The organism is Anaeromonas gelatinilytica, from assembly GCF_016820635.1.
Taxonomy (GTDB): Bacteria; Bacillota; Clostridia; order Tissierellales; family SIT17; genus Anaeromonas; species Anaeromonas gelatinilytica.
In genome coordinates, this window is sequence record NZ_WSFU01000108.1 from 1 (window position 1) to 53,888 (window position 53,888).

Below are 53,888 nucleotides of genomic sequence, written 5' to 3' on the forward strand. Positions count from 1 at the left end.
TTTTAATCATTTTTCTTTAACTCCTTTAAAACTTTTTTAGCTTTATTAGCTCTTTCCCTTGAAGTCTACAACTAAAAACAGTAACTATTTGGATTAAATCTTCAACCAACTCCTATTCTTCCCGTTTCAATGCTAAAATGAGTAATTTTAGTATAGATATTCGGTCTTCTTTCCTGTTACTCCCTGCTTATCTACCAATATCAATCTCTTATTAGTAAATAGAAACATGTCCCTTATTAGTTTATATGCTTTTTCCACACGCTCATTTGGTGCTAAAATATCATCATATTTCTCTTGTATCTTTTCTGAATTAGTTTCTGAATCCCTCCTAAAATATATCTACGTTTATTTCCTCAATCAATAATATAATCTATGTATAATTATAATACTATTTCATCAATTATCAAATATTCTTCCCTTTAAAAATGCTAGTATAAAATAAGTCGTTGCAGATAATAAAATTATTGTTGCTCCTGATGCTATATTAAATGCATAGGATAAAAATAATCCTAAAATAGTAAATACAATACCTAATATACTAGATATTATCATCATATTCTTTAAATCATAAGTAAATAATTTAGCAATAGATGGAGGAATAGTAAGTAACGCTATGACCAGAATAATACCTACTACTCTAAGTAATACAACTATAGTCAATGCAATCATAATAAAAAGAAATTTTTCTAAAAATCTAGTAGGTATTCCTAATACCTCAGAAAATTCTTCATCAAATAAATATAACTTCCAATAATTAAATAATATTATTATTGATGATAATACTACTATATTAGCAATAATCATCATATTTAATGATAAATTAGAAACAGTTAATATATCCCCAAATAAATATGAAGTCATATCCGGTGGGTATCCTGGCATTAAAGATACAAAAAATATCCCTAGTGACATTCCTACAGACCAAAATATTCCCACTATAGCATCAGAATTTGTTCTAGCTATTCTATTTATAGTTGATATAGATAAAGCAGCCAATACTGAAAATCCAAATGCTCCTAATATAGGTTCAAATCCTAACAGATATCCTAGTCCTATCCCACCAAATGAGGTATGAGCTATTCCTCCACTCATCATAACTAATTTTTTCTCTACTATTATAGTACCTATTATTCCACATACAATACTAGCAAGTATTGCCGCTATAAATGCATTTTTAAAAAAATCATACTTAAAGGCTTCTATTATCATCTTCATCCTCCTCATGAACTCTCAATACCCTATGGGGAGTAGGTCCATGGGCTACTAATTCCACAGGACAACCATATACTTTTTCTAAAGTATTTTTATTTAATTTAGTATCATCCCCATGATAATGAAGATGTTTATTCAAACAAGCTACAGTATCAATATAAGAGTTTATAACTCCCATATCATGACTTACCACAATAATAGTCTTATCTTTATTTAGTTTCTTCAACAAATTATATATATCTGTTTTAGCATTAGCATCAAGACTAGCAGTAGGTTCATCTAATATCATTATTTCTGGTTCTACCATTAATGCTCTAGCTATTAAAACCTTTTGTAATTGCCCTCCTGAAAGCTGTGATATCTGTCTATCTTTAAAATCCAATATTTCTAAAGAATCCATTATATCCTCTGCTTTTCTTATCTGATCCTTTTTAAATTTATGAAGAAATTTAATCTTTCCATCTAAGGCACCTAAAAGTATAACATCTAATACACTAATGGGAAATCCCCTATCAAAATTACTAAATTGGGGAACGTACCCTATTGGTCTTTTATTATTAACCTTTAATTCCCCTTTAGTAGGCTTTATAAGCCCTAATAAAACCTTTAGTAAAGTGGTCTTTCCTCCACCATTAGGACCTATTATTCCTAGAAACTCTCCCTTATTCACATTTAAATTTATATTTTCTAAAACTCGGACATGCCCATAATCTACACATAAGTCCTTCACTTTTATAATAGCCATAGATTTCCTCCTACTGAAGTACTTCCTCAAATTTTCCTGCTATTTCCTTCATACTATTTATATAATCTTCTGATAATACATCTATACTTATAGCTGCCCCATCAATTTCCTTAGATATAGTATCAGCTTGGGACTTATCAAATTCCTCTTGATAAAAAACAAATTTTATATCCTCTTTTTTGGCAAAATCTATTACTTCCTTTAATTTCTTAGCAGATGCTTCCTTTCCAGACTCCTCTATTGCTACCATTTCCAATCCATAATCATCGGCAAAGTAACCCATAGAAGGGTGGTATATTATAAAGGACTGTTTATTTGATCCTTCAAGACTTTCCTTTATCTCTTCATCTAGCTGGTCTAATTCAGCTAAATACTCCTCAGCATTATCGCGATAAAATTCCTCATTATCAGGATCTAAATCCATAAGCTCATCCTTTATAATTTCTACAATTTCCTTTACTCTTTTAGGAGACATCCATATATGGGGATCCATCCCCTCATGGTCATGGTCTTCGTTTTCGCCATGACTGTGTTCCTCATCTTCACCATGACTGTGTTCTTCCTCTTCATCAAAATATCTAGCAGGATAAACTTCTGATACTAAATCTGATACATTTACAACTTTCATATTCTTATTATAATCATCTAATTGAGGTAATATATTATTTGATTCTGCAGGAACCTCCACAGAAAAATAAATATCAGCATCACTTAACTGAGTCATCTGTTTAGGTGTAGGCTGATAATTGGCAGGACTGTTTCCTGGAGGTATCATAGTTACTACTTCAATTTTATCTCCAGCAATTTCCTTTACAAAACTTTCTACAGGTGGTATTGTAACACCTACTGTTAATTTATTTTGTTCATCCTTTTGAGCTTCTTCACCATCACTACATGCAGTAAATAATACTATTAAAGTTATTAACATTATTATTAAAATACTCTTTTTCATAAAAAAACCTCCTCTTGCAAATCATTTGCAATAAATTTGATAATAATATTTTATCATAAAAATTACCAATGTCAATATTTCAGTATCTCTATATTTTCAATTATAATATTAAAATATACACTCATTTCTCTCATGAATATACTATTATTGAATTCTTACCAAAATCAATTATAATTAGACGTAAAAAGAAGGGCATTTTAGCCCTTCCCCCTTACATTCCCTTCATTGTAAGAGATATTCTTCCTTTATCAATATCCACATCCATTATCTTAACTTTAACTTGATCTCCTACTGATACTACATCCATAGGACTTTTAATATATTTATCACTTAATTGAGATATATGAACTAATCCATCCTGTTTTACTCCAATGTCTACAAAAGCACCAAAATCTACAACATTTCTAACAGTACCTCCCAGTATCATATCAGCTTTTAAATCCTCCATCTTAAGAACATCTGACCTAAATACTGGTTTAGGCATATCCTCCCTAGGATCCCTTCCCGGTTTCTTTATCTCTGAAATAATATCTTTCAATGTAGGAACTCCTACTTCTAACTTTTCTGCCAAATCCTCTATTAAACCATATTCTGCTATTTTAGAATCTATATCCTTAAGTTTCCCATTTTCTATATCTTCCTTGGTATAACTTAATTTATCTATTAATTTCATAGTTATCTTATAGGATTCAGGATGAACAGAAGTATTATCTAAAGGGTTATCCCCCCCTGCTATTCTTAAAAATCCTGCACATTGTTCAAAGGTCTTTCCTCCTAACCTCTTAACCTTTTTTATTTCCTTCCTATTCTTAAATCTTCCTATTTCTTCCCTGTATTTCACAATATTTTTAGATACCGCTGGTGATAATCCCGCTACATAATTTAATAAAGATGGTGAAGCAGTATTTAAATCTACTCCTACTGTATTTACACAATTCTCCACAACATCTTTTAAAGATTCTCCTAATTTACCTTGATTTAAATCATGTTGGTACTGTCCTACACCTATATGCTTAGGATCAATCTTTACTAATTCAGCTAATGGGTCTTGAAGTCTTCGTCCAATACTTATAGCTCCCCTTATTGATACATTAACATCAGGATACTCCTCTGTACCTAATTTTGATGCCGAATATACTGAAGCTCCCGCTTCACTTACTATTGTATAATGAACTTCCCTGTCTATTTCCTTTATCATATCAGAAACTATAAGTTCTGTTTCCCTTGAAGCAGTACCATTTCCAATAGGAATAATATCTATATCATATTTTTTGATTATATCTTTCATTACTTTTTTTGACTCCTCTACCTTATTTTGAGGTTCGTTAGGATATATAGTAGTATAGTCTAATAATTTTCCTGTTTCATCTAATACTGCAATCTTACAGCCCGTTCTAAAACTAGGATCAATAGCCATTACCCTAACTCCTGAAACTGGAGGTATCATAAGTAATGGTTTTGTATTCTTTGCAAATACCTTTATAGCTTCCTCCTCTGCCCTTTCAGTTAAATAACTTCTTATCTCCCTCTCAATAGCTGGGTATATCAGTCTCTTATAAGAATCTTCGATAGCTTCTTCTATAATATTTTTAAATATTGAATTTTTATTAGTAATTACATTTCTATTTATATAATCTAATAAAATATCTTCATCACTTATTATACTTATCTTTAATATTCCTTCCTTTTCCCCTCTATTTATTGCTAATATTCTATGATTTGGCATATTCTTTATGTTTTCATTATAATCATAGTACATCTCATATACTGATTTTTCTTCTTTATCATTAACTTGAGACCTTATTAAACCTTTATTATATACTACACTTCTAATGTATTTTCTAAAATCTGCATTATCTGAAACTATCTCAGCTATTATATCCTTCGATCCATCTATAGCATCCTCTACTGTAGGAATTTCTTTATCTTCATCAATATAATCTTTAGCTATATCATCTATATTTCCTTCTTCTATTTCTTGTTCTAATATAATATTGGCTAAAGGTTCCAATCCTTTTTCCTTTGCCTTTGTAGCTCTAGTTCTTCTCTTCTTTTTATAAGGTCTATATAAATCCTCAACTCTTTGTAATACTTCTGCTTCCAATATTTCTTTCTCTAATTCTTCTGTTAACTTTTCCTGTTCATCTATTAATCTTATAACTTCTTCTTTTCTATTTTCAAGATTTCTCAAATATGTAAGTCTTTCATCTAAACCTCTCAATAATTCATCAGAAAGTCCACCAGTCATTTCTTTCCTATACCTAGCAATAAAAGGGATAGTATTCCCCTCATCTATTAAATTCAATGTATTTTGAACCTGATTTTCTTTTATATCAAACTCTTTAGCTAATTTCAAAACTATATCCATATACATACCCCCTAAAAAACTTATGTTATTATTATACATTTTTATTTAATTTTAAACAAATAAATATGGACTAGTAATTACTAGTCCATATTTATAACTTTATTTAAATTTTCTCGGTTGAAATGATCTATTACTATATCTGCTCTATCTAAACTTTGAAATTCACTTTCTCTATTATTAAATCCTACACATTTCATTCCAGCACTTTTTGCAGCTTTTACTCCATTCTGTGAATCCTCTATCACTAGGCAATCTTTAGGATTTAATTCTAATTTTTCTGCCGCCTTTAAAAAAATGTCAGGGGCTGGCTTCCCATTTTCTACGGTATTACCATCTACATATCCTATCATATAATTATCCAAATTAAATTTATCGTATATAAGTTTAATGACTTTATCATGGTTGGAGGAAGCTATTATCATCTTGACTTTCTTTTCTTTAAAATACTTTAACCATTCCTCTAATCCATCCATAAGAGTTAATTCTTCATTATCCTTCATATTCTTATAGAATGAATCCATCTGCTTTTCATACATATCTTTTGAAGTATGCTTATGCTCTAGATTAAATCTTTTTAATATATCTCCCCAAACTTCTCTCATATTAACACCGACATATGATTCAATCTCTTCATCATTAAAACATATATCGTGATCTTTAAAAAACTTTTTGTCTATTTCCATATACATTGGTTCACTGTCTATTATTACTCCATCCATATCAAAAATTATCCCCTTAAACATATCAACCCTCCTTATATCTTTATTACTTGTATATCTTCAACTAATTTCTTCATCACTTCAAAATCAATATATCCTGTTTCTTTTTCCATTGCATTAGCCATACCACATCCATTAGCTATTTTAAAAACTTCATTTATATCTAAGCCTTTAGCTAAACCATAAGCAAAACCTGCTACTGAACTATCACCAGAGCCTACTGGATTTTTCACTTTTATTTCAGGAATATTTACTTTGAAGTTACCTTCCTCACCAATAAAATACATACCCATACTTCCTAAAGATATAGCTACATTTCTAGCACCTAATTCTAAAACTTTATTTCCTGCCCTTATAATATCTTCTTCATCCTTTAGTTTAAATCCTGCTATATTTTCTATTTCTTTCTTATTAGGCTTCACTAGATAAGGAGAAAATTTTAAATTGTCCAAAAGAACTTTATTGCTAGTATCCAGGATAGTTTTTACTCCCTCTTTATTTCCTACTTCTATCAATTTCCCATATATATTATTTTCCACACCTAAAGGTAAACTACCAGATATGGTTATAACATCTAAACTAGAAATATTTCTTTTAAATTCTATCAATAATTTATCAATAGACTCATTATCTATTTGAGGTCCTTTTTCCAACACTTCAATATTATTTCCTTCTTTATCCATTATATTAAGACAAGTTCTAGTAGAACCTTCAATTTCAACAAAATGAGAATTTATGCCTAATTTTTGAATCTCATTAGATATAAAAATTCCTTCACTACCCCCTAAAAATCCAAAAGCCAACACTTCTTCTCCAAATAATCTCAACACTCTACTTACATTTAATCCCTTTCCACCAGCTGTAGCAGAATAATCAGAAGTTCTCTCAACTATATTTAAATCTAATTTTTCAATAAGATATCTTCTATCTACTGCAGGATTTAGAGTAACAGTTCCTATCATAATATCACCTAAGCCTTATCATTGCTATTACATAAAAGTATTTTATCTCTTACTACTTCCTTCATCTTTTCTTTACCAGGAGTTAAATACTTTCTTGGATCATTAGCCTCGGGATTATTTTTAAAGTGGTTCTTTACGCCTTCAGAAAAAGCTATCTTGAGTTCTGTAGCTACATTTACCTTACATATTCCTAATTCAATAGTTCTTCTTACAATTTCATCGGGAACTCCTGAAGCTCCATGCAATACTAATGGTACATCTACTTTCTCTTTTATCTTTTCTAATCTATCATAATCTATCTTAGGTTCACTTTTATATAATCCGTGAGCAGTTCCAATAGCTACAGCTAAAGAATCTATTCCTGTTCTCTTTACAAAATCATTAGCTAAGTTTGGATCTGTCATCTGAGAGTCTTTTTCACCAACTACAATATCATCTTCTTGTCCTACTAATTTACCTAATTCTGCTTCTACAGATACATCATATCTCTTAGCAAATTTAACTACTTCTTTAACCTTCTTTATATTTTCTTCATAGGGTAATGCTGATGCATCTATCATAACAGATTTAGCTCCTAATAATATAGCACTTTTAATAGCTTCCACATCTTCATGATGATCTAAATGAAATATAATAGGAACCTCCGCTATTTCTGCTGCTACCTTCATAATATTAATCAAATACTTTTCTCCTGCAAATTTTATTGTTCCTGGAGTTGCAGCTAATATAACAGGAGATTTCATTTCATTTGCTGTTTCTACTACTACTTGGGTTGTTTCTAAATTATGAATATTGAATGCAGGTACTGCATAATTCCTCTTTTGAGCGTCTAATAATACATTTTTACTGGATATTATAAACATACTATCTCTCCTCTATTTTTTATTTTTATATATAATTTCTACATATTTGTATTCCTATATATTACTTTGAAATTTATCAAAGGAAAAAGTAAAGAACCAAGAAGCATATACACTCTTTTATATTCTTTACTTTTACCCTGAAATCATTCCATAATGAATATTTTTAATTTTTAAATGGTTTGTTTTTGCTTACTCATTTCATATTTTTTATTACGTTCTTTCATTTCTTTAATATACCAAACAAATAACCCAATATAAACTACTAATGATCCTAAAGCTTTCAAAATTGAATCTAAACTAAAACTTTTTCCAGCTTTACCAACTAATATAGCAATAAATTTTTCAACTGGTCCTTCTAACGTTGAATGAGTAATCAATGTTCCCTCTGCGATCCCTTCAGGAAGAGCACCAACTGACTGTGCTGTTTCTGTTACAAAAGGTGCAATTGCAGTGCCTGACCATAAAAATACAGGTAACATAATTATTCCAATTAATATCATTCGTAGTATTTTACCTCTACAAACTACAAGTAATGCTGGAGTTAAACCAATCGCTATAATGCCACCTAAAGGAAGTATTTTACTACCCGGAAGGAATAAAGCTATAATAAGCATAATTGGTGCTAAAACATTAGCTGCTGCCCACATTTCTGGACGTGCTGCAACAAATGGCCAATCAATACCAATGTTAAAAGTTCGTCCCTTTAATTTCTTACTCATGAAATCAGTAATTCCTTGAGATATAGGTTCCATAGAAGCAATAAACCATGTACCCACAGTTGAAAAAAGTTCAAGTGAAACACCACCAATAAACCCAAGAGTAAATATACCAGAAACTGGTTGTCGTCCAAGTATTCCAACAAAAACTCCTAAATAAATACCTATTGCAAATTTACTTCCCCAAAATCCTATTTTTTCATTTAACCAAGCAGCATCAAAATCATACTTGTCTAGGGAAGGAAAGAGTTTATCAATAATCTTATCAAATAACATTATTAATGGATTTAACAAAAAATTCATATGTGTTGTCGTCGTTGGATTATGTTCTGGCATATCAAGTAAATCATTAAAAGTAGGTTTCATTATATCTGCATTTATGAATTTCATAACCCCTAATAAAATAACCAATAATGTAGCTATTAAAAGACTATCTGAATAATATATTACAAGTAATCCCACTATAGAAAGATGCCAAAAATTAAATATATCAATATCTAAAGTATCTGTCTTATTCATTATAAGTAAAACAAGATTTACTATAACAAGTATTAATAAAAAGAATAAGGTATATGCCGAACCCCATGTAATTGTAGCAAGTGGAGCCCATCCAACATCTGTAATTGTTAATTCAATACCTGTTGATTTAACAAAATCTTGAAGTGCAGGAGCAAAATTTCCTGTAAGTATATTAATAACCGCTCCTATACCTGTTAGAGCTATTGCTAATTTTAAACCACCTTCTAATGCTTTACTTACTTTTACTTTCATCAATATTGCTAACAATGATAGTAAAATAAACATCATTGGTGCTGCACCTAAATCAATTAAAGGTTGAAAAATTGTATTAGCAAAATCAATAATTAAATTTAACACCTTTATCACTCCCCTTTTTCAATTTAATAAAATTATTTATTTATTTAAATCTCTAATAATATTTTCCAATTCATCATAAACAGGATCTGCCATTGCTGGTATACGATATAAAATTGGTCCTGCTTCTACTACTGGTATATCAATTTTAAAACTAAATTTCATCTTTGAAATAGGAGTAAATATATCATATTTATTCATTATTTCTTGTGTTATATCTTTAACAACTATAGTATCTACACTTACATCATATTTTCTCTTTTTCATTTCATTTTCAATAGCTGTTTTTATTTGATGACTCGAATTAATTCCAGCTCCACACGCAGCTAAAATTTTAATCATAATCAACCACTCCCCATTTAAATATTTTTTATTAAAAATTCATAAATATCACTTTCTGAATTAAGTTTATCTAAATGTTCTATCTTTTCTTTTTCTGTTATAAAACTCATTAATCGAGATAACACATTACTCTGTTTTGTTTTTTCATCATTAATAATAAAAAACAAATAATTAACTTTCAACTCTTTATCTGGTTCAATCATGTTATTAAAAACTATTGAATTGTTCAATTTCACAACTACAACTAACTTTGATTTACAGTATTCTGTCTCTGTATGTGGTATCGCTACGTTTGGCAAACCATTTCCTACTGGAGAAAGATCTAATCCAGTGGGAAAATTCTTTTCTCTTTCAATAATAGCTTCCTTAAATTCTTCAGTGACAAGCCCCCTTTCTAATAAAATATTATAAATTTCTTCAAAAATTTCTTCTTGTGTATTTTTATCACTTATATAAACTAAATCTTTTTTAAATAAAGATTGCAACATATTTAAATATTCCACCTCCTATATAAAAAATATTTATTTTAATTCTTTAATTTAATTATTAATCATGGTATTCTCCACAATCCCATTTTTTAAGAAACTCATCAAAATAATCATCATCATTGACTTGACCTACATGCCCATTAAGAGAGTTTATTTTTTGTATTATTTTCTCATTTTCTTTTGTTGATTTATATTCTGTTCCAAGAAATACATCTATAATATTTTCTATAAGACCAATACCTAAAATACGTCCACCGAAAGCAACTATATTTGCATTTAGATTTTCTTTTGCATATCTAGCAGTTTCTACGTCACCAACTAGTGCTGCACGAACACCATCTACTTTATTAGCACTTGTAGAAATACCAACACCTGTTCCACAAATAGTTATCCCTAAATCAGCTTCACCAGACGCAACTTTGTCCGCTGTTTTTTTACCATAAATAGGATAATGTGTCCGTATCTTATCATATGTTCCATTGTCAATAACTTTATGTCCCTTACTTTCTAAATAATCAATTAAATGATTTTTAATTTCAGTGACAATATGATCACAACCAATTGAAATTATCATTTTAGTTCACTCCTTACCATAATTTATTCAACATATCTACTCGAATTTGATGTCTTCCTCCATCATATTCTGAAGCTAAAAATATCTCTGCTATTTTTTCTGCTAATCTTACTCCAACTATTCCTGAACCAATAGTAATCATAGTAGAATTATTATGTCTTCTAGTCATTTTAGCAGAATGTTCATCAAATACATTTGCACAAATAATTCCTTTATGCTTATTGGCAACAATAAATGATCCAACACCATATTCATCAATAACAATACCTCTATCAACTTTTTTTTCTTGAATTGCCTTTGCTATCTTACAAGTTACATCAAAAAAATCTAATTCTTTTTCTAATGTCATATCTTGTATTTCATAACCAAGACTATTAAGATATTCCTTAATATGTTCTTTTAACTCATAACCTTTTAGATCACTTCCAATAGCTACTTTCATTTTTAATCCTCCTACTTTAATATTTATTTAATAATCTTAACTTTCCCATCATAAAATTCTTCAACTTGACTAGAAAGTTTATCATCAGTAATAATCGCTGTAATTTCACTAATATTACATAATACTTGAAAAGCTTCTATTCCAAATTTAGTACTATCCGCTAATACATAGTTTTCATGAGAATTATTTAAAATAACTTGTTGAACTACGCCTTCTTCCTCTTCAGCTGTCGTAATATTTTCATCTTTAATTCCATTTGTTCCAATAAAAACTTTTTGAACTTTAATATCTTTTATCCATTTTTGTGTAAAATATCCAACAAAAGTTCCTGTTCGTTCTCTAAGCTTACCTCCAGTTAAAATAAGATCAAATTTTGAATCACTTTTGAAACGATTAAATATTGAAATTGAATTTGTAATAATCTTAGCTGAACCAACATTGATATAATCATACATATATTCTGTTGTAGTTCCAGCACCAATAAATACAACATCATTATCATTAATTAATTCAGCAGCCTTTTTAGCTACATATTTCTTTTCAGATATGTTTAATAATTTTTTTTGTCTATGAGACAACTCTATATATTCGCTTTTTATATTTTTCTTTTTCTTAGCTCCACCATGAATTCTTTCTATTTCTCCTTCTGCTTCCAATTCCTTAAAATCACGTCTAATAGTCATTTCAGCCACTTTTAATATATTAGATGCATCAGATACTTTCAAAAAATTTGTTTCATCAATTAATTGAAGAATACGTTTTTGCCTATCTTTTTTTAACATATTTAACTCCTCACATGTTTATTTATGTTCTTAAATGTTCTAATTGTTCTATAATGTTATTATAGTTTACATCAATATTTTAGTCAAGTATTTTTTATTGTCTTCCAATATTTTCTGTAACTATTAACTCTTGTATTTATCAATAGTCTAAAACTTTTGTTAAATAAACTTTCTTATACAATAAAAAATACACATATAAAAAATCGAGAATTGAATCCTCGATTTTTACTATTTTACACATTATCATTAGAAATATTTTATTTCTTATTACTTCCTTCATTTTTTCTATATACAATTTTTCCATTGACTATAGTCATATAAATATTTAAATCATCATCTATCACTGTTAAATTGGCTCTTTTACCTTCTCTTATGCTACCTATATTTCTATCTATTCCTAAAGCTTTAGCTGGTATTATTGTAGCTAATTTTAATCCCTCAAATAAATCTATATCACAAGCATTCATGATATTCTTTATTCCATTTTTAAGTTTAAGAGTACTTCCAGCTAAAGATCCTGATTCTGTCCTAGCTATGGAATCTTTTACATTAACTTTTAATTCTCCTAATTGGTATTCACCATCATCAAGGCCTCCTGCCATCATGCAATCGGTTATAAGATATAATTTATCTTTTCCTTTTAATTTGTATAAAATCCTCATAACTGCAGGGTTTACATGGATATTGTCTGATATTAATTCTCCATATATCTTATCTGAATCCATAATAGCACCTACTACTCCCGGCTCTCTATGATGAAGCCCTCTCATCCCATTAAAAGTATGAACTCCAATACTTGCCCCCTTTTCAATAGCATCCATAGTTTCATCATAGGTAGCATTGGTATGACCTATTGAGGTTTTAATTCCTCTATTTTTTAAATACTCTACTATTTCTAAAGAATTCTCCTTCTCAGGAGCTATAGTCACTACCTTTATCGTATCTTCACTAGAATCTATTAATTTTTTTATTTCATTTAAACTTACCTTTCTCATAAATTCTACTGGATGAGCCCCTTTATATTCTTCAGTAAGGTAAGGTCCCTCTAAATATGAGCCTAATACTTCTGCTCCTTCAAGTCCTTTTTCCATGGACTCCTTCACATTTACTAATGCCTTTTTTACCTTATCCAAAGGAGCAGTTAGAGTTGTAGCTAAAAATGAAGTAACTCCATTCTTAGAAAGATATAAAGACATATTATTTAATGCCTCATAATTTCCATCCATTACATCATATCCATCCGCCCCATGAATATGCAGATCTACTAGTCCTGGTATTATATTTAAATCTCCTAATTCTATAATTTCTAAGTCTTCACTTTTATTTTTTTCAACTCTTTCAATCTTTCCATCCTTTATTAATAAATAATAATCATTTAATATTTCATCTTCTACATATATCTCTTTAGATTTCAAATAATATTTCATATTATCACCCTATATTCCTTCATCAATATTTTCTTTTTTATCTCTATTTTTTCTCAATTCGAAGGATTTAATTTGATTCTTACCTGTTTCCATTGCTCTTTCCTTTAATTCTTCTATATTTGAACCATCTCTATCAAACAATATTTCCATGATCATAGGCACATTACTTCCTGATATTACTTCACAGCCTTCTCTCTCCATGGAAATCTCTACTGCCGTCTTAAATGGAGAACCTCCTGGGATGTCTGTAAAAAATAAACATTCTTCTTCATTAATTTTATCCAATTCTTTAATCATTTTTTCCTTTAAATCTTCTGTAGAATCTCCTTCTAAAAAATCTACAACTTCTAAATTTTCTTGTTCTCCGGCTACAAGCTTAATCACAGAATACATACCTGATGCAAAATTTCCATGTCCTGCTATAATTATTCCTGTCATACATATACCTCCAGTTATCCATGATTTAAAATATGGAAGACCTTAAGGTCTTCCATATTTGATTAAAGTATTCCTAAATATTTTCCTGCAACACCTATAACTACTGTTATTCCTATTAATTTTATAGGTGACCAATTTTTCTTAAGCAAGAAGTACATCAATAATGCATATCCTAATGGAAGCATCTTTGGCATTATTTGATCCAATACATCTGCCTGTAATGCAACCCTAGCTTCCCCTGCATTTATTACTGCTGTTGTTTCTAAACCAATATAAGAAGCTATTAATCCACCTACAACAGATAAGCCTAATATACTTGCTGCTCTAGAAACTAGCTTAGTATTTTCCTTAATCATACTTACAGAATTAACTCCAGTCCTATACCCATAATGCATTAATCCAAATCTCAATGCGAAATGAACTATATTAAACATAATTAAGAAAATTATAGGTCCAGCTATACTACCATCTATTGCTAAAGATGCACCTATTCCTGCACTAATAGGTAATAATGTCAACCAGAATAGTGCATCTCCAATACCACCAAGGGGACCCATTGTTGCAACCTTTACACCTCTTATAGTTTCTGTATCGCTCTTATTTTCCTCCATAGCAGCTATTATTCCCATAATAAATGTTACAAGGAAAGGATGGGTATTAAAGAATTCCATATGCACCTTCATTGATTTTGATAAATCTTCCTTCTTCTTGTGTATCTTCTTTAAAGCAGGAGCCATACTAAATAGCCATCCAGCTGCTTGCATTCTTTCATAATTAAATGAAGCCTGTAAAAATAAGGATCTCCATGCCATTTTATTTAAATCTTTCTTAGTTAAAACCTTTTCCCCACTCTCATCTTTATATTGAGTATTATTTATTTGTGGATTATTTATATCTTTAGATGCCATCATTCACAACCCCCTCATTTGAATTTGCTGGTGGTGGTGTATTATCTTTATTTTTATTATTGTAGAAATCATATAAGGCTATAGTAGTACCTAAAAGAGCTACAGCTAGTACAGGTAATTCCAAGTATGCCACTAATACAAATCCTAAAATAAGGAATCCAGTGTATTCTTTTTTTAACATAATCTTTAGTAACATTGCAAATCCTACTGCTGGCATCATACCTCCGGCTACTGATAAACCATCAATAAATGTTTGAGGTAACTTACTTACCATAGCTTCTGCAGTATCTGCTCCAAAGTAAATTGGTAAAAATGCAACTATAAAATAAGATACAAATAAAATTGCAAGTCCTAGATAATTGATTTTATCAATACCTTTTAAATTAGCTTCTTCTGCATATTTATCAGCTTTATGCATAACTGGTGAAAATGCTGTAAATAGTAATGTAATACCTGCTTGTGCTGCTACGGCAAAAGGAACTGCAATTCCTACTGCTACATTTGGTTCTTGATTTGCTAAAATAGCAAAGGAAGCTCCGATAATACCTCCTATTACTACATTAGGTGGTTGTGCTCCTGCTAATGGTGCCATTCCCATCCAAACTAATTCCAGCATACCACCGGTAATTAATCCTGTTTGAATATCACCTAATATTAAACCTACTATTAAACCAGTCACTAATGGTCTATGAATATGAGTTAATCCATTAAAGTTATCTATCCCAGTTATTCCAGCCCATAGTGCTATAAGTAAAGCTTTAATAAACATTATTTTTCCTCCTTTAAATTTATTTATAAAAACCTTTTCATGAATTTTAAATGAAAGACATCATGTCCTTTCCTCTTTCATCGGGTACTCTTCTTATATCTAATTCTACTCCTAGTTCATTTAATTTTTTAAATGTCTCTTTATCTTTATCGTCAATAGATACTGTTGAAGTAATTTGCTCCTTACCCTCTTCATAGTGCATATTACCTACATTAACTTTATCAATAGGAGCTCCTCCTTCTACTAAAGTTAAAACATCTTGTGGAGTTTTACATACTATAAATATCTTTTGTCTATCTGCTGCCTTATGAATTACATCTATAGTTTTTTGCAATGTAAAAAATCTTGTTCCAACTGTATCTGGAAGTACCATATCCATTAAGTCCTGTCTTACTTGATCTTTAGCTACATCATCATTAGCTACTAATACTAAATTTGCTCCCAAGTGATTAGTCCATGTAACTCCCACTTGGCCATGGATAAGTCTATTATCGATTCTTGTTAATAAAATATTTGGCATATAAATTCCTCCTTACATACTTTAAGTTTTTATTTATCATAGGGATAAATTTTTACCCCTTGTACTACCCTATTCACACTACCTTCAGGACTTGGATTATCTGGATTTATACCTAACTTAATAGATTCTAATAGTCCAAGAATTTGAGGATAAATAATATAGTTTATAGAATTAAACCTTTCATCAATACTTAATTCCTCATCACTTAAATAAATATAATAGTCACTTAATCCTTCTATAGATTTATCTAATGTTTCTGATATAACTAATACTTTATGCCTTCCTTCCTCTAAAGATAACTCCCTTATTAAATCATATTCATATTTTCTTGAATAATCATTTCTTGATAGAAATATTACTATTAAAGTTTCATCATCAACTATAGATTTAGGACCATGTCTAAATCCTAAAGGACTATCATATCTAGTAACGATTTTTCCTGCTGTAAGTTCTAATAATTTAAGAGAAGATTCTCTAGCTAAACCATAAAAGGAATTTGTCCCTAAATAAATTATTTTATTAAAGCTTATACTTGCTATTTTTTCGATTGTTTCAGTATTTTCTAAAGCTTTAATCCCTAAATCAAATACCTTATAAATATTTCTTTTCAAGTATTCAATTTCATCAATACTAAAAAAGAGTAATGAAGCTAACACCATAGATGTATAACTACTAGTCATAGCAAAACCTTTATCATTAGACTCTTCTGGCAATAATATTAGTTTATTTTTAGCTTTATCTATATTCTTAGCCAATTCTCCCTCTAAATTACAAGTAAATACAATCTGATAAAGATTATCAATCAAATCTTCAGCTAATTTTACTGTAGCCACACTTTCAGGACTATTTCCTGATCTTGCAAAGGATATTAATAATATAGGAATATTACTTTTAAAATAAGTTTCAGGATGACTCACTATATCTGTAGTATGAACAGATTCTACATCTAGATTAGAAAATTTGTTCTTTATATAAGGTACTACTGTATCTCCTATAAATCCTGAAGTACCTGCTCCTGTGAATATAATTCTTATATTTTCAACATTTATAATGTCTTCTAAAAAGATCTCTAATTCTTTCTTTTTATCCTCTATTATTTTAAATGTTTTCTTCCAAACTTCAGGTTGATGATATATTTCCCTTCCAGTAACATATTTATTAATATTATTATTCATCTTTTTACCTCCTTATACCGATAACATGTCATCATTACCAGTTATATTAAAAAAATTTATTTTTTTAATATAACTCTAAATTCAAACTTATCTCCTCTAGCAATACCTACAGTATATTCTATTATATTATCTTTCTCATAAGTATATCTTTCAATCATCATACTAGGAATTTTTTTATTTATATCTAATAATTCAGCCTCATTTTTTCTGGTAATTACTGGTCTAAACCTTTCTTCAGCCTTAGAAAATGTTACTCCATATTTATCTCTAAAGATATCATACATAGCCTTGTTTTCTAATTCTTCATTGGTTAAACTAGGAAATCTTTCTTGAGGCAAATAAGTTGTTTCTAACATCATTGGCTCATTATCTGCCAATCTTATCCTTGTAAATTTATATAGTCTACTCTCTATATGACAATTAAGCTTTCTAGATAATTTTTCAGTAGTATCTACAATTCCAAAATCTATAACTTCTGAAGAAGGTTCTTTACCTATCTTCTTCATTTCTTCCGTAAAACTATAAAATTCTAACAAATCTTGTTTAAAAGCATGATCAGATACAAATATTCCTTTTCCATGCTTTTTATAAATATAGCCCTTCTTTTCTAATTCATTCATTGCCTTTCTTACTGTAGCTCTACTGATATCATATTCATCACATAGTTCTCTTTCAGAGGGTAATTTATCATGTTCATTATATACCCTAGATTCTATTTGATTAACAATGATATCATATAATTGATAATATAAAGGAATTTTATTATCCTTACTTAAAAGTGTCATTTAACCACCCATTTCACTCATGATGTTGTGCGTACCAGTTTCTTATTTTCATTTTATACTTTTTATATAAATTTGTCAAGAAAATATACAAAAAATCGAGGATTAAATCCTCGATTTTCCTATTCTATCTTAAATTCCTTAACTATATCGACTAATTCATCTGCCATTTCATCTAATTTATCTGCTAATTCTTCAACATGCTCGATTGCTGATTGTTGTTCTTCTGCACTGGCTAAAACTGTTTGAGTTCCAGCTCCAGTTTCCTGAGATACTGCACTTACTATATTTACACTTTTTTCTACTTCCTTCATACCTTTAGTTAATCCCTCTACTATACTAGAGAATTTTTCTACTATCTCATTTACTCTATTAGTTTCTTCTTTAATATTTTCAAAAGAATCTGTAGCCTTATTAATTACTTCTGTTCCCTTATTTACTTCTACAATGCTATCATCCATTGATGTAGTAACATATTCTGTTTCTTTTTGTATATTATTAAGAATATTCACTATATCCTTGGATGCATTTCCTGTTTGCTCGGCTAATTTTCTTATTTCATCAGCTACTACTGTAAATCCTCTACCGGCTTCTCCTGCTCTTGCTGCTTCAATTGCTGCATTAAGGGCTAGGAGATTAGTTTGATTTGATATATTATCTATAAATGTTATTATTTTTCCTATTTCTTTCATTTCACCTGTTAATTCAGATATTTGAACTGAAGCATTTTCTACTTTCTCAACTATATTAGATATAGCTGTCTGAGCATCATTTATATGTATAGTTCCCTTATATGCCATATCTGTAGCTTGTAATGACGCTTCTTTAATATCTTTAACTCTATTTTCTACATCTTTCATCTCCTCTGACATATTTCCAATAATTTGAGTAGAATTTTCAACACTTTCTATCTGATTTTCCGCTCCTGCTGAAACCTGTTGTGCTACTGATGAAATTTCTTCTGATGCCTTTACTGTAAGATCTGAACGTTCTTTTAACTCTTTTATCGAATCTTTTACATTATTTGAAGCAATATTTACTTTTTTAATGACTCTTGTAAGAGAATCTACCATATTTCCAAAAGATCCTTGTAATAGACCTATTTCATTCTTAGATGTTGTCTTTATTTTTTCGGTCATATCTCCTTCTTTAATTCTATGGGCACTTTTTGCTAAACTTATAATTGGCTTTGCAAACACCCTTGCTATTACTGATGTTAATATAGCTATTATTAATCCTGCTATAAGGGTTATTATACTGGTTCTTTTAAGCGCCGCCGCTGCATTTTCTTCTATTTCTGATACATCTTGCTCTACAACTATTCCCCAATCAGTAAATTCTACATTTGTATAAGCACCTATAACTTCCTCATTATTTTCATTTTCATAAGTAGCTACATCAGTATTTCCATCAGTAGCTTTTATTGCTCCATGATTACCGTTATCAGAAGCATTATGCCTATTTAAGACCTTATTTTCAAAATCTTTATGTCCAATAACAATACCTGTTCTATCCACTATATATGCTAAACCGGTATCTCCAATCTTTTGAGATTCAGATATATTACTTAATTCATTCACATCTAATTTAGCAGCAATAACTCCTTTAGTCTTTCCTATTAAATTCTCCATAGGAAGAGATATCATTACCCCAGGCTTACTAGTCGCTTCATCTATGAATGAATCAGACACATATCTTTCACCACTCTTTGCCTTTACAAAATATAATTCATTCGATAAATTTTGACTCATTTCTTTAGTTCCCTGTATTAAATCTCCCTCTGTATCTATGACATAAATATCCTCTATGGCTTCATTTTCATCTCTTACCCTTCTTATCTTATTTGCTATATCCTGCTTTTCCATTTCTGTAAAATCATTAGATAATGATAATGCTTCCACAGCAGAAAATGAATTAGTTATCATATAATTCACTTGATTTGATATAGATTTTGCAATTGTTAAATTAGATTCTTTAACCATATCCATCATGTTTGTTTTTTCAAATCGATAATTAATAATTCCGACTATTAACATTGGTATTAATGCTAATACAAGAACAATTCCTATTAACTGATTTCTTATCTTATGTTTTGTACTAAATGTTTCATCTCCATCCCTATTATCCTTCTTGGACTCTTTATTCCTTTTAATTTTAAAGAGTCCTTTATTTTCTTGTTTGAATATGTCCTTTTTCTCTTTTAACTTTTTAAGAAACTTAAAATTCTTTTTACTCTTTTGAATATTTTTCTTCACACCTTTAAGTTTAAAAAATTTCTTTTTCATCCCATCATTCAATTGCATACCCCCTAACCTATAATGTCTATAATTTTCGTTCTATTAAGAATTCTATAAATTTTCTGTTAATCCTTCTTTCTTTTTTTTAAATCTAATTATTTTATCGAAATAACTTGAATAAATACAAAAATAAGACTAAAGGCTTAGTCCTCTAGTCTCATTTTTTGTATTTTAAATATTCATTTATAAATTTATCTATATCTCCATTCATTACCTTATCCGTATTTCCTTCTTCTACATTAGTTCTATGATCCTTTACTAAATTATACGGATGAAATATATAAGATCTTATCTGTGAACCCCAAGCTATCTGATTATAATTACCTTGGATATCTTCTATTTTTTCCTTTTGTTCCATTTCTTTAATCTCAATAAGTTTAGCCTGCAACATTTTCATCGCTGTAGCCTTATTACTATGTTGAGATCTTTCATTCTGACACTGTACTACCACTCCAGTGGGTATATGAGTTATCCTTATAGCAGAATCTGTAGTATTTACATGTTGTCCTCCTGCTCCACTAGCTCTATATGTGTCTATTCTAATATCACTATTACTTATTTCAATTTCCACATCATCATCTAATTCGGGAATAACATCCACTGATGCGAATGAAGTATGTCTTCTTCCAGAAGAATCAAATGGAGATATTCTAACTAAGCGATGAACCCCTTTTTCACTCTTAAGATATCCATAGGCATTCTTTCCCTCTATAGAAAGAGTTACAGATTTTATACCAGCCTCTGTATCGGGAAGTATATCTAAAGTACTTATTTTATACCCCTTTCTTTCTGCCCATCTATTATACATTCTCAAAAGCATTTCAGCCCAATCCTGAGCTTCTACCCCTCCTGCTCCTGGATGTATAGAAAGTATTGCATTATTACTGTCATAATCACCATTTAACAGTGTCTTTATCCTAAATTCTTCCAAACGATTCTCTATTTCTTTTCTTTTTGCTTCTATATCAGCTAATAAGTTCTTTTCTTCTTCTTCTTCAACTAATATTAACAATACTTCTAAATCATCTATCTCTTCTGATAAATTTTTATATTCATCTAACTTTTCTTTTGCCTCATTAGATTTTTGTATTATTTCTTGAGCTTTAACATTATCATCCCAAAAATCTGATTTCGACATTTTCTCTTCAAATTCTTCTAATCGTTTCTTTAAAGAAGGTAAGTCAAAGAGACACACCTACCTCATCAAGTTTCTTTCTAAAAGAGTCAACTACTCCATTATACTTTTCTAACTCTAACATTTAATCTCTCCTATCTACCACAACATTTTTTATATTTCTTACCACTGCCACAGGGACAAGGATCATTTCTACCTATTTTTTTGCCTTTAACTACAGTTTTTTGTACTTGATTCTCTTTATTACCATGACTAGAACTAGTAACTTTAGCTACTCTTTCTCTTTCTATTTTCTCCGCTGGTTGTAAGTTATATAAATGTTTTACTGTATCCAACTGAATATTTTTTATCATTTCATTAAACATATCAAAACCTTCTACTTGATATGCTCTTACTGGGTCTTCATTTCCCATAGCTCTAAGATTAATGCCCTGTCTTAATTGATCCATTGCATCTATATGATCCATCCATTTTCTATCTACTACCTTAAGAAGTACAACTCTCTCCAATTCTCTTAACTGTTCTTCCCCTACTTCCTTTTCCTTCGCTTCATATTTTCCTTTGGCTATTTCTTTTAACATTTCACACAAGTCTTCTTTAGTCAAAGACTCTTTATCGTCTATTTGAAGACCTTCTTCAGAAAGAAATATAGGTAATAAATAGTCTTCTATACCTTGATAATCCCATTCTTCTGGATACTTGCTATTAGTCGTATATATATCAACTACACCATCAATTGTCTCATTTACCATACCTTGAACATAATCTCTCATGTTCTCTCCTTCAAGCACCTTTTTTCTCTGCTCATATATTACTTCTCTTTGCTTATTCATTACATCATCATATTGTAATACATGTTTTCTAATAGAAAAGTTCTTACTCTCTACCTTCCTCTGAGCAGATTCAATGGACTTATTTAATAGTTTATGTTCTAAGGGTTCATCATCAGGCATGCCTAATGAATCTACTATTCCTTTCATTCTTTCACTACCAAACAACCTCATTAAATCATCTTCTAATGATATAAAGAATAAAGATGATCCAGGATCTCCTTGACGACCAGAACGTCCCCTTAACTGATTGTCAATACGTCTTGATTCATGTCGCTCTGTACCTATTATATGAAGTCCTCCAGCTTCTAATACATTATTTTGTTCATCTTTAGTCTCTTCTTTATACTTTTGAAGAAGTTTATTATATACTTCTTTTGCTGCAATTACTTCCTCATCATCTCTATCTATATGACTATCTGCTAAGGCTATTATACGATCTGAATAACCTTTTTTCTTCATCGCTGACTTAGCCATAAATTCAGGATTACCTCCTAAAACAATATCAGTACCACGACCAGCCATATTTGTAGCTATAGTAACTGCACCATACCTTCCTGCCTGAGCTACTATCTCTGCCTCCCTCTCATGTTGCTTAGCATTTAGTACTTCATGTTTTATTCCTTGCTTTTTAAGCAATTTACTCAAAATCTCGGAATTTTCTATACTAATAGTCCCAACTAATATTGGTTGACCATTAGAATGTCTTTTCTTTATTTCCTCAACTATAGCTTTAAACTTCACTTCTATACTTTTATATATTAAATCAGATTTATCTTCTCTAATTACTGGTTTATTTGTAGGGATCTCTACTACATTCATATTATATATATGCTCAAATTCTTCTTCTTCTGTTTTAGCAGTACCAGTCATTCCGGATAGCTTATTATACATTCTAAAGAAATTTTGGAATGTAATAGTGGCTAAAGTCTTTGATTCTCTCTTCACATCTAAACTTTCCTTAGCCTCTATCGCTTGATGAAGACCATCAGAGTATCTTCTACCAAACATAAGTCTTCCGGTAAAATTATCAACTATAATTACTTCTCCATCCTTTACTACATAGTCCTTATCTTTAAACATTATATTTTGAGCTTTTAATGCTTGATTTATATGATGACTTAATTCCATATTTTCTGCATCAGCTAAATTTTCTATTCCAAAGAAATCCTCAGCCTTTTTTACACCCTTTTCTGATAATGTTACAGTCTTAGCTTTTTCATCTATGGTAAAATCCATCTTTTCTTCCTTCATTTCTCGAACAAATGGATCTTTTTTCTTTTCACTTTCCTCTATTACTCTTCCCTTTAATGTTCTTGCAAAATTATCAGAAGCTCTATATAATTCTGTGGGTTTATCTCCCTGTCCAGATATTATTAGAGGAGTTCTAGCTTCATCTATAAGGATACTGTCTACCTCATCTATCACGGCGTAATTAAGGTCCCTTTGAACCATTTCCTTTTTATATATAACCATATTATCTTTTAGGTAATCAAAACCATATTCATTATTAGTTCCATAGGTAATATCTGCATTATAAGCTTTTCTTCTATCCTCTACACTTAGACCATGAACTATTACTCCTGTAGTTAAACCCAAAAAATTATATAATTTACTCATAGTTTCCCCTTGGAATGAAGCAAGATAATCATTCACTGTAACTAAATGAGCTCCCTTTCCTTCCAGAGCATTTAGATATAAAGGCATTGAAGCAACATATGTTTTACCTTCTCCAGTTTTCATCTCAGCAATATTTCCTTCATGAAGGACTATTCCACCTAATAATTGTACTCTATATGGTCTTAAGCCTAAAACCCTGACAGAGGCCTCCCTTACTACTGCAAAAGCCTCCACTAATATATCATCCAATGTTTCTCCATTAGCTAATCTATTTTTAAATTCTTTTGTTTTCCCTTGTAATTCTTTGTCATTTAACTTTTTCATATCTGGTTCTAAGGCTTCTATTTTATCCAACAATGGATTCAGTCTCTTTATCTCTCTATTACTATACGTACCAAATATTTTTTCAAATATTCTTTTCATTTATTTACCACCCTTCATAGTTAACCTATCTTATAATTTTATCACTAATAGACTTTCTATACAAATGGGACATGGGGACGGTTCTCGTGTCCCATTATTCGACAAGAATCAACAAAAAAGATAAACAGTATATACTGTTTATCTGCCAAAGCCAAAACTCATTTTTCTATCTAATCCTTTATCAGTCATAGAAGTTTCTATAAATACAAATAGTCCTAAAGCTATTAAAAAATCTCCTATACTGAATACAGCAGGAAAAGGAAAATATTCTGAAATAGCAATAGTTTGTGCTAATACAGGAAAATGAATATTCTCTGTTAAACTAGTAAATAGCCTAAGTTCTCCTGATTGAAGCAATTGCACGGTTTCACTCATTCCTGCCAACTCTAAAGCCTTTATTGATACCGGCATATTTCCACTATTCATAATAAATACAAAGAAATTTAATGCACTTCCTATCAAAACTATTATTAGAGGTATATTTCTAATATTTATTAAAATACCTATAAACAATAATATATAGGATGCAATATAGATTTCATCCATATAATCAGAAATTAATTTTATATCACTATTTCCAAAAAATATTATTACATATTGAAGAATTAATGCCAATATAAATATACCTAAATATTTGAAATTTAAATTTCCTAATCTCCTTAACTTCCCACCTTTAAGCCAACCAACTATAATGGCAAGTATTAAAAATATCCAAATCATTTGACTAAACCTCCCTGAATTTTCTATCTCTATCTACTATTAATTCTATATATATATCAAATATCCTTCTTTTAAATTTGAGATAATATTATACACTTTTTTCCATAAAATTTAATTATAAATATATATTAAAATACGAATATTATAAAAAATAATTATTTATATTACAATGTAGTTATGAATATATAATAAAATATAAACAATGAATGAAGGCTTTGAGTATTTTGTTAAGGAAATCCCGTGAATGAAAGGAAAAAATTCGTTAAGAAATTTGAACTCAAAAAATAAATAAACCTTAGAAATTATAAAAACCCAACAATATATTTATTCACATAGTAAAAGGTAAAGAAATCTTTCTTCACCTTTTAAGTATATTTTAAATTTCAGGTTCAATCAACCCATAATTTCCATCTTTTCTTTTATATATAACATTTGTTTCATTAGTATCTGCATGTTTATATACGAAGAAATTATGTCCTAATAATTCCATCTGTAATATAGCTTCCTCATCATCCATTGGTTTCATTGCAAATTTCTTTGTCTTTACAATTTTAGGTTCATCATCTTCATCTTCTTTATATTCTGGAATATTTTCAAACCTTATAGTTCTACCATTATTTTTTCTTCTTTCTAATTTAGTCTTATGCTTTCTAATTTGTCTTTCTAATAAATCTACCACCTTATCAATAGATGTATACATGTCTTCTGTTTCTTCCTCTGCACGTATTATAGCACTTGAAAAGGGAACACTTACCTCTATTATCTGTCTATTCTTTTCTACAGTCATCGTAACCTTTACTCTAGCGCCTTTTTGAAAAAATTTATCTAGCTTGTCTAACTTCCTATTCACCGTTTCTCTAAGTCCTTCTGTTACCTGCATATTTTTTCCACTAATAATAATGTCCATAAATTCAACTCCCTTCAATTTATATGAAGTAATCGGCGAAGCCGATCAAAAATGATAACTACTAAATATTTTATGAAGTTTATTATCTATATTAATACCCAATAAAAAAATTTTTTAACATACAATTCAATATGTTTATTTAATATATTCGTATATCTTATCAATATATATCATTATATATCATTTTATGCAACCTATTGAATATTTATTTAAATTTTTATCCACATAATTTTTTCTGGATATGTGAATAAGTATAGGTGAAATCTGTGGATAATGTGTATAAGTTTGTGGATTACTGTTAATTAGTACAAGTTATTGTGTGGAAAAAGATGTGGAATATATGTTAATTTGATTTATAATATATCAACAATAGATTTTATTAATTTTTAGACAATTATATTTTATTTTATATAAAAGAAGAGCAGAATATTCTACTCTTTTTTTTACATCTTATATTCATGTTCTAATATAGATAATACTATCAATGATCTATAACCATTTTTACCCTTTTTTGATTCCCTTAACACACCTTCAATATTAAATCCTTCAGATAAATATAAAGCTAATCCTCTATGATTATCATCATAAACATCCAACCATAATCTATGACATTTCTCTTTTTCAAAAGCTAATTTCTTTATTAATTTTATACTCTCTCTACCATAACCTTTACCCTTTTTATCGATTGCTATTCTTCTAAACTCTATAGATTCATCTGCACCACCTATATTGTTTAGCAATACATATCCAACAATTAAATCATCCTCCTTAAGCTTTATAGTAATATGAATTTCACTAGAACTATTAATAGCTTCAAGATGTCTTTCTTTTGACCAAGAAAATACATATTTACTGTTTTCCTTATTTCTTTCAATTTCTATAATTCTATCCAAATCTTTTTTCTTTGTTTCCACAAATACTATTCTCTCTGACTCTACAATACTGTTGATATTATCACCTCACTAAAATGGTCCATAATTAATAATAACTGACAATGCTACAAATACTGCTCCTATTGCTGTCCAAATCAGGAATAATGGTAACATCCATTTTGCCCATTTCTCCCAAGTAATACCACCTATAGCTATCGCAGCCATAAAATATCCAGATGTAGGAGAAATTACATTTGAAAATCCATCTCCTAATTGAAACGCTAATACAGATGTTTGTCTAGTTATCCCAACAACATCTGACATAGGTGCCATTATCGGCATAGATACTGCGGCCTGACCACTTCCTGATGGAACAAATATATTCATTAAACTTTGAACGAGAAACATTCCTATTCCACTTAATGTAGAAGGTAAACCTTGAACAAGAGTAGCCATTCCATTAATTATAGTATCTAATATTCTTCCCTCTTCTAATACTACCATAATAGATGTAGCTAATCCAATTACCAAAGCTCCATATACTAACTCCTTAGCACCATTTACAAATTCCTCTCCTATCTCATTTATGCCCAAACCTCCAGCTATACCAGCTAATATTCCTATTATTAAAAAAGTAGCTGTGAGCTCTGTTATATAAAATTCTAATTTAATTACTCCAAAAGCCAATATTCCCATTCCAACTACTAAAATCCCTAATACTAATTTATGTCTAGTATTAAATTCTGGTAAGTTATCAATATTAAGATTTTCTTGTTTTATCTTATCTTGCTCATAAGTAGGAGATAATTCAGGCTTTTTCTGTATTTTACTAGCATATCTATATACATATATTATTGTAACACCTAAAATTGCAGCATAAACTATTAATCTAAATTCTATTCCAGAAAACAAAGGCAATCCTGCTATACCTTGAGCTATACCCACAGTAAAAGGATTTAAAAATGCTCCAGCAAATCCAGCACCTGCTCCTAAAAGTACCATTGCAGTACCAGTAACACTATCAAATCCCAATGCTAAGGCAAGAGATATTACAATTGGATAGAAGGGTAACATCTCTTCTGCTGAACCTAACATTGCTCCTGCTAAAGAAAATATAAACATTACAACTGGTATAATTAATTTTTCTTTACCCTTCATAGCAATTACTGCTTTCCCTATACCAGCATCTATTGCTCCTGTAGATTGAAGTATTCCAAAAGAACCCCCTATCATAAGTACAAAGAAAATTATATAGCCTGCACTCTCCATTCCTTGAGGTATTGCTTTAAATAAATCAAATGGTCCTACTGGATTACTTTCTACTTTATGAAAACTTTCTGGCACAACAAATATTCTTTCTGTATCTGGATCTTCTTCTCTATCAAATTCTCCTGCTGGCACTACATAAGTCAGGATTGCTGCAAAAATTATAATAAAAAATAATAATGCATAAGTATGAGGTAATCTAAATTTTTTCATGAAATTTTCTCCTATTTACAAATTTTTTCTATCAAATCAAAATATATTTCTGCTGCTTGATATATCTCATCTATATCACAAAATTCATCATTAGCATGAGCTTGATTTATATTTCCTGGTCCTAATATAATAGCCTCTGTATACCCATGATTACTTAATAATGCAGCATCACTCCATGCTGGAAAAGCTACTGGTTTTCTCTTTTTTCCAGTAAATTTCTCTGTAGATTTCAATGCTTCTTTAACTAATATATGATTCTTATCTATACTATGGGGAGTATTTATCATAGAAGCAGTAAATTCTCTTAATGCTCTTATCTCATATTCTCCTCCTGTCCTTGCTACTGCTCTTTTAGCTAAATCCTCTAATTCTTCATGAACAGATTCTAATGTTTCACTTGGAAGCCACCTTCTATCTATTTTTAGTACACATTTATCTGGAACAATATTAGGATCATCTCCCCCATCTATAACACCTACATTTACTGTTCCATTACCTAATAAATCAAATTTTCTATTTTCTAATATTTCTGAAAATTCTTCATATATTAAACGATTAAATTCTGAGGCAGTATATATAGCATTGATTCCTTCCTTAGGTTTACTTCCATGAGTCGATCTTCCTTTGAACATAATTTCTATCCATTCCATGCCTTTATGGGCAATAGATACATTTAATTCCGTAGGTTCTCCTATTACTGCCATCTTGGGATTAATGCCTTTCTTTATTAATCTCTCTGTACCTTTAGAACGTTCTTCTTCATCTATTACTCCTGCAAACATCACAGTTTTATCTAATTTCTGCCCGGATCTCTTCATAGCTACTATAGCTGCTAACATAGCTGTTATTCCCCCCTTCATATCAGCAGACCCTCTACCATAAAGTTTTCCATCCTTTATAAAAGGTTTAAAAGCATCATAATCCATATCAAATCCTGGTATTGTATCGATATGTCCATTAAACATTAATTCTATATCATCAGTATTTCCTCGTAATTTCCCATATACATTAGGTCTATTTTTCTCTATTATATCTACCTCATTTTCAATGTCTTCCTTATCCAATAACGCATGAATATATTCTGCAACCTTTGATTCCTTTATTTCTGTATCCTTATGTCCTTCAATAGATACCAAATCTTGAACAATTTTAATTATCTCTTTTTTGCTAATAAAATCTTTTAACATAGTATTTTTCCTCCCAATAGTGTATATGTTTACACATATCAATTCAATTGTTAAAGCTATATGTCAACTATTCTAGTTCATAACACATTAATCCCTCCCTTTTATTTTTTATAAGTTCATATGTTTAAAATAATGAACTTATTTATTATATATATACCCTTTTAAAAATATTAATAACTAATAAATCCTAAAATTGATTGAGCTAAAGAAGTAAGAACATAATTATTCACTGAATAAAAGGTTTCCTTCCCTTCTTTTCTTGATTCTACTATCCTAGCTCTTTTAAGTATCTGAAGATGATGAGATATAGTAGGCCTAGAAACCTTAGAGTTTTGAGCAATTTCATTTACATTCATTTCTCTATTTCCTAATAACTTTAATATATCTATTCTAGTTTCATCGGCTAAAGCTTTCAATATTTCTATATCTATATCATTGTTATTAAATCCTATCATATTTTTACTCCTAATAAATTCATTTTAAAATGGTCCATATCCTATTATACTAGAAATTATCAATAATATACAACCCTCTATAAACCATATTATAAATAAAGGTATAAACCATTTAACCCATTTTTTCCATGTTATACCACCTATAGTCAATGCCGCCATAAAATATCCCGACGTGGGAGCTATTACATTAGTAAATCCATCACCAAATTGAAATGCTAATACAGCAGTTTGTCTAGTTATTCCAGATAAATCTGCCACATTCTTCATTATAGGCATAGTTACTGCAGCCTGCCCACTTCCAGAAGTAATAAATAAATCTATTATAGTCTGACTAATAAACATACCTATAATTCCAGCTAATGATCCAATTCCCTTTATTGATTCAGCTAAGATGTATATTATAGTATCCATTATTTGCCCTGTTTCCATTACCGTCATTACAGATTTAGCAAGACCTATTATCAATGCTCCGTATACCTGATTAGAAGATCCTTTCATAAATTCTGATACAATTCTACCAGAACTAAAACCTCCTAATAATCCTGAAACTATACCCATTAATAAAAAAGTAGTTGAAATTTCAGTAATATAAAAATCAAATCTTATTATTCCTACTAACAGAAATATAAGTGATAAAATTAAAACTAAAATAACTCTCATATCTTTTTTATCTAATTTAATTTGATCATTTATACTTAAATTTCTATTAGAATCATATTTTTCATCTAAAGCTAATTTTCTTCCTTTTATTTTTGTTCCATATCTATATACAAAAATAATAGCAGTAGATAAAAATACTACATAAGAAATAATCCTTATAGAAATACCTGAAAATAAAGGTAATTCTGACACATTTTGAGCTATACCGGTAGTAAAAGGATTTAACACTCCAGCCACAAATCCAGAACCAGTTCCTAGTAAAATCATTACGACTCCAGTAAGTTTATCAAATCCTAATGCTAAAGATAAACTTATAATCATAGTATAAAAAGGTAATGCTTCCTCTGCGGTACCAAACACTGTTCCAGCTAAGGAAAATGCTATCATTATCAATGGAATTACATTCTTTTCCTTACCTTTATATCTTATTACTATATCTTTTATTATTCTATTAATAGTTCCAGTAGCATTTATAATACCAAGACTACCTCCTGCAATTAATACAAATACTATTATATTTCCTGATTGCATCATACCTTCAGGGATAGAATTGAATATATCAAATACCGAAAGAGAAGATTTTTCAGTCCTTGTATAACTATCTGGAACAACATAAGTAATACCTGTCTCTTCATCTATATATCTTTCATAAGTACCTGATGGAATTATATAAGACATTAAACCCATTATTATTATTATTATAAATAAAAGCACATATGAATTAGGTATCCTATTAGTCATAATAACTCCTCCAAAAAATATTATAAGTTTATACATATCAACATATTATTTAATATTCTATATTAATTATAAAAATCCTTCTTATTTTTAAAAAAATCTGATAGTTTATTATTTCACAAAAATAAGGCAGATTGCTCTGCCTCAAAATTAATTTTTTGAATCTATAAAATATCCTTCAGTATTTGGAGCCTTATTATAATATTTATTAGTAGTAGTCTTGCCCCTTTTTACTTCCCTTAATTTTGTTTTTACATAATTAAATTTATTTTTCATATCTTCACTATTACTCTTGTCCAAATCTACTATTTTCATCATTTTATCATTACATTTGTTAGTTACTTCTTTAAGCCTTAATAGATACATCTTTTCTACATTTAATTCCATCAAATCTGTAACTTGATATTTTTCTTTAATATTATTAAATATTTTTAGAAATTTATTATCTAGATTATCGACCTTTCCTATGACTTTTTCCTTATTATTTATTAGTCTATTTAACTTTTCTATATCCATAGCTTTAATAAGTTTCTTTTGAGCAATAGTTAATCTATAAAAATCATCTAATAAAATATTTTTATTTTCTAAAATCTGTATAAGCTTATTTATTTCTTCCATACTATTTTCCCTTCTTAGCTAATTTCATAGCTTGTTGCCAAGTATCTTTTAATTCTTTAGCCATACCATATATTTCATTTAAAATTTCTACATCTTTACCTATATTAGCCTCTATTAATCTTCTATTCATATAATCATATAATTGATATAAACTTTCTCCTACTTCATAATTTCTATCTACAGTAGCCATAAACTCATTTATAATATTTTGGGCTTTTAAATTACTATTATGAGATTTTTCTGCATTTCTTTCTTCAGCAAATATAATTGCTTCCTTTATAAATCTCATACATCCCTCATAAAGTTTGAGAGTAAGTTCTTCTGGAGATGATGTCATTATTGAATTATTTTGATATTGTGAATATGGATTCTGCATTGTCACAACTATCTCCTCCTAATATATAAATCAATATAATTTTTTCAAATTTTTTCGTCAACTATAAGCCCCGCTAGTTCCCACATTTTCCCTATCATATCTAATATCTTCTCTGGTGGTATTTCTCGTATTATTTCTTCTGTTTCTGTATCTACTAATTTGACCATAATAGTCTTAGTTTGTTCATGAACTGAATATTCAAGCTTCCTGTCATAAAGTTTTAAACTCTCATTAGATGCATTAATAGCATGTATCAATTCATCTTCGCTAACCTTTTTTTCCCCTTGAAGACCACTTTCTGATGTTATTTTTACAGTTTTTATTTGTTCTTCTTGTTTGTTTTGAGGATTTACTTCTTCACTAATACTTCCTCCAATATTAACCATTTGTGAACCCACTATTCCTTCAATGGACATTGTTCATACCCCCTTAATTAAACTCCTTATCCGAATTGTTGATTTAGCCACCCAGATTGTGCATTCATTTGTTGAATTGCTTTCTCCATCTTAGCAAACATACTATAATAATAATTTTCTTTATCTGTTAATTCTTTAAGTAAAGTAGTTATTCTACCTTCATAATCTTCAATTTTTTCGCTTAACATATTATCAGTATCTGATATATCTCCTTCGATTCCAGCTTTTTCTAATAATCTACCTTTATTACCATATTCATCTCTGGTAGTTCTAATATTATCGTTTAAAATATCATTCAATCGTTCTGCTATTCCTTCACTTTTATATCTTTCTCCTCTATTCGATGTATCATCATAACTTACCGTAGAATCCTTAGTAAATAAGGCTATTACATCTTCAGGTCTATCATTAAGTGCATCTCTTAATTTTGTTTCATCAATAACTAATTTTCCCTTATCTAAATAATTTGAACTAGTTTTTATTCCAATTTCATAAAGATTTAAATCTACTCCTTCTACATCATCATATAAAGCTCTTCGCATATCATATGTTATTTTTTGCACAATAGAATCACTTCTTAATATTCCACTTTTTGATTTTTCTTCCCACAATTCAATTTCTTTTTCACTCATTTCCTTCTTCTCTTCGTCAGTAAGTGGTCTATAATCTCTATATCTTTTTTCACTTAAACTCACATTGATTTTATCAATCATTTCATTATATTGTTTTACAAATTCTTTTATTTTTTCAATAGCCTCATCAGGATTAGAATTAATAGATATATCAATATCTCCAACTACTTCTTGTTTCAATGTATATTCTACACCATCTATTGTAAATTCATTTTTACTTCTAGTTGTAGAAACTCCATTAAAATTAAATGAAGCATCTTGTGCATCTTGATCTTTCACTAAACCTAAAACTTCACCTAAAAAATTACCTGAATCATCATTAATAGTTACATCATTCATTAATCCAGTTTCTTTTGACTCTAATTGAAACTCATCGGTTACACTATTATATCTTAACTTTACTCCTACATCACTAGAATTTACAGCTTCTATAATATCTTTCATAGTATCTGTATCACTAAATGTAAATTTTTCATCATTTATAGTAAAAGATATCTCATTATCAACAAAGTTAATATTTTGAGTAAATTTAGCATCTTTAAGCTGATCATTTAAATTCAATGTATTTGTCTGTCCTACTTCAAATCCCAAATCATTTACTATAGTTTCAGTACTATTAGAAATCTTTATCTCTTCTCCATTAGTTCCTATAAAAGAAAGTTTTCCATCTAAAACAGTGGCAGTAATTGAACCATGAGAAAGTTGAGAATTTATTTCTGTAACTAAACTTGAAACATCCTCAAAGTCACTGTCTAAATCTATATGATAATCAACTCCATCGATATTAATATTAAACTCTTTTCCTATCTCAGATATATCCATATTTGGAGTAGCTTCTAATGGTTTAATTTTAGAACCATTTTTTAAACCTAGTTTCTTTATTACGTCATCTGTTTCTCCACTATTAAATGTTATTTCATCAGACGTATTATAAGATATAAATTTCAATGAATCTTCATCATTAGTCACTTTAATCTTATTTGCTCCTAATGCTGCATCAATATCATCCTGTAATTGTGTGGTAAACTCATCGATATCATTAGCATTAATATCAATAGCTATATCAGTTTCTATATCATTAATATCTACTTTTATATTTCCACTAAAAGTTATAGGATTTGTGAAATCTCTCTTAGACCCTAAAATAGAATTCGACTGATTATTATTAAATCCTAAATCTGATACATATCTATGAGGTGTACTTTTTATTTGTAAATCATGACCTACAGAATCAATTTGAATATTTCCTCCATTATCTGATAATACAATATTTCCAGCTCCAAACGCTTTATCTAATTTTACCTGTAAGTCTTCTATTAATTTAGTTGTAGTTTCTGATGAATAATCTTTATCTAAAGTTATAGTTTTTTCTACACCATCAAGACTAATATTAAAGCTTTTTCCTTCCTTTAAATTATCTTTATTCAAATTTGTACCAATCATATTAGAAATATTTTTAGTATCATCTGTACTCCATATAGCCTTTTTAGCTAATATAATATCACTTATAGTATAATTTCCTGGAGAAGCACTCCCAGTAGGATTTATACTTATAGCACTTGTATCTACACCATTCATTTTTATAATAGATTCAAAAGTAGAAAAAGCAGATGTAGTTCTAAAGTTTGTAGAAGGTTTTAAAAAATTAAAATATTCATCTTGAAACCCTCTAAGCATATTTGCAACATCTCTATATGCATCCCTCTTCCACTCTGTGTAAGTTTTTTCTTGTTTTACTCTATTTACTTTCATTTTCTCGGCTTCCATCATTTTTTCTATCATACTTTCAGTATCTACACCTGATGCTAACCCTGTTATCCTTAACATATCGCTCATTAAATCATCGCCTCCAATATAATTTCCATTCCTAAATAAATTATCGACAAAAAATACGATTTCTTTAGTTTTTATATCATTTTTGCATTTTTTTGTTCTATTAAATTATTTATAGTTTCCTTTATAAGAGGCAATGTAAATTCTACTGATTCATATAAAGATTTATAAAAGATACGCGATCTATTCATGATTGAAATATCATCTTGCTCATCATCAATAAGTGTATTTTCTATAAAAACTCTATATACAATAGGTTCTATTAAATAATTAATCATACTAATTTCTTCTCTTTTTTCCTTTAAGTATCTATCTATGTCATCTAATCTATTTAATTTAGCTTTAATATTAACATTTTCTATTTTTCTATTTTCATAAGATTCTATTATTTTATTACAAATATTAATACCATCTAAAGACTTCTTATATATTATTTCTAAATTACTATAAATTTCTTCCAATTTCTTAACTAAAAGTTTTAATTCTTGCTTATTAAATTTAAAACTATCATCTAAGGCATTACTAATTTTTTCAGTAATATTTATATTTTGTTTACAATATTCTTCTATTGTATTTTTAAATGTCATTACTTTAGTGCCTTCTATTTTAGCTCCTCCTTCTGTAGCATCAATATATTTACGTTCACTTTTATCATTTGCTATTTCATTTTCGAACCACTTTAAAAAAGTATATAAATCATGTCCTGTTAATATTTTGTCTCCATTTATATCTTCAACTTTAAAATATTTAGTTTTTATATTACTAATTTCTGTACTATATTTTGTCCCCTTAGCATGAGTTTTATTGTTTGTATAAGCTAAATCTTGTCCAATAAATATTATAGGATCGGCTCCAAGCTTTTTAGCAACATTAAAAGCAACACAAGCTACTGAACCTCCTAACTTTATAATTCCTACATCTTTGCCAAATTCTTTAAACAACTCTTTAATATATCCGTTGTTATTATCAGCTAATATCTTAGCTCCTCTATGTTTTTTCAATATTTCTGGATGGGAAGTTCCAATATAAATCAAAGGAATATCACTATAATCCAATTTATCAAAATGACCTAAATTTAATTTTCCACCATCGACAGTAATAATAAAATCTGGTTCAATCTCTTTAGCTAATAAAACCTTAAGAGCTGTATCTACACAAATAATTACTGCTTTTTCCTTTATAGTTTTTAATAATTCTACATTTTTATTTAATGAAGGCCCTGCCGAAACTATTACTACTGGTCTATTTTTAAAAATACCTTTCAATTGATTTATATTATGACTTTCTGTAGCAAATCTTATATTTTTTAATAAATTCCTCTGCCATTCTCTATCAAATCTAATTATCGTGTTTCTATCAATTTTTCTTATAAATACATGATCTTCAATAACTTGTTTTACATTTTGCTCAGTTTCTTGGAAAAACTTTTTATATACAGGAAATGAATAGTACTCTATTAAATGATAATTCTTCCAAGATAATTTTGTTATTAAAAATTGTTTTAATATATCATTGTTTTTTCCTAACATAACATAAATATTTTTATTCTCTATAATATCAGTTATATCAATATTTCTAATTATCTCATTAAATATTGATATGCTAGGTTCAATGACTAATACTTTTACTGTCTTATCTAATTTTTTTATTAATTCTTTTATATGATAAATCATACCAAATCCAAATAGTATATATATTTTTTCTTTTTTTATATTTTTATCAGAAATCCACCTCTCAGCTTCTCTCTGGGGATTAAATTTACTATGTAAATGAACATTAGCATCTTCTATATTAAGAACAAAGGATTTTTGACCATTTCTTGCTTCTTTAACATCTACAATTATATTATCTTTTTTTTCATTCATACTTTCTTTCATATCAGGAAATCTATCATTAAACTTTTTTAAATTTTTTCTATATATTTCATCATTTATATTCATAATACTCTCCCTATCATATTTATTAGAGCTAATTAATTTATATATTTCAGGATATTTTTTTGTAAAATCATTATATTATATACAGCCATACTTTACAGCTTAATTCACAGTGAAACTAATATTAGATATCCCTTTTTTCCAATAAGTAAACATATCTAACATTTCATATTCTAATAAATCATTTAAATATATATAGTCCTCATTCTTTAACGCTTTTTCAAATTCTAATAGCATTTCATTTATTTTATTTTCATCAATATTTATATTATAGGTAGCTAGAGTCGGTTTTGTAAGTGTTACAACCTCTATACACCAATTTATACCTTCCATAGCTTCTACTAATAGTTTTAAAGCTTCTCCTTGTTTATCTTGAGAAAAATACTTTATCATTTTTTTTACTCCTGGTATAAGTCTATCAAGATACTCGTTCAATGAATTTAGAGAATCATTTATCAAGTTAGTTGTCATAAATATTTACCTCCTTTATTAAAATAAGACTAACCAATAGGTCAGCCTTACTTTAATAATATTATATCAATTATTTAATTATCTTAATAATTGAAGTACCTGTTGTGGTTGTTGATTAGCTTGAGCAAGCATAGCTTGAGCAGCTTGGCTAAGAATATTATTCTTAGTAAAACTCATCATTTCTTCAGCCATATCAACATCTCTAATCCTTGACTCAGAAGATTGTAAGTTCTCAGATGCATTATCAAGATTCTTGATAGTATGCTCTAATCTATTTTGAAGAGCTCCTAATCCTGAACGCTCTCCAGATAATTTTTCAATAGCTGCATCTATTGTTGCTATTGCCGCATCTGCGCCAGATTGAGTTGAAACAGTTATATCCTTTAGACCTAATCCACTTGCAGTCATATTTCCTATTGATAATGAAACATTTTCGCCTTTATTAGCTCCTATATGAATTATAGCACCTTTTAAACTACCTGTTAATAAGTCTTTCTTATTAAATTGAGTACTTTCACCTATTCTAGTTAATTCTTCTTTTAATGCATTTACTTCATCAACTATAGCATCTCTATCAGCTTCTTCGTTTGTATCACTTGCAGCTTGAACAGAAAGCTCTCTCATTCTTTGAAGTATTGCATGAGACTCATTTAATGCACCTTCAGCAGTTTGGATAAGAGATATACCATCTTGAGCATTACTTGATGCTTGGTTAAGTCCTCTTATTTGTCCTCTCATTTTTTCTGAGATAGATAGACCTGCTGCATCATCTCCAGCTCTATTGATTCTGTGACCTGAAGATAATTTCTCTAAAGATTTTGATGTTGCGTTGTTGTTGATTCCTAATTGTCTGTGACTGTTCATAGCCATTAAGTTATGATTAATTCTCATTTTATATTCCTCCTTGAATTTTACCCTTTTGGCATCCTTACCTGGGATATTTTTATTTAATAAACAAATATAATACATTCGGCCGTTATGTAAAATATTAATTTATTTTATTCTTCACATATATTATCGGCAGTCTTTTATAACACTTTAGTGTTTTTTTAAAACTTTTTATAAAAATTTAAAAAAACATATCTTTTAACTTATCAATATTTACCTCTTTGCTATTTGCTGCCTCTTTATTTTCTTTTTGAATATCTTCATATATTTCTTTTCTATGTATATCTATATCCTTCGGTGCATTTATTCCTATTTTTACTTTTCCATCCTCTATATCAGATATTATTACCTCAATATTATCTCCTATTATGACACTTTCATTTTTCTTTCTGGATAGTATAAGCATATTTATTCCCCCTGCCCTTGATTCTGAAATAAAGGATATTTAGTAGTATATCTTTTATCATCTAATATTATTTGTTTTCCTAATCTTTCTTTACAATTTATAATAATTGGTCCTGATAAATTAGCAGTTGTATTCTTTATATCTTCTGGAACTACCACTATAGTATATATTGCTATATCTTTAGGAGAATTTATTTTCAATTTATTTACTACAGAATCTGGAATATTTATATCGTAATCTTTTTTAAATAAAAAAGGATTTATTATTACAAAAGATAGTTCTGGATTTTCTAATGATTGAAACCATTGAAACGAATTATTCTTATCTCCATTATCTATAATTATAAATCTCTTCTGATCTTCAAATGCCAATATTCCCCCCGGAAAATCTATTATTGATTCTTCATTTATCTCTATTTCTCCAAATCTTTTTGTACTTATTATCACATTTTCACCTGCTTTCTAGTATATGAACTTACTTATTATGTTTATAATATAATAATATCATATTTTTTCATCTATATAATTAATACTTATCTCAGGCCATTTTTCCATATATATATCTACTTTACCAGGAGTATAATCTACATTAATTTTGTATGGAACATACTCCGCTTCTACTCCTCCCAATTCCCAATATATTTTTATTCCACCTTTAACATCAATTTTAGGCCTTGATTTTGGCATAGTAACAGCTCCGAATTCTTTTTCCTCCATCATACTATTTTCTGCAATTTCTGGTATTGCATCAGGCATATTATTTCCTATCATAGCACATCTATCTCCTTCTTCACATCTCCGTTGTATACCTTCTAAAACAGCTCTTTTTGCTATAGCTACCATTTCTGCAGATAAGTCCGTATTATTTTTAAGACCAGCTTCAGCGAAACACTGATACTGGTCTATTATTACTTGAACTGGTTCTCCATCTATATTCATTTTTGCAGGATTTTGTTTCAAATTTAATTGTCCCTTTTGTGTATTAATATCTATGTTTGCATTATGAGTATTTATACCTATTTGTCCTTGTTGTGTATTTATTTGTAAAGGCACTATATCATCTCCTTAAAACTCTTCTTTAACTTCAATACGACAAATTACCCAAGAAAATCTATAAGACTAGGCTGTATTACCCTAGCTCCTGCCGATAAAGATGCATTATATACATTCTCCATCATCTTTAGATTCATTATAACTTCTGACATATCTACATCTTCATTATTAGATAAAAGTTTAGTTACACTTAACTTTTGTTCTTCTAATCTATTCATATTCAAATCTAATCTATTAGTTTTAGCTCCTATTCCTGCTCCTATTGATAAAAGATTCTTCATAGTATCATCTATAGCTGCTATACTATTATCTATCAACGCATTATCATCATTATCTAGCCCCTGTATAAGATTATCAATAACTTCCAACATTTGACATTTCTCACCAGCAACTGCATCATTATCTGTATACCCACTATCAGCGACGCGTCCAAATAATTCATTTCCTACTGTATTTATTAAAATAGAATCAGCTGGACCTACATTATATGCACTTTTTTCCGTTATACTTAAATTAACGTTGTAATTTCCATCTTCATCTAATACATCTTTATCTGTTTTATACCCAGAAAATATTGACCTATTGGCATATTTAGTATTTGCTACCTTTATGATTTGTTCTCTAATCTGTTTTACCTCTGCTGAAATTTTCTCTAAGTCTTCAGGGCCATATGAATCAGTAGCACCTTCAACAGTAATCTCTCTAACCCTCTGAAAAATATCGACAAGTTCAGCTACTGATGATTCAGTTATCTCAAGCCAAGATACAGCATCATTTACATTTCTTTTATATTGCTCTATCTTAGATAAATCTGTATTATATTTAAGACTTTTAGACACTCCTATCGGATCATCAGAGGGCAACCGGAATTTCTTTTGTGAAGACATTTGTTGTTGAACCTTATCTAATCTTCCAAGATTACTATGCATATTATTCATCATATTCATTATCATCATGTTATTTGTAATTCTCATAATATCACTCCCTTACCTTATCTTCCTACTAATCCTAACCTATTTATAGTTACATCATATATATTATCTATTGTGGTTATCATTCTCGCTGCTGCATTATATGAATGTTGAAATTTAACCATATTTGTAACTTCTTCATCAAGAGATACTCCTGATTCTGATTCTCTCCTTCTTTCTATTCCTTGAATAATTACTTTTTGATTAGTTTTCATTCTTTTTGCCTGATCTCCATCCACCGCTAATGTGGATAATACTGATTTCATAAAATCATCTGGTGTCCCCTGAGGTACTGTATCATTAAAAAATGTAGTATCATCTCTAGCTGCTATAAGTTCTAATAAATTCTTATTATTTTCCTTCTCATCATTAATTGGACTATCAGATACTGCTATTTTATCTAAATCTCCTATTAACTCTGCTGATAAAGATATATTATATGCTTTAACTTGACCCACTAAATCATCTAAATCAGTAAAATCAGATGTGGGTCTCCCATCTATAGTAAACATAAATATATCAGTTTCACCATCTAAAGTATATCCTGAAGAATGTATCTCATTCATTTTGCGAGTAAATACTTGAGCAAAATCATCCAATCTATCCATATAATAAGTTATTCCTCTATATGTATTGTTTTCTCCATTTTCATCCCTTACCTCTAAAAGAGCTTTAAGCTCTCCTCCTTCTAACTTAACATCTTTTCCATTTTCCCATTGGACTAAATTTAATTTTTCCTTGGGATTATGAGGATTATCTTTTAAATTTGGAGGATATTTTAATTTATTATTAGTAATATGGTCAACTAATGTTGAACCTCCTATATCTACTCTAAATTTTCCATTAACTTCTGTAGTATTTATATCAACTATTTTTGACAATTCATCTACTAGCAAATCTCTACTATCTCTAAGATCATTAGCTGTTCTCCCATCTATCTCAACTTTATATATTTCTTCATTAAGACCTCTTATCCTAGAAGCTAAATCATTTATTTGCTTAATCTTAGTAGATACTTGAGAATTCAATTCTTTTTGAGCATCGTATAATTTTTCTGCTGTACTATTCATATAGCTAGTTAATGCCATCGCTTCTTTCTGTACTAATTCTCTATAAGAATCATCCGAAGGACTAGTAGAAAGAGTTTCTAATGCTTTAAAAAAATCATCAAGATTCTGTCTAATGGCACTATCAGAAGGTTCATTAAATATTTCTTGTATTTCTGTAAGAGTTGATTCTTTAATCTCCCACTCTCCCATAGGAGCTCGTTCTCCCCAATACTTAAAATCTAAATAACTATTTCTTACTCTAGTTACATCAGTCACATCTGTTCCTGTTCCCAAAAACCCTACCCCTGGTATACTTAATGCACTTCTTGCCTCTTGAGTATTCTTCTGTCTACTATATCCTTTAGTTGCCGAATTAGATATATTATGATATGTTGTATATAAATTTCTCTGACTAGCCAAAAGTCCTGATACTGCTGTATTAAATCCTATCCATCCACTCATTATATCTCTCCTTAATCAATTAATTTCCTACTTTACCCATTTTATTTACAATATTATCAATCATCTCATCAATTGCATTTACAACTCTACTATTAGCTGTATAAGAATGCTGAAATTTAAGCATATTTGTCATTTCCTCATCCATTGATACTCCTGAAATAGATATTCTGTCATTGTCTATATTTTTTATAATTATATTTTGACTTTTTTCCATTTCAATAGACTCATTAGCCACCACACCCAACTCCAATACTATATTCCTATAAAAATTATCAGCATTCAAATTACCAAAGATATATTGATCCCTTAATTTTATTATTTCTTCAGCTATTTTCCCGTCTCCTTTTTTTCCGGATTCAGATGCCGCTATATTATTTAAATTCTCTAGATTAGGATTCAACATTATATTTCCTGCTTGAATTTCAGTACCTTCTTCAATAGGCACAAAAAAATCTTCTCCATCCTCTCCTAATAATGTTTTTCCTTGTTTATGTATATCATTTATGTTCCTTGCTAATGTATTTACAAATGTATTTAATTGTTTCTTTATTGAAGGTATTATTTCTGTATAATCATCTATATGTCCCATTTCTCTAGCCATAGAATCTGTAGTTTCCTGAACTATATCTTTTATTTCTAAGTTACTATCTACAGAAGAAAATATATTACCATTAGTAGCTGCAGCTATATCATCCCATCCATCTGTTTCATTTGTTATAACCGTTACAGACACACCTAAACTCTTTAATGTCTCTAATTCTTCTGCTGTTGGATTCATTTTCTGATCCGAAGCCAATACTATTTTTCTATGAGCACCTTCTTCCCAGTTTCCACTATCATTTTCATTTTTAATATAAGCTATTAAATCACTTACATTATTTATCGCTGGACTATTATCCTCTACTATATTGGATTCTATATCCTTTTTACTCAATTCATCAGCATAATCAGTAAGTATAGCATCTCCAGTTTTGTTTATAACCCTAACATCAACCTTAGGATTAACTGCTCCATTATTTTCTCCCAAAATAGTATTTTCTACATCACCTCTAGCATGTAAAAGACCTAACATATATCCTGAATTAATATCTACCTTCATATCACCAGGCATATCTTTCCAATATACCTCATGAAAAGAACTATTTATTCTTTTTGCTTCCATCTCTCTATAGTCAGTACCACTTACCAACATTGTTCCTCCAACGTATATATCTACACAAGAGTTCTTTTTATCGACTGTTTCTATATTTATCAATTCAGATAACCTATCTATTAATCCGTTTCTTTTATCTCTTATATCATTTGCTTTTCGTCCATCACTTTCTGCCTCCATTATTAATCTATTGGTTTTAGTTATTTCTTCAGCTATATCATTGATTTCTTCTACAGTATCCCCAATCTGTTTATTTAAATTTATTTGTAAAGCATCTATACCAGCATTTATATGGTTTACAGTGTCTACAAAAGCAGTAGCCCTTCCCTTTACTAAACCTCTTATAATAGGATTACTTGGATCTTTGGATAGCTCTTCAAAGCCATCCCATAATTCATCCATTACATTTTGTAAACTTGTATCCGAGACCTCGTTTATTATCTCTTGAACCTGGGAAAAAACATCATTTCTTGCTTCCCAATAGCCTTTTATATTTGCTTGATCTCTATATCTTATATCTAAAAACTCATCTCTAATCTGTCTTATTTCCTGTATATCTACCCCTCTTCCTATTTGTCCTACTCCTGGTATATTTAAATATCTCATAGATGCCTGAATAACATCTTGCCTTACATAATTAGGATTATCTGCATTTGATATATTATGAGATACTGTATCTAATGCCTTTTGACTTGTATACAATCCTGATATGGCTGTAGCTAATCCTGAAAATATTGTACTCATAACTTACCTCCTATCTTAAGCTTCTTGATTAAATATACTTATAGTAGACTTCTTATTTTTATTACCATAAGTTATTTCATCTTCCTCTTCTGTAAACATACTTATATTTAAATTTACATAGTCTAAACTATCTTTGATTAATGAAGAATTCAACTGATTTTTATCTTTTATCTTAGATAACACTTCTAAAAATTCTTCTCTTAAATCAAATACCTCTTTTTTATCCTCATCATCTAATATTTTTAGAAGTCTTAATATATCTATATCTTCATTCATTCCTGCCTTATGTTGAATATTAAATATTACTTTATTTCTTAAATTGTCAAATTTCCCCAATTTATTGACAATATTATTTTCTTTATTAGTTAATTTATCTAATTTTTCAATATTTCCTTCTATTAAAATCTCTGTTTTTTCATTCATTAAATTTAATAAATCTCTATATACTAATATCTCCTCTTTCAAAACTTTTTTTAAAATATCTACTAAGTCTTTCATATAACCTCCCACTAATAATCATTTCTGATTTTTATATCTTCTATCATTTTTTCTACAACCTTTTTAGGATCAATATTATAATTACCTGAGTCATATCTAGCTTTAATCTCTTCTACTTTTTCTTTACGGATATCTGGAGATTCTTTTGCAATTTTAAATGCTCTTTGTATATCCTTAGCTTCTTTTGATATAGTAAATTCATCCTTTTTTCCAAGTCTATTATTTTCTGATACTTCATTTTTATTAGTTTTCTTATAAGCATTCATTACCTTATTTATACTATTGTTATTAAAAATTTTCATAAAAACACCCCATCTCACCGATTTATTCTATCTCTATTATCGGCAATAATGAGGTATAACTTTAATATATTTATTTAATTATTTTAACGTCTGTCCTTCACATTCATATTTCTTCCAGTCTTCTTAGTTCTAAAAGGCTTATTATCATTTTTAATAGCTCCTACTAACTCTCTCCCTAATTCATATGCACACTTATTACAAAATCTTCCAGTTTTTATAGCTTGTCCACATCTTTCACAATCTAATATTAAATTACTTCCATCTTTTACTTCTAATCTACCTTGTCTAAGATAATTCAATATTTTTTTAGTAGAAACTTCTGTCTCTTCGGAAACTTCTTGAATTGTAGCATCAGGATTATTATATATATATGCTTTAACCTTTTGAAATAATTCTTCTTCTTCCCTTCTACAACGACTACAATAAGGAAATCCATCATAATTATATATTTTCCCACATTTGTTACAATTTCTTACACCCATTCTTTTCACTCCTTATTTACAGAATACCCTTTTTTCCATTCTACTATAAATTTCTTCCGGTTGCTATAGTTATTAAATATGTATTTTTACATCCTACACTTTTTAAAACCCTAGAAGCCTCATTATATGTAGAACCCGTAGTAAATATATCATCCACTAATAATATATTCTTATTTATAAAATTCTTACTGTCTTTTACCTTAAATACCCCTTTTATATTTTGTCTTCGTTCTTTTTTACTAAGTTCACTTTGACTTCTAGTACTCTTTATTTTTATCAAATTTTTAATATCTATTGGTATATTTATTTTTTTAGAAATATATTTTGCTAACAATTCTGATTGATTAAATCCTCGAGATGCCTTTTTTCTTCTATCCAAAGGTATAGGAACTATTATATCTATACCTTTTATTTCAGAAGAATAATAAGAATCCACTAAAATTTCACCAAATATTTTATACAAATAAGGATTCCTACCATATTTATATTTAAATATTAATTCTTTTACTATTCCTTGATACTTTAAAGGACAGATTATATCTTTTTCCACTATTTGATCTAAAAAAGGCAATTTATTTCTACATTCATTACATAAATAATTTTCTATACCTTTATAATACTCATCGCATATAAAACATATATTTTTTTCTGGATAAATCAATTCTAATAATAGCTCTAATATATTCATATTATCTCCTCATATATAGATCAAAAACATCCTTTAATCTTCTACTTAATCCAGAATATCTTTTAGTTATTCTATTATTTGATATCATTGCACCAAGATATTTTTCCATGCCTACTAATACTACTAATTCTCTAGCCCTAGTAATCCCAGTATATAATAGATTTCTAGTCAATAGCATTGGAGGACCCCAGGATATAGGAATTATTACAACAGGAAATTCACTTCCTTGACTCTTATGTATGGTAGTAGCATAGGCTAATCTCAATTCATCTAGTTGACTAAAAGGATAGATAACTTCTTTATTATCATCAAATTTTATATTAAGTTCACTCTCTTCATTATCTATAGCAATGATTATTCCTAAATCACCATTAAATATTCCTTCTCCTTCTTCTACTACTTTACTTCCATCATATATCTTCCATTCACTACTATAATTATTTTTTATTTGCATGATCTTATCCCCAACTCTAAAAATAGTATCTCCTTGTTTTCTTTCTTTCTTCAAATTACTCTTGGGATTTAAAATACTTTGTATCTTTTCATTTAATATATTTACACCTACATCACTTTTTTTCATTGGAGTTAAGACTTGAATATCTGCTGTAGGATTATACCCATTGAATTTTCTTAATCTTCTATGCACTAACTCTAATATCGTTCTTTGTATGTCTTGAGGATTTTCTCTAGGCATAAAGAAAAAATCCTTATCTTTTTTATTTAAATATGGATATTCACCTTTGTTTATCCTATGAGCATTTACTACAATCATACTCTCCTTTGCTTGTCTAAATATTTCATTTAATTGAACTATTTTTATAAGTTTTGAATCTATTATATCCCTTAATACGTTTCCTGCTCCTACTGAAGGAAGTTGATCCACATCTCCTACTAATATTAATCTTGTGCCAGGAGTTATTGCCTTTAATAAATTATTCATAAGTAAAATATCTACCATAGATACTTCATCTATTATTATTACATCACTTTCCATAGGAGTTCCATCATCTCTACCAAAGGCCATCCCTATCTGATCATCTACAAAAGAATATTCTAATAATCTATGTATAGTTTTTGCCTCTTTTCCTGTAGCCTCGCTCATTCTCTTAGCTGCTCTTCCCGTAGGAGCTGCTAATGTAATCTCTAAATCTTCCATTTCAAATAATTTAATTATAGTATTTATAGTAGTTGTCTTTCCAGTTCCAGGTCCTCCAGTAATTACCAGTACGCCATTTTCTACTGATTCCTTTACAGCTTCCCTTTGATTATTAGCTAAATCAATACCTTCTCTATTTTCAATGATTTGAATCTCTTTTTCTATATCTAAATTAATAGATGGCATATCCACTATAGATAACTCTACTAATCTTTTACTTACATTTGTCTCTGCCGTATAAAAAGGTATAGAGTATACTCTAATTTCTCCATCAACATTTTCTAATTTTATATTGTCTTCTAAAATCATAGAAGTAATTCCATTTTCTATTTCTTCTTCAGAAATTCCTAATATTTTCTTAGATTTATATATTAAAATATCTTTTAATATATATGTATGTCCTTCTGTAGAATATTTTACTAAAGCAAACTTTATACCAGCTCTTATTCTATATTTAGAATTAAAATCTATACCCATAGACATAGCTATTTTATCAGCCATTTTAAATCCTATACCAAACACTTCTTCAGATAATCTATAGGGATTTTCCTTCACTTTTGCTATAGTATCTTTTCCATATTTCTTATATATTTTAATACCAAATTTAGAACTTATATCATATTGCTGTAAAAATAACATTACCTCTTTTATCTCTAATTGTTCTCCATAAGATTCAACTATTTTCTTAATCTTCTTCTTCCCTATACCATCTATTTCTTCCAGTTTATCGGGATTATATTGAATAATGTCTAAAGATGATTCACCAAATTTATCTACAATTTTTTCTGCAGTTTTTGCCCCTATTCCAGAAATAAGTCCTGATGATAAATAATTTATTATCCCATTAGTTGTAGCTGGAACCACTGGGGAATAATTTTTAACCTTTAATTGCTGTCCAAATTTTTTATGACGTTCCCATTCTCCTTCAACCCTTATAGTTTCACCGATATTCATCACAGGAATATATCCTACTATAGTCACTATATCATCTTCTGATTCTAATATAGCTACTATATATCCATTTGACTCATTCCTATATATTATTTCCTCTACTGTCCCTTGGATAGAAATCACATTAAAACCCTCCACCCTAATTTTCTTTATTATATCATAGAGACTTATTCTTCGTCGATAATCTATTCTTTATATCTACTATTTCCCTTATAACTAAAGCAATATCTTCCTTAGTAGCGGGAGTTTTATACATTAAAGATTCTTCTTTAATATATGACCCTAATCTTTCATTGTATATTTGCCTTACAACTTTTCCTTCGTTTATGTGCCTTATTATAGTTCGTTTTTTATTTAATACTTCAATATCCCTATTATCAATAGTTCTAATAAAAATCTTTTCTCCTTCCTCTATAATACTATTAATATATCTTAAATTAAAATATCCTATGGAACCATCATTCTTCGAAACAGGAATTCGAGTCTTTATTTGTATCAGTACATCCCTTTTATTCAAAGGAATTGGAACCATATTTTTTGATTCTATTCCTTTGCCATATTCCCTTCTAATAGATTGAAGGTTAACCGTATAATGATTTGCAATTACTTTAAGCACTGTAGATATTCTATTATTTATATACATATCCTGAAATTTTTCCAAAATTATTCTTGTAGAATTTCCTTCATTTTTCACATAGACTGGAATCATAGCAATAAGATTACCCCTGAGCATTTTCTCTAAATCTTTCATCCCAAATCATCCTTTCTTTATAATTATTATAACCAAACATATGTTCTTTGTAAACATAAAATAATTTCTTTTTTAAATTGAATAACTCACCACTCTTTTTGGCAACCATAATAATAATATATATTGTTAGGAGGTTTAAAGTGAAAAAAAATTCTCAAAAGAATCTTACCGTAATTTTACTAATTTTTTTATTATTTTTAATAGCAGCTTGTGGTCTTGCTACCAGTGAGGATAATACCATAACACACAAAGACTATCCATATAAAGATGGTACTTATACTGGTAGAACAGAGCCTTGGGAATATGGCAGAGAAGAAGCTATTGTCAAAATAGTAAGTGGCAAAATAGATGAAATAATGTTAAGAAAGCTGGACAATGATAGTAAAGAAATCGACTATGACAATTGGACTGGAAAAGAAGTTGATGGTCAAACTTTTCCCAATCTAATGGATTATAGAAAAACAATGGAAGAAGAAATGATTGAAAAACAGACCTATGATATAGACTCTATTTCTGGAGCTACAATTACTACAGAAAATTGGATAGAATCAGTTAAATTAGCATTAGAAGAGGCTTCTTCTGATGAATATGTAGAGTAAGCTTAAGAGTATATACTCTTAAGCTTATAATTTAGAGGATATTGCCTTTGTTAATTCATTTATACTACTAGTTATTTCAGATAATTTTGCTTCTATTCTTACTAACAAAAATATTGATACAACTATAGGAAATCCTAAATTAGCAATATGGCTAAATATCTCCTCCATCCAATAACCTCCCTTCAAAAAAGGTAGACTTAAATTTAAGTCTACCCTTAAATAATTAACCTATTATATCTTCAATCTGAGTAGTCACTATTCTTGCTCCAGATATAGATACTAAATCTCCTCCAGAAGTATCAAAAATATTTTCGGCTATAATGTTATCCATTGCTACTTGAACCTCTGCTTCAGTTAAATCCTCCTTAGGATTATCTATAGAAATTCTAGTTGTTCTATCCTTTTGATTTTTAAAAATCAACTCTATTTTCTTACTCATCATATATCACACCTCCTTTTTCTTAAATCAACTAATTACTCACCCATCGTTAATTCAGTCTCATCAATTCTCTTTACTGAGACTAATGGTAATGATTGAAGTCCTGATAGAGCAGATATTGTGTTATATGCTCCTTCATTAGTTGCATCAGTTTTTACTGAAGAAAAAGTTTTGGACTTTAATATATCTTTCCCCTGATCATCTTGACCATTATGCAATTCCATCTTTACTTTAGATCCTGTAAGTATACTGTTTACTGCCATCCTTATCACCTCCTTCAATTTATATATAAAAATAATAAAGAATATTTACTATAATGTTTTTCTTAATTTTTCTATAGCTTGTACTTTTATATTTATAACCGTTCTATAACTTATACCAAGCTTTACAGCAATTTCTGATATTTTTAATCTTTCAACATAGAAAAGGATTATAATTTCCTTTTGCCTTTGAGTTAAAACCTCTAAGGAATTATACAATTCATTAGTTTCTTCATCTTTTATATATTCCTCTTCAATATCAATTTCTGATTCTAATGTATCTAATAATGTAATACTTTCATCTTCTCCTATAGGCATATTTAAAGATATCATTTGTTTATTATTTCTTAGTTTATTTAAATAATGAAAATTTAAAATTGTCTTTAAATACCCAGGAAATTTCACTCCCTTTTTCTTATCAAAGTCTTTTATTCCTTTAATTATTACCTCAAATCCTTCTTGTAGTAAATCTTCAAATTCTTGATTATTAAAATAGTATCTCTTCATGGAAGATAAAATCAATGGTCTAAATTTCTCTATTAACTCCTCTTTAGCAAACTCATCTCCACCATTAGCTTTTTCATATAATTCATTTACTTTTTTATACATACTTTCCCTCTTTTCAGAAGAGCGCCCCTTCTTATTTACCGGTAATAATATGATATATTTTTTATGTTTTTTATTGAAATTTGGACTTATACAAAATCTAAATATGAATAAGAAAGACCCGCTAATAGAACGTACGTTCTATTAGCGGGTCCTAGGGGAATTATTGTATCTCACAGAAGATTTTTTATATTTACTTTAATTCCTGTATATCAAAAGTTTCTATATTAAATTTATGGTATGCTATTCTTATCATCTCCATAAGCTCTTCATCTTCAGTATCTAAATACACTTTAATAGGGGCAAATTTATCCTTTAAATTTAAAAATATATATTCTAATTCTTTTTCATCTTCTACTATAATACTAATTTTATGAGTTTTTTTAGGTATATCATATCCCAAAAGGATATTTTTAATAAATTCAATGATTCCATATATAAAAAATACATAAATCACTATATACATAATATATATGACCATATCCTCACCCCTAATAATAAGAGTTTAATATATTATATGTTAGTATATTAAACCTGTTACTAAGATTCAAATATGGTCATCATAAATTTAATCTAATATTTCTTTTTTAAGAATTTCAGCCTTATCAGTTTTTTCCCAAGGTAAATCAACATCAATCCTACCAAAATGTCCATAAGCTGCAGTTTGTTTATAAATAGGTCTTCTTAAATCTAAGTCTCTTATAATTGCTGCTGGACGTAAATCAAAATGTCTTCTAACTAACTTTTCAATTTTTTCCTCAGTAATTTTACCAGTTCCAAAAGTATCCACCATTATAGATACTGGTTGAGCTACACCAATAGCATAAGCCAATTGAACTTCACACTTTGAGCTAAGACCTGCTGCTACAATATTTTTGGCTACATATCTTGCTGCATATGTTGCAGATCTATCAACCTTTGTTGGATCCTTACCAGAAAAAGCTCCTCCACCATGTCTAGAATATCCACCATAAGTATCTACAATAATCTTTCTTCCAGTAAGACCAGCATCACCCTGAGGACCGCCGATAACAAATCTTCCCGTAGGATTAATAAAATACTTAGTATCTTCATCTAACAATTCCGCTGGAATTACTTCCCTAATAACTAACTTCTTTAGATCACTCTCTATAGTCTTTAATTCAACAGAATCACTATGTTGAGTAGAAATAACTACAGTATCAACTCTAACTGGTTTATTATCATTATATTCAACAGTAACTTGAGTCTTACCATCAGGACGAAGATAATCAAGTCTGCCACTTTTTCTAACCTCTGATAATCTTCTAGCTAATTTATGGGCTAATGAAATAGGTAAAGGCATCAATTCCTCTGTTTCATCACAAGCATATCCAAACATAATACCTTGATCTCCAGCTCCAGTATCTGATACACTAGATCTCTTTTGTTCTTCTCTACTTTCAAAAGATTCATTTACTCCCATAGCTATATCAGAAGATTGCTCATCAATAGATGTAAGTACAGAACATGTTTCACTGTCAAATCCATATTTAGCTCTCGTATATCCTATTTCTTCAATGGTCTTTCTGACAACTTTAGGTATATCCACATAAGTATTAGTAGTAATCTCACCAGAAACTAATACTAATCCAGTAGTTACAGAAGTCTCACAAGCAACTCTAGCTTCAGGATCTTTTGCCAAAATAGCATCTAATATCCCATCTGACACTTGATCACATATTTTATCAGGATGTCCTTCAGTAACAGACTCTGATGTAAAAAGCCATTTTCTCATATTTATTCCTCCCATAATAAATTTTAAAAAACCTCTTCTTTGAAAAGAAGAGGTTTCATTCCCATATTTTTATCCTCATCTTCCAGAGTATAAACTCTGTAGGATTTAGCACCGATTCTTATACCGGTTGCCGGGCTTCATAGGGCCTATTCCCTCCACCACTCTTGATAAGGTAATCAAGATTCTTATTTATTTAATAAGTAAATACTAACATAAGTAATTTATCCTGTCAAGAAATAAGATAAGACCTTAGATAATTATTTTTATCATTATATAAACATCCATAATCCAACAGTACTTAATGTATACATAATAATACCAGCCGTTATGACTCCTGCAACTATAGTTGGAAAGGCAAATTTAAATCTTAGATTAAATAAACTAGCAGCTAAACACCCAGTATACGCCCCTGTTGTAGGTAATGGTATTGCCACTAATAAATAAAGTCCTAATATAGTATATTTTTTCATTTTTCTACTTCTTCTTAATGTTCTATCTTCTAACCATTCAATTTTTCTATCAAAAAAATCATATTTTCTTAAAAATTTAAATACAGGTCTGAGTAAAAGTAATAAAAAAGGCACAGGCAACATATTTCCGATAATTCCTAATATAGTGCTTTGCAATGGTGAAAACCCTAATGTTACCCCTAAAGGTATAGCCCCCCTTAATTCGAATATAGGAGTAGCGCCTAAAATTATTACTGCTAATTCCTTTTTTAACACCTCAATCAATTCCATCATAGCTAAATTACTTCCCCCTATTAATATTAGTCCCATATAATTATACACTAAGAAATTAAACAATAAAACAATATTATAGAAATTTTAAGAATTTCTTAAGAAAACAAAGATATCAAGATATATCTAAAGCTAATCAAAAATAATACGATTATATAAGACTTTTCAAACCAATTTAATTTTTGTATACTGAATTAGCAACACGTTTACGGGGTGTGGCGCAGTTTGGTAGCGCATCTGGTTTGGGACCAGAGGGCCGCGGGTTCAAATCC

Annotated in this window: 58 protein-coding genes, 1 pseudogene and 1 riboswitch; of the genes and pseudogenes, 1 reads left to right on the top strand and 58 read right to left on the bottom strand. The window is 29.1% G+C overall.

Translation table 11 applies throughout. The features are described 5' to 3' along the window. Nucleotides 1-2: 2 nt before the first annotated feature. The 51 genes and pseudogenes from GOQ29_RS14650 to GOQ29_RS09215 form a co-directional block, all read right to left on the bottom strand. Nucleotides 3-112 (bottom strand): annotated as a pseudogene (locus GOQ29_RS14650) (IS607 family transposase); the annotation flags it as partial. Between the two features lie 35 nt (nucleotides 113-147). Then, on the bottom strand, nucleotides 148-339 hold the full coding sequence (locus tag GOQ29_RS15060) for a PH domain-containing protein (RefSeq protein WP_350446004.1): 192 nt from the start codon (nucleotides 337-339) through the stop codon (nucleotides 148-150). 57 nt (nucleotides 340-396) lie between these two features. Further along, nucleotides 397-1,209 carry a metal ABC transporter permease gene (locus GOQ29_RS08975; protein WP_203372312.1) on the bottom strand — a complete coding sequence of 271 codons (813 nt, stop codon included), beginning with the start codon at nucleotides 1,207-1,209 and terminating at the stop codon, nucleotides 397-399. Further along, nucleotides 1,190-1,957: a metal ABC transporter ATP-binding protein gene (locus GOQ29_RS08980; protein WP_203372313.1), complete on the bottom strand. Its 768-nt coding sequence runs from the start codon at nucleotides 1,955-1,957 to the stop codon at nucleotides 1,190-1,192. Before GOQ29_RS08980 ends, GOQ29_RS08975 begins: the two co-directional genes overlap by 20 nt. A gap of 10 nt (nucleotides 1,958-1,967) precedes the next feature. Then, nucleotides 1,968-2,909 carry a metal ABC transporter solute-binding protein, Zn/Mn family gene (locus GOQ29_RS08985; RefSeq protein WP_203372314.1) on the bottom strand — a complete coding sequence of 314 codons (942 nt, stop codon included), beginning with the start codon at nucleotides 2,907-2,909 and terminating at the stop codon, nucleotides 1,968-1,970. Nucleotides 2,910-3,120: 211 nt separating this feature from the next. Further along, on the bottom strand, nucleotides 3,121-5,277 hold the full coding sequence (locus tag GOQ29_RS08990; RefSeq protein WP_203372315.1) for a Tex family protein: 2,157 nt from the start codon (nucleotides 5,275-5,277) through the stop codon (nucleotides 3,121-3,123). Nucleotides 5,278-5,357: 80 nt separating this feature from the next. Further along, the gene (locus tag GOQ29_RS08995) at nucleotides 5,358-6,020 is read right to left on the bottom strand and encodes an HAD family hydrolase (RefSeq protein WP_203372316.1); all 663 of its coding nucleotides are present in this window, start codon (nucleotides 6,018-6,020) and stop codon (nucleotides 5,358-5,360) included. Nucleotides 6,021-6,031: 11 nt separating this feature from the next. Continuing rightward, entirely contained in the window at nucleotides 6,032-6,958 is a 927-nt protein-coding gene (pfkB, locus tag GOQ29_RS09000) for a 1-phosphofructokinase (protein WP_203372317.1), read from the bottom strand. An 8-nt stretch (nucleotides 6,959-6,966) separates the two neighbouring features. Continuing rightward, the gene (locus GOQ29_RS09005; RefSeq protein WP_203372318.1) at nucleotides 6,967-7,821 is read right to left on the bottom strand and encodes a tagatose bisphosphate family class II aldolase; all 855 of its coding nucleotides are present in this window, start codon (nucleotides 7,819-7,821) and stop codon (nucleotides 6,967-6,969) included. 170 nt (nucleotides 7,822-7,991) lie between these two features. After that, complete coding sequence (locus GOQ29_RS09010; protein WP_350446003.1) at nucleotides 7,992-9,413, bottom strand: PTS galactitol transporter subunit IIC; 1,422 nt, start codon at nucleotides 9,411-9,413, stop codon at nucleotides 7,992-7,994. Nucleotides 9,414-9,449: 36 nt separating this feature from the next. Then, nucleotides 9,450-9,752, bottom strand: a complete 303-nt coding sequence (locus GOQ29_RS09015) for a PTS sugar transporter subunit IIB (protein ID WP_203372319.1) — start codon at nucleotides 9,750-9,752, stop codon at nucleotides 9,450-9,452. 17 nt (nucleotides 9,753-9,769) lie between these two features. Next, nucleotides 9,770-10,240 carry a PTS sugar transporter subunit IIA gene (locus GOQ29_RS09020; protein ID WP_203372320.1) on the bottom strand — a complete coding sequence of 157 codons (471 nt, stop codon included), beginning with the start codon at nucleotides 10,238-10,240 and terminating at the stop codon, nucleotides 9,770-9,772. Nucleotides 10,241-10,298: 58 nt separating this feature from the next. Further along, nucleotides 10,299-10,814, bottom strand: a complete 516-nt coding sequence (gene lacB / locus GOQ29_RS09025; protein WP_203372321.1) for a galactose-6-phosphate isomerase subunit LacB — start codon at nucleotides 10,812-10,814, stop codon at nucleotides 10,299-10,301. Between the two features lie 13 nt (nucleotides 10,815-10,827). Then, nucleotides 10,828-11,256, bottom strand: a complete 429-nt coding sequence (lacA, locus tag GOQ29_RS09030; protein ID WP_203372322.1) for a galactose-6-phosphate isomerase subunit LacA — start codon at nucleotides 11,254-11,256, stop codon at nucleotides 10,828-10,830. Nucleotides 11,257-11,279: 23 nt separating this feature from the next. Next, the gene (locus GOQ29_RS09035; RefSeq protein WP_203372323.1) at nucleotides 11,280-12,038 is read right to left on the bottom strand and encodes a DeoR/GlpR family DNA-binding transcription regulator; all 759 of its coding nucleotides are present in this window, start codon (nucleotides 12,036-12,038) and stop codon (nucleotides 11,280-11,282) included. A 257-nt stretch (nucleotides 12,039-12,295) separates the two neighbouring features. Further along, the gene (gene nagA / locus GOQ29_RS09040; protein WP_203372324.1) at nucleotides 12,296-13,465 is read right to left on the bottom strand and encodes an N-acetylglucosamine-6-phosphate deacetylase; all 1,170 of its coding nucleotides are present in this window, start codon (nucleotides 13,463-13,465) and stop codon (nucleotides 12,296-12,298) included. Nucleotides 13,466-13,474: 9 nt separating this feature from the next. Then, nucleotides 13,475-13,903, bottom strand: a complete 429-nt coding sequence (agaF, locus tag GOQ29_RS09045; RefSeq protein ID WP_203372325.1) for a PTS galactosamine/N-acetylgalactosamine transporter subunit IIA — start codon at nucleotides 13,901-13,903, stop codon at nucleotides 13,475-13,477. A 62-nt stretch (nucleotides 13,904-13,965) separates the two neighbouring features. Next, the gene (locus tag GOQ29_RS09050; RefSeq protein ID WP_484477078.1) at nucleotides 13,966-14,814 is read right to left on the bottom strand and encodes a PTS system mannose/fructose/sorbose family transporter subunit IID; all 849 of its coding nucleotides are present in this window, start codon (nucleotides 14,812-14,814) and stop codon (nucleotides 13,966-13,968) included. Beyond that, on the bottom strand, nucleotides 14,801-15,580 hold the full coding sequence (gene agaW, locus GOQ29_RS09055) for a PTS N-acetylgalactosamine transporter subunit IIC (RefSeq protein WP_203372326.1): 780 nt from the start codon (nucleotides 15,578-15,580) through the stop codon (nucleotides 14,801-14,803). Before agaW ends, GOQ29_RS09050 begins: the two co-directional genes overlap by 14 nt. 46 nt (nucleotides 15,581-15,626) lie before the next feature. After that, nucleotides 15,627-16,100, bottom strand: a complete 474-nt coding sequence (agaV, locus tag GOQ29_RS09060; protein WP_203372327.1) for a PTS N-acetylgalactosamine transporter subunit IIB — start codon at nucleotides 16,098-16,100, stop codon at nucleotides 15,627-15,629. Nucleotides 16,101-16,129: 29 nt separating this feature from the next. Next, a complete protein-coding gene (locus GOQ29_RS09065) occupies nucleotides 16,130-17,275 on the bottom strand; it encodes an SIS domain-containing protein (RefSeq protein ID WP_203372328.1) in 1,146 nt (381 codons plus the stop codon). Between the two features lie 56 nt (nucleotides 17,276-17,331). Further along, entirely contained in the window at nucleotides 17,332-18,060 is a 729-nt protein-coding gene (locus GOQ29_RS09070; RefSeq protein ID WP_203372329.1) for a GntR family transcriptional regulator, read from the bottom strand. Between the two features lie 119 nt (nucleotides 18,061-18,179). Beyond that, nucleotides 18,180-20,354 (bottom strand): methyl-accepting chemotaxis protein, encoded by a 2,175-nt coding sequence (locus GOQ29_RS09075; protein ID WP_203372330.1) that lies wholly within the window; start codon nucleotides 20,352-20,354, stop codon nucleotides 18,180-18,182. Nucleotides 20,355-20,511: 157 nt separating this feature from the next. Further along, nucleotides 20,512-21,613, bottom strand: a protein-coding gene (gene prfB, locus GOQ29_RS09080) for a peptide chain release factor 2 (RefSeq protein ID WP_203372331.1) whose coding sequence is annotated in 2 segments (ribosomal slippage) — nucleotides 20,512-21,537 and nucleotides 21,539-21,613 — 1,101 coding nt in all. Because the reading frame shifts where the segments join, the coding sequence is not laid out codon by codon here. 10 nt (nucleotides 21,614-21,623) lie between these two features. Continuing rightward, on the bottom strand, nucleotides 21,624-24,362 hold the full coding sequence (secA, locus tag GOQ29_RS09085) for a preprotein translocase subunit SecA (RefSeq protein ID WP_203372332.1): 2,739 nt from the start codon (nucleotides 24,360-24,362) through the stop codon (nucleotides 21,624-21,626). Nucleotides 24,363-24,500: 138 nt separating this feature from the next. After that, a complete protein-coding gene (locus tag GOQ29_RS09090) occupies nucleotides 24,501-25,082 on the bottom strand; it encodes a DUF5317 domain-containing protein (RefSeq protein ID WP_203372333.1) in 582 nt (193 codons plus the stop codon). A 376-nt stretch (nucleotides 25,083-25,458) separates the two neighbouring features. Then, nucleotides 25,459-25,989: a ribosome hibernation-promoting factor, HPF/YfiA family gene (gene hpf / locus GOQ29_RS09095; protein ID WP_203372334.1), complete on the bottom strand. Its 531-nt coding sequence runs from the start codon at nucleotides 25,987-25,989 to the stop codon at nucleotides 25,459-25,461. Nucleotides 25,990-26,432: 443 nt separating this feature from the next. Further along, nucleotides 26,433-26,903 carry a GNAT family N-acetyltransferase gene (locus GOQ29_RS09100; RefSeq protein ID WP_203372335.1) on the bottom strand — a complete coding sequence of 157 codons (471 nt, stop codon included), beginning with the start codon at nucleotides 26,901-26,903 and terminating at the stop codon, nucleotides 26,433-26,435. A gap of 48 nt (nucleotides 26,904-26,951) precedes the next feature. Beyond that, nucleotides 26,952-28,340: a YfcC family protein gene (locus GOQ29_RS09105; RefSeq protein ID WP_203372336.1), complete on the bottom strand. Its 1,389-nt coding sequence runs from the start codon at nucleotides 28,338-28,340 to the stop codon at nucleotides 26,952-26,954. 11 nt (nucleotides 28,341-28,351) lie between these two features. After that, the gene (locus GOQ29_RS09110) at nucleotides 28,352-29,527 is read right to left on the bottom strand and encodes a M20 family metallopeptidase (protein WP_203372337.1); all 1,176 of its coding nucleotides are present in this window, start codon (nucleotides 29,525-29,527) and stop codon (nucleotides 28,352-28,354) included. A gap of 170 nt (nucleotides 29,528-29,697) precedes the next feature. Next, entirely contained in the window at nucleotides 29,698-29,982 is a 285-nt protein-coding gene (locus GOQ29_RS09115; RefSeq protein ID WP_207750685.1) for an ArsR/SmtB family transcription factor, read from the bottom strand. 24 nt (nucleotides 29,983-30,006) lie between these two features. Further along, nucleotides 30,007-31,383, bottom strand: coding sequence for a YfcC family protein (locus GOQ29_RS09120; RefSeq protein ID WP_203372338.1), 1,377 nt, complete (start codon nucleotides 31,381-31,383; stop codon nucleotides 30,007-30,009). A 147-nt stretch (nucleotides 31,384-31,530) separates the two neighbouring features. Next, the gene (locus tag GOQ29_RS09125; protein WP_203372339.1) at nucleotides 31,531-31,998 is read right to left on the bottom strand and encodes a flagellar protein FlgN; all 468 of its coding nucleotides are present in this window, start codon (nucleotides 31,996-31,998) and stop codon (nucleotides 31,531-31,533) included. Nucleotide 31,999: 1 nt separating this feature from the next. Next, nucleotides 32,000-32,374: a flagellar export chaperone FliS gene (gene fliS / locus GOQ29_RS09130; RefSeq protein WP_207750687.1), complete on the bottom strand. Its 375-nt coding sequence runs from the start codon at nucleotides 32,372-32,374 to the stop codon at nucleotides 32,000-32,002. A 44-nt stretch (nucleotides 32,375-32,418) separates the two neighbouring features. Further along, nucleotides 32,419-32,790 (bottom strand): flagellar protein FlaG, encoded by a 372-nt coding sequence (locus tag GOQ29_RS09135; protein ID WP_203372341.1) that lies wholly within the window; start codon nucleotides 32,788-32,790, stop codon nucleotides 32,419-32,421. 26 nt (nucleotides 32,791-32,816) lie between these two features. Then, the gene (gene fliD, locus GOQ29_RS09140) at nucleotides 32,817-35,258 is read right to left on the bottom strand and encodes a flagellar filament capping protein FliD (protein WP_203372342.1); all 2,442 of its coding nucleotides are present in this window, start codon (nucleotides 35,256-35,258) and stop codon (nucleotides 32,817-32,819) included. Between the two features lie 71 nt (nucleotides 35,259-35,329). Continuing rightward, a complete protein-coding gene (locus GOQ29_RS09145; protein WP_203372343.1) occupies nucleotides 35,330-37,195 on the bottom strand; it encodes a motility associated factor glycosyltransferase family protein in 1,866 nt (621 codons plus the stop codon). A 99-nt stretch (nucleotides 37,196-37,294) separates the two neighbouring features. Continuing rightward, entirely contained in the window at nucleotides 37,295-37,663 is a 369-nt protein-coding gene (locus GOQ29_RS09150; protein WP_203372344.1) for a DUF8042 domain-containing protein, read from the bottom strand. A 78-nt stretch (nucleotides 37,664-37,741) separates the two neighbouring features. Next, nucleotides 37,742-38,554 carry a flagellin N-terminal helical domain-containing protein gene (locus GOQ29_RS09155; protein ID WP_203372345.1) on the bottom strand — a complete coding sequence of 271 codons (813 nt, stop codon included), beginning with the start codon at nucleotides 38,552-38,554 and terminating at the stop codon, nucleotides 37,742-37,744. A gap of 178 nt (nucleotides 38,555-38,732) precedes the next feature. Beyond that, the gene (gene csrA / locus GOQ29_RS09160) at nucleotides 38,733-38,957 is read right to left on the bottom strand and encodes a carbon storage regulator CsrA (RefSeq protein ID WP_203372346.1); all 225 of its coding nucleotides are present in this window, start codon (nucleotides 38,955-38,957) and stop codon (nucleotides 38,733-38,735) included. Nucleotides 38,958-38,959: 2 nt separating this feature from the next. Then, the gene (gene fliW / locus GOQ29_RS09165; RefSeq protein WP_203372347.1) at nucleotides 38,960-39,403 is read right to left on the bottom strand and encodes a flagellar assembly protein FliW; all 444 of its coding nucleotides are present in this window, start codon (nucleotides 39,401-39,403) and stop codon (nucleotides 38,960-38,962) included. Between the two features lie 57 nt (nucleotides 39,404-39,460). After that, nucleotides 39,461-40,009 (bottom strand): DUF6470 family protein, encoded by a 549-nt coding sequence (locus GOQ29_RS09170; protein ID WP_203372348.1) that lies wholly within the window; start codon nucleotides 40,007-40,009, stop codon nucleotides 39,461-39,463. A gap of 44 nt (nucleotides 40,010-40,053) precedes the next feature. Further along, nucleotides 40,054-40,983 (bottom strand): flagellar hook-associated protein FlgL, encoded by a 930-nt coding sequence (flgL, locus tag GOQ29_RS09175; RefSeq protein WP_203372349.1) that lies wholly within the window; start codon nucleotides 40,981-40,983, stop codon nucleotides 40,054-40,056. 17 nt (nucleotides 40,984-41,000) lie between these two features. Further along, complete coding sequence (gene flgK / locus GOQ29_RS09180; RefSeq protein ID WP_203372350.1) at nucleotides 41,001-42,491, bottom strand: flagellar hook-associated protein FlgK; 1,491 nt, start codon at nucleotides 42,489-42,491, stop codon at nucleotides 41,001-41,003. 19 nt (nucleotides 42,492-42,510) lie between these two features. Then, nucleotides 42,511-44,388 carry a flagellar hook-associated protein FlgK gene (flgK, locus tag GOQ29_RS09185; protein WP_203372351.1) on the bottom strand — a complete coding sequence of 626 codons (1,878 nt, stop codon included), beginning with the start codon at nucleotides 44,386-44,388 and terminating at the stop codon, nucleotides 42,511-42,513. 15 nt (nucleotides 44,389-44,403) lie between these two features. Then, nucleotides 44,404-44,886 (bottom strand): flagellar protein FlgN, encoded by a 483-nt coding sequence (locus tag GOQ29_RS09190; protein ID WP_203372352.1) that lies wholly within the window; start codon nucleotides 44,884-44,886, stop codon nucleotides 44,404-44,406. Nucleotides 44,887-44,897: 11 nt separating this feature from the next. After that, nucleotides 44,898-45,188, bottom strand: a complete 291-nt coding sequence (flgM, locus tag GOQ29_RS09195; protein WP_203372353.1) for a flagellar biosynthesis anti-sigma factor FlgM — start codon at nucleotides 45,186-45,188, stop codon at nucleotides 44,898-44,900. A gap of 83 nt (nucleotides 45,189-45,271) precedes the next feature. After that, the gene (locus GOQ29_RS09200) at nucleotides 45,272-45,670 is read right to left on the bottom strand and encodes a TIGR03826 family flagellar region protein (protein WP_203372354.1); all 399 of its coding nucleotides are present in this window, start codon (nucleotides 45,668-45,670) and stop codon (nucleotides 45,272-45,274) included. A 43-nt stretch (nucleotides 45,671-45,713) separates the two neighbouring features. After that, nucleotides 45,714-46,358 carry a ComF family protein gene (locus tag GOQ29_RS09205; protein WP_203372355.1) on the bottom strand — a complete coding sequence of 215 codons (645 nt, stop codon included), beginning with the start codon at nucleotides 46,356-46,358 and terminating at the stop codon, nucleotides 45,714-45,716. 1 nt (nucleotide 46,359) lies between these two features. Beyond that, on the bottom strand, nucleotides 46,360-48,588 hold the full coding sequence (recD2, locus tag GOQ29_RS09210; RefSeq protein ID WP_203372356.1) for an SF1B family DNA helicase RecD2: 2,229 nt from the start codon (nucleotides 48,586-48,588) through the stop codon (nucleotides 46,360-46,362). Between the two features lie 34 nt (nucleotides 48,589-48,622). Then, complete coding sequence (locus GOQ29_RS09215) at nucleotides 48,623-49,216, bottom strand: hypothetical protein (protein WP_203372357.1); 594 nt, start codon at nucleotides 49,214-49,216, stop codon at nucleotides 48,623-48,625. Nucleotides 49,217-49,356: 140 nt separating this feature from the next. Here GOQ29_RS09215 and GOQ29_RS15065 point away from each other — a divergent pair, with 140 nt between their 5' ends. After that, nucleotides 49,357-49,815 (top strand): FMN-binding protein, encoded by a 459-nt coding sequence (locus GOQ29_RS15065; protein ID WP_203372358.1) that lies wholly within the window; start codon nucleotides 49,357-49,359, stop codon nucleotides 49,813-49,815. Nucleotides 49,816-49,839: 24 nt separating this feature from the next. Here GOQ29_RS15065 and GOQ29_RS09225 read toward each other — a convergent pair whose 3' ends face one another. From GOQ29_RS09225 to GOQ29_RS09255, 7 genes are all read right to left on the bottom strand, one after another. Continuing rightward, nucleotides 49,840-49,983 (bottom strand): YvrJ family protein, encoded by a 144-nt coding sequence (locus GOQ29_RS09225; protein ID WP_203372359.1) that lies wholly within the window; start codon nucleotides 49,981-49,983, stop codon nucleotides 49,840-49,842. A gap of 55 nt (nucleotides 49,984-50,038) precedes the next feature. After that, complete coding sequence (locus GOQ29_RS09230) at nucleotides 50,039-50,257, bottom strand: DUF2922 domain-containing protein (protein ID WP_203372360.1); 219 nt, start codon at nucleotides 50,255-50,257, stop codon at nucleotides 50,039-50,041. Nucleotides 50,258-50,289: 32 nt separating this feature from the next. Then, complete coding sequence (locus GOQ29_RS09235) at nucleotides 50,290-50,517, bottom strand: DUF1659 domain-containing protein (RefSeq protein WP_203372361.1); 228 nt, start codon at nucleotides 50,515-50,517, stop codon at nucleotides 50,290-50,292. A gap of 48 nt (nucleotides 50,518-50,565) precedes the next feature. After that, nucleotides 50,566-51,123, bottom strand: a complete 558-nt coding sequence (locus GOQ29_RS09240; protein ID WP_203372362.1) for an RNA polymerase sigma factor — start codon at nucleotides 51,121-51,123, stop codon at nucleotides 50,566-50,568. A gap of 190 nt (nucleotides 51,124-51,313) precedes the next feature. Beyond that, nucleotides 51,314-51,601: a hypothetical protein gene (locus GOQ29_RS09245; RefSeq protein ID WP_203372363.1), complete on the bottom strand. Its 288-nt coding sequence runs from the start codon at nucleotides 51,599-51,601 to the stop codon at nucleotides 51,314-51,316. 87 nt (nucleotides 51,602-51,688) lie between these two features. After that, nucleotides 51,689-52,876 (bottom strand): methionine adenosyltransferase, encoded by a 1,188-nt coding sequence (gene metK / locus GOQ29_RS09250; protein WP_207750686.1) that lies wholly within the window; start codon nucleotides 52,874-52,876, stop codon nucleotides 51,689-51,691. 72 nt (nucleotides 52,877-52,948) lie between these two features. Beyond that, nucleotides 52,949-53,050, bottom strand: a riboswitch (SAM riboswitch). A 95-nt stretch (nucleotides 53,051-53,145) separates the two neighbouring features. After that, on the bottom strand, nucleotides 53,146-53,655 hold the full coding sequence (locus tag GOQ29_RS09255) for a COG2426 family protein (RefSeq protein WP_252187570.1): 510 nt from the start codon (nucleotides 53,653-53,655) through the stop codon (nucleotides 53,146-53,148). Between the last annotated feature and the right edge of the window lie 233 nt (nucleotides 53,656-53,888).

Coding starts and splice junctions, on each gene's coding strand:
- GOQ29_RS08985 (WP_203372314.1), bottom strand. CDS start 2,909: ATGAAAAAGAGTATTTTAATAATAATGTTAATAACTTTAATAGTATTA.
- GOQ29_RS09015 (WP_203372319.1), bottom strand. CDS start 9,752: ATGATTAAAATTTTAGCTGCGTGTGGAGCTGGAATTAATTCGAGTCAT.
- flgM (WP_203372353.1), bottom strand. CDS start 45,188: ATGAAAATTTTTAATAACAATAGTATAAATAAGGTAATGAATGCTTAT.
- fliS (WP_207750687.1), bottom strand. CDS start 32,374: ATGCAGAATCCATATTCACAATATCAAAATAATTCAATAATGACATCA.
- GOQ29_RS09110 (WP_203372337.1), bottom strand. CDS start 29,527: ATGTTAAAAGATTTTATTAGCAAAAAAGAGATAATTAAAATTGTTCAA.
- GOQ29_RS09050 (WP_484477078.1), bottom strand. CDS start 14,814: ATGATGGCATCTAAAGATATAAATAATCCACAAATAAATAATACTCAA.
- GOQ29_RS09090 (WP_203372333.1), bottom strand. CDS start 25,082: ATGATTTGGATATTTTTAATACTTGCCATTATAGTTGGTTGGCTTAAA.
- agaF (WP_203372325.1), bottom strand. CDS start 13,903: ATGACAGGAATAATTATAGCAGGACATGGAAATTTTGCATCAGGTATG.
- lacB (WP_203372321.1), bottom strand. CDS start 10,814: ATGATAATTTCAATTGGTTGTGATCATATTGTCACTGAAATTAAAAAT.
- GOQ29_RS08980 (WP_203372313.1), bottom strand. CDS start 1,957: ATGGCTATTATAAAAGTGAAGGACTTATGTGTAGATTATGGGCATGTC.
- lacA (WP_203372322.1), bottom strand. CDS start 11,256: ATGAAAGTAGCTATTGGAAGTGATCTAAAAGGTTATGAGTTAAAAGAA.
- GOQ29_RS09005 (WP_203372318.1), bottom strand. CDS start 7,821: ATGTTTATAATATCCAGTAAAAATGTATTATTAGACGCTCAAAAGAGG.
- GOQ29_RS09035 (WP_203372323.1), bottom strand. CDS start 12,038: ATGTTAAAAAAAGATAGGCAAAAACGTATTCTTCAATTAATTGATGAA.
- GOQ29_RS09230 (WP_203372360.1), bottom strand. CDS start 50,257: ATGATGAGTAAGAAAATAGAGTTGATTTTTAAAAATCAAAAGGATAGA.
- GOQ29_RS09115 (WP_207750685.1), bottom strand. CDS start 29,982: ATGATAGGATTTAATAACAATGATATAGATATAGAAATATTGAAAGCT.
- GOQ29_RS09135 (WP_203372341.1), bottom strand. CDS start 32,790: ATGTCCATTGAAGGAATAGTGGGTTCACAAATGGTTAATATTGGAGGA.
- GOQ29_RS09240 (WP_203372362.1), bottom strand. CDS start 51,123: ATGTATAAAAAAGTAAATGAATTATATGAAAAAGCTAATGGTGGAGAT.
- GOQ29_RS09225 (WP_203372359.1), bottom strand. CDS start 49,983: ATGGAGGAGATATTTAGCCATATTGCTAATTTAGGATTTCCTATAGTT.
- GOQ29_RS08990 (WP_203372315.1), bottom strand. CDS start 5,277: ATGGATATAGTTTTGAAATTAGCTAAAGAGTTTGATATAAAAGAAAAT.
- GOQ29_RS09155 (WP_203372345.1), bottom strand. CDS start 38,554: ATGAGAATTAATCATAACTTAATGGCTATGAACAGTCACAGACAATTA.
- GOQ29_RS08995 (WP_203372316.1), bottom strand. CDS start 6,020: ATGTTTAAGGGGATAATTTTTGATATGGATGGAGTAATAATAGACAGT.
- agaW (WP_203372326.1), bottom strand. CDS start 15,580: ATGTTTATTAAAGCTTTACTTATAGCACTATGGGCTGGAATAACTGGG.
- GOQ29_RS09125 (WP_203372339.1), bottom strand. CDS start 31,998: ATGGAAGAAATAAATAAGCTTATACAGATTTTAGAAAATAAAAATATT.
- GOQ29_RS09255 (WP_252187570.1), bottom strand. CDS start 53,655: ATGGGACTAATATTAATAGGGGGAAGTAATTTAGCTATGATGGAATTG.
- GOQ29_RS09215 (WP_203372357.1), bottom strand. CDS start 49,216: ATGAAAGATTTAGAGAAAATGCTCAGGGGTAATCTTATTGCTATGATT.
- GOQ29_RS09235 (WP_203372361.1), bottom strand. CDS start 50,517: ATGGCAGTAAACAGTATACTTACAGGATCTAAAGTAAAGATGGAATTG.
- agaV (WP_203372327.1), bottom strand. CDS start 16,100: ATGCCAAATATTTTATTAACAAGAATCGATAATAGACTTATCCATGGC.
- nagA (WP_203372324.1), bottom strand. CDS start 13,465: ATGAAATATTATTTGAAATCTAAAGAGATATATGTAGAAGATGAAATA.
- GOQ29_RS09150 (WP_203372344.1), bottom strand. CDS start 37,663: ATGACAACTAACTTGATAAATGATTCTCTAAATTCATTGAACGAGTAT.
- secA (WP_203372332.1), bottom strand. CDS start 24,362: ATGAAAAGAATATTTGAAAAAATATTTGGTACGTATAGTAATAGAGAG.
- GOQ29_RS09065 (WP_203372328.1), bottom strand. CDS start 17,275: ATGAATAATAATATTAATAAATATGTTACTGGAAGGGAAATATATCAT.
- GOQ29_RS09120 (WP_203372338.1), bottom strand. CDS start 31,383: ATGACTAATAGGATACCTAATTCATATGTGCTTTTATTTATAATAATA.
- flgL (WP_203372349.1), bottom strand. CDS start 40,983: ATGAGAATTACAAATAACATGATGATAATGAATATGATGAATAATATG.
- metK (WP_207750686.1), bottom strand. CDS start 52,876: ATGAGAAAATGGCTTTTTACATCAGAGTCTGTTACTGAAGGACATCCT.
- csrA (WP_203372346.1), bottom strand. CDS start 38,957: ATGCTTATACTATCCAGAAAGAAAAATGAAAGTGTCATAATAGGAGAT.
- GOQ29_RS09205 (WP_203372355.1), bottom strand. CDS start 46,358: ATGAATATATTAGAGCTATTATTAGAATTGATTTATCCAGAAAAAAAT.
- flgK (WP_203372351.1), bottom strand. CDS start 44,388: ATGAGTACAATATTTTCAGGATTAGCTACAGCCATATCAGGATTGTAT.
- fliD (WP_203372342.1), bottom strand. CDS start 35,258: ATGAGCGATATGTTAAGGATAACAGGGTTAGCATCAGGTGTAGATACT.
- flgK (WP_203372350.1), bottom strand. CDS start 42,491: ATGAGTGGATGGATAGGATTTAATACAGCAGTATCAGGACTTTTGGCT.
- GOQ29_RS09105 (WP_203372336.1), bottom strand. CDS start 28,340: ATGAAAAAATTTAGATTACCTCATACTTATGCATTATTATTTTTTATT.
- GOQ29_RS09145 (WP_203372343.1), bottom strand. CDS start 37,195: ATGAATATAAATGATGAAATATATAGAAAAAATTTAAAAAAGTTTAAT.
- GOQ29_RS09200 (WP_203372354.1), bottom strand. CDS start 45,670: ATGGGTGTAAGAAATTGTAACAAATGTGGGAAAATATATAATTATGAT.
- pfkB (WP_203372317.1), bottom strand. CDS start 6,958: ATGATAGGAACTGTTACTCTAAATCCTGCAGTAGATAGAAGATATCTT.
- GOQ29_RS09245 (WP_203372363.1), bottom strand. CDS start 51,601: ATGGTCATATATATTATGTATATAGTGATTTATGTATTTTTTATATAT.
- GOQ29_RS09190 (WP_203372352.1), bottom strand. CDS start 44,886: ATGAAAGACTTAGTAGATATTTTAAAAAAAGTTTTGAAAGAGGAGATA.
- hpf (WP_203372334.1), bottom strand. CDS start 25,989: ATGGACATTATTATTAGTGGAAAAAATATGCAGGTAACAGAAGGACTT.
- GOQ29_RS08975 (WP_203372312.1), bottom strand. CDS start 1,209: ATGATAATAGAAGCCTTTAAGTATGATTTTTTTAAAAATGCATTTATA.
- GOQ29_RS09070 (WP_203372329.1), bottom strand. CDS start 18,060: ATGACACTTTTAAGTAAGGATAATAAAATTCCTTTATATTATCAATTA.
- GOQ29_RS09020 (WP_203372320.1), bottom strand. CDS start 10,240: ATGTTGCAATCTTTATTTAAAAAAGATTTAGTTTATATAAGTGATAAA.